Origin of the sequence: Acinetobacter sp. PC34, assembly GCF_051789135.1 — a bacterium.
GTDB lineage: Bacteria > Pseudomonadota > Gammaproteobacteria > Pseudomonadales > Moraxellaceae > Acinetobacter > Acinetobacter johnsonii.
On record NZ_CP196664.1, the window covers coordinates 2,476,431 to 2,534,101 of the forward strand.

Genomic DNA, 57,671 nt, shown 5'->3' on the forward strand with positions numbered 1-57,671 from the left:
ACTGTGTCTGTGCTTACTCCTCTCCGCCTGCCAAAAACAAGACGAAGTCACCTCCCCTACTTCGTCTACAGCTAAAATCGAGCTGATAGCACAAGACTTGGTTCAGTTCCAAGAAGGGCCTTCTATCCAACGTACCGCCTTTACTGGCACCATTCGAGCCGTCAACCAAAGTTCCATTCAGGCTCAAGTGACAGCGACAGCAACCGCAGTTTCACTTCAAGTTGGACAAACCGTTCAAAAAGGTCAAGTACTGGTTCGATTAAACAATCAAGATAATGCTGCGCGGCTTGCCCAAGCTCAAGCCAATCTTGCTTCAACCCAAGCCCAAGCCAATCTTGCAAAAAGCATGGTTCAAAGAAAAAAACGTTTACTCGATCAGGGCTTTATTTCTAAAGTGGAATATGAACAAAGCCTTGTAGACTATCAAGCTCAATTAGAAAATGTACGTGCGCAACAAGCCAATGTTGATATAGCCGAAAAGGCGGATCGCGATGGCACTATTTTAAGCCCGATTTCAGGGGTTATTACTCAACGTCAGGTAGAACCTGGACAAACAGTATCCGCAGGACAAACCCTATTTGAAATCATTGACCCGAGTCATTTAGAAATACAGGGCAAAATTCCAAGCGATCTCCAAGCCGCTTTAAGCTTGGGAGGAAAAATTGAATATCACTTGCAAGGCAATCCTCAAAAGCTAACCGCCAAGCTTACTCGTATTTCCCCGATTGCTGACCCCGCAAGCCGTCAAATTGAGTTTTTTGCTCAGCCAATGGAAAGTATTAATTCATTGAGTATCGGGACCTTTGTAGAAGGCGACATGCTTGGTTCACAGTCCATCACAGGCCAAATTATCCCGCTTGATACCATTCAAGATATACAAAATTCACCTTATGTTTGGGTGATTCGCCACAATAAGATTGAACGTGTTCACATAAAAGTATTGGAACAATGCTATAGCAACAACAGTGCTGTGGTACAGGGACTACAAACAGGCGACCAGATTAGTCGTATAAAGTTTAATCACAAAGATTTGCATCAAATGGTGACAATCAATCCATAAAAATAAGAAAAGGTTGTTGCTATGTGGTTAACCCGTATTAGTGTGAAATATCCTGTTTTTACCATCATGATGATGTTTTGCCTGATGGTTTTAGGCTTAGCCTCTTGGCAAAGAATGGGAGTTGAGGAGTTCCCTGACGTCGACTTCCCCTTCGTTGTGGTTTATACCACCTATCCAGGAGCATCCCCTGAAACAGTGGAGTCTGAAATCACCAAGAAAATGGAAGACCAAATCAATACCATTTCAGGTTTAAAACAGGTCATTTCTCAGTCTAGCGAAGGCTTATCGACCATTATTGCTGAATTTGATCTCGATGTTTCTTCTGCTATAGCCGCGCAAGATGTCCGCGATAAAATTGCACCGGTCACCGCTCAATTTCGAGACGAAATTCAAGACCCGATTGTTGAACGTTACGACCCTTCTGCCAATGCCGTGATGTCGATTGTATTTGAATCACAAAACATGTCACTGAAAGACCTCAGTTCTTATTTGGATCAGCGCATCGTTCCGCAGTTTAGAACCGTTTCTGGTGTCGGGACAGTCAACTTATTGGGTGATGCCAAGCGACAAATTCGCATACAGATTGAACCCCACAATTTACAAAGTTTTGGGATTGGTATTGACCAGATCATCAACACGCTAAAAGCTGAAAATGTCGAGGTTCCGGGTGGAACATTGAAACATGGTAATAGTGAGCTTGTGGTCGAAATCAAGTCTAAAGTGATTCATCCTTTAGCCTTCGGCGATTTAGTGATTGCCAATAAAAATGGTGTACCGATTTATTTGCGCCAAGTTGCAAGCATTTCAGACAGCCAAGCCGAACTTGAGTCGAGTGCCTATTTAGATGGTAAAACCGCGGTTGCGATTGATATTTTACGCAGTTCCGATTCAAATGTGATTGATGTAGTCGATGGTGCTTATGAGACCTTAGCAGATATCCAAAAACAGTTACCTGAAGGCACCACAGCAAAAGTCGTGGTAGATTCATCCAAAGGCATTCGTAATAGCATCACCGATGTTGCACGTACCATTATTGAGGGTGCAGCTCTTGCCGTTTTGATTGTCCTGCTGTTTTTAGGCTCGTTCCGTTCCACCGCCATTACAGGCATGACGTTGCCGATTGCTCTTCTTGGCACTCTGACGTTTATTTGGATCTTCGGCTTTAGCATCAACATGATGACCTTACTGGCACTATCACTCAGTATTGGTCTACTGATTGATGATGCGATTGTGGTCCGTGAAAATATTGTGCGACATGCAGACATGGGCAAAGACCCTGTCACAGCAGCCCTTGATGGCACCAAAGAAATTGGACTCGCTGTTTTAGCCACCACCTTAACCATTGTTGCGGTGTTTTTACCTGTGGCATTTATGGGTGGTATTATTGGTCGATTTTTCTATCAGTTTGGCGTAACCGTCAGTACTGCTGTGCTGATCTCCATGTTTGTCAGCTTTACTTTAGATCCCATGCTATCTGCACATTGGGCTGAAAAGCATAATCCACATAAACCACCCAATCGAGTCAAACGTTTCTTCAATTGGATTTCTAGCAAACTAGATAATCTCAGCCATGACTATGAGAAATTACTTAAGCTTGCTCTGCGCTTCCGATTCATCACCCTCATGATTGCTGTGGCTTCGCTATTCGGTGCATTAGGCTTATCTAAACTAATTGGAACAGAGTTTGTCCCTGTTCCAGATAAAGGTGAGATTCGGATTAAGTTCGAAACACCTGTCGACGCCTCTTTGGAATATTCACAAGCCAAACTGCTGCAAGTCGATAAAATTATTCAGCAGCACCCTGACGTTCGAGCAACTTATGCGGTGATTAATGGCGTTACGGATCGTGGTAAAAACCATGTCAGTATTCGCGTAACCGTTACGCCACGCACAGAGCGTAAGAAAAGCTTAACCGACTTAAACAATGAGTTCCGCCAACGCCTACAACAAGTAGGTGGCATTACTGTGACCTCAATTGCCTCCGCAGATGAAACAGTATCGGGCGGACAAAAACCCGTGATGATTTCCATCAAAGGTCCAGACTTAGCCGAATTGCAAAAAATTTCAGACCGCTTTATGGCAGAAATTGCGCAAGTCAAAGGCATTGTCGACTTAGAAAGCTCACTTAAAGCTCCTAAACCGACTTTAGGCGTGCATATTAATCGGGTCTTAGCCAGCGATTTGGGCCTATCGGTCAACCAAATTGCCAATGTCATTCGCCCACTGATTGCAGGGGATGATGTCACCACATGGCAAGATGACAAAGGCGAAACCTATGACGTTAACCTGCGCTTAACTGAAAATGCGCGTAGCTTACCTAGTGATGTACAAAACCTTTACCTCACATCGCAAAAAACGGATGCCAATGGTCAAGCTTTATTGATTCCCCTATCTAGTGTTGCGCATTTAGAGCAAAGTCTGGGGGCATCGCAGATTAATCGTCGCGATCTAGCACGGGAGGTCTTAGTCGAAGCCAACACCGCGGGTCGTCCTGCAGGCGATATTGGTGCAGATATTAAAAAAATTGAAGACAACTTTGACCTTCCTGCAGGTTATAGCTTTGACACACAAGGTTCAAACAAAGACATGGCTGAATCTGCAGGTTATGCCATGACCGCAATCACCTTATCCATTGTGTTTATTTATATTGTGCTAGGTTCGCAGTTTAATAGTTTTATTCACCCTGCGGCGATTATGGCTTCCCTTCCGTTATCGCTGATAGGGGTGTTTTTAGCGCTCTTCTTATTTAACTCCACCATGAACTTGTTTTCTATTATCGGTATTATCATGTTGATGGGTCTGGTGACCAAGAATGCAATTCTATTGATCGATTTCATTAAAAAAGCCATGGATCACGGCGTTGATCGTTATCAAGCGATTATTGATGCAGGTAAAACACGTCTACGCCCTATTTTGATGACTACTAGTGCCATGGTGATGGGCATGGTGCCTCTGGCTTTAGGGCTAGGTGAAGGAGGGGAACAAAGCGCACCGATGGCACATGCAGTGATCGGCGGTGTCATTACATCGACACTACTAACCTTGGTGGTGGTTCCTGTGATCTTCACCTATTTAGATGACTTTAAGAACTTTATGCTGCGTCAAGTACGTAAAATCATGTCATAATAATCAACATTTTTCTGAGGTGGTGTCGACATGCCTCCTCATTTTTTATCGTATAATCTTTGACTTTCAAAGTTTAAAATTTTAGGACAGTTTCCATGCGCGCGAGTCGCTTTTTATTTGCAACGTTAAGAGAAACCCCAAATGACGCAGAAGTGATTTCACATCAACTAATGCTGCGTGCTGGGATGATTCGTAAATTGGCTTCAGGTTTATATACTTGGCTGCCGATGGGCGTTCGCGTATTAAATAAAGTTGCAGCGATCGTTCATGAAGAAATGAACAATGCGGGTTCACTCGAAGTCCTGATGCCCGTAACTCAGCCAGCATCTTTATGGGAAGAATCTGGTCGATACGTCCAATACGGCCCTGAACTGCTTCGTTTCAAAGACCGCCATGGCAACCCTTTCGTACTTGGCCCCACCCACGAAGAAGTCATTACCGACCTTGCGCGCAATGAACTCAAAAGCTATAAACAATTGCCTGCAAACTTCTATCAAGTACAAACCAAATTCCGTGACGAAATTCGTCCACGCTTTGGTGTAATGCGTTCACGTGAATTTATTATGAAAGATGCTTATTCTTTCCACGCAAACCAAGAATCACTGCAAGAAACCTATGACATCATGTATGGCGCGTACTGCAAAATCTTTAGCCGTTTAGGTTTAGATTTCCGTCCAGTACAAGCCGATACAGGTTCAATTGGTGGTTCAGGCTCACATGAATTCCACGTATTAGCATCAAGTGGTGAAGATGATATCGCCTTCTCGACAGAGTCTGACTATGCAGCAAATATTGAAATGGCTGAGGCCGTTTTAGTTGGGGAACGTGCAGCGCCAACCAAAGCATTAGAAGTTGTCGATACACCAAATCAAAAAACCATTGCAGATGTCTCTAACTTCTTAAAATCTGATCCTGCTCACTCTGTAAAAGCCTTGTTAGTGCAAGGTATTGCAGCCGAAGAAGGCCAAGCAACACCGGTAGTGGCATTGTTCTTACGTGGTGATCATGAGCTGAATGAAATTAAAGCCGAGAAGCATCCATGTATCGCATCACCATTAACTTTTGCAACAGAAGAACAACTTGCTGCACTGGGTTTAACCGCTGGTTTCTGTGGACCACAAGGCTTGGTAGAAAAAGGCTTAACGGTCATTGCCGACCGTGCTGCATCGGTACTGTCTGACTTTGTTGCGGGTGCAAATGAGGTTGATAAACACGTGACTGGTCTAAACTGGGAACGTGATGCACAGTTCACCGAAGTTTATGACTTACGTAATGTGGTTGAGGGTGATCCTTCTCCAGACGGTAAAGGTACGCTGCAAATTAAACGTGGTATCGAAGTGGGGCATATTTTCCAACTCGGTCAAAAGTACTCAGAAGCTTTGGGCTGTAAAGTTCTAGGTGAAGATGGTAAGCCATTTACTGTCACCATGGGTTGTTACGGTATTGGTGTAACACGCGTGGTTGCCTCTGCAATTGAGCAAAACTTTGACGAAAAAGGCATTATTTGGCCTGCGGCAATTGCACCATTTGAAGTTGCCATTGTGCCTATGAATGCACATAAGTCTCCACGTACTTTGGAAGCAGCTGAAGCACTGTACGCTGAACTCACGGCAGCAGGTTATGATGTTTTACTGGATGATCGTAACGAACGTCCAGGCGTGAAATTCTCAGACCTTGAGCTTACAGGTATTCCTCACCGTATTGTGATTGGTGAGAAAGGCTTAGATGCTGGTACTTTTGAATATAAAGGTCGTCGTGATGCTGAATCTGTAAACATTTCTAAAGAAGAGTTATTGGCGAAAATTGCAAAATAATTCATTTTAGATTAAAAAAATCCCGCGTATATCGCGGGATTTTTTATGAAAATTTAATTAGCAGAATTTTAAACCACCGTAACAGTTTGATCTAAAGTTTTGCCCTTGTAAGCTTAAATTGGTCAGTGGAAAATCCAAAGTCGTCGTATTCATTGGAACATTCCCAACAACTAAGGCAGAACCACCGACACATCCTGTTAAAAGATTACCGCAATTTCGAGGATTGTCCGTTAGATCTTTATTAATACCCGCAATGGTTTGTTTTAAGACTTCATTGGTAATTGCCACTTTGGTCGTTGGGCTTAAGCTACCCAGTTCGACTTCATCTTCCATTGCCAGCCACCAACCTTTATTCGCACCAACCGCAGCACCCGTCCATAAAATATCTTGGGACTGCAAGGATAATGATGCTGGGTTGTTTAAATACAATGCGTGAATTAAGCCTAAACTTTGGTTCACAGTGATATCTGTTTTAAGCCCAGTAATATTGCCGGACACCTGTTTATCTAAGTTTAAAAAACCGAGTACTTTAGCTGTTAATTGTCCACTAAAATCAATTTTCCCAACAGTACCCGTCCCTTTTAAAGTTACATCCTTCATTCGAGTCCCCGACACAACTGTCGAATTAATCGTAAAAGGCGCTGTAGTTGAAGATAGATTTAAATTATAAGTATCAGACGTATATGAAATATCATAACAAGGGTCTAAAGAACCACTGACACAAGTTGTCCCAGAACTACTTCCGAGTAATCGTCCTTGCACAATACCATTCATAGTTAATCCTGTATCTGCAAAGGTCATGCTACGAGCTGCTGTCACTGAAGTACCAGATGCAGTTTTGGTTTTCATATATCCACTAAAGGTATTAATTCCATTAGGTATCGCATTATTATTTGCATCTACATCATTATTGGTACCTAATGTCATCAAACCTTTAATCTTTTCAGCACTGACACGAAAACCGAGTACTTCACGTGTTGCGGCTGAAGTCGGGTTTTTAATGGCAAACTGAATAAATGGATTTGTGATTAATGCCGAAGTTGCTGCACGCTGATCCGATGTATAGTTCGCATCATCAGGTAGTCCACTTAAAGAAATATGATCGATATCAATATCACAACTGTTGGCTCGAATGGAATTGTTGTCGCCACCGCACCCCAACTGAAGCTTCTTAATATTGGCATTCAGCTCCAATTCTGCACTTAGAGCCAACTTATAAAACCCAATATTTGATTGATTATATGTTTTCCCTTGTGCATCGGTTGTATTCGTCCCCTGCTGAAACTCTAGATTCATCAAAGATTGACCTTCAACTTCTGACAACTCCTCGTCATTTAAAGCGGTCATCGCATAACTTTGACTCAAGCCTAATGTTGCTGTGATTAGAATTGAAATTAAAGACTTATTCATTTTATTTATTCCTTGTCATCCTTTTTAGCGCGGCGTAATCCCTAATGTGCTACGCATAGCCCCACCCGTAATGGCAATATCTGCAACCTTCTGCATGGTACCTGTTGGAGACAATGCAACCTCCGTTCTAAAGGCAGTTCCTTGTCCACCTGCTAATGCCTTATGGTTAAATTGCACTTGATTGTCTATGACAACTGAGTCCTTTTGCATATGAATTTTTCCATTCAAACCTAAGTGACCCTGCATTTTGTTTAAGTTAAAACTTGAGGTTTTTGTTGCTGTTCCATTACTGTCGGTATTACTTAAACTAATAAAACTTCCTTTTTTACTTTCATTACTCAGGTCTGTGCTACTCAATGTATTAAACTCAAAATTAGATTTAAATGACAAATAGTTGCTTTGTGGTGTCCCACCTACAGCCTCAAGCCCAGGAATAATAAAGAGTTCGCCTTTACCATCTAACATAAAAGCAATCGATGCGAGAACATCATCTTTTTTGGCAAAGTTATTAATCGGCACGACTTCTTTGGCACAACTATTCACCCCTGCTGGACAGTTATACAGTGCACCCGGAAGCTGCCCGATTGCGATTTCAGCATTGGCAGCAAACAATAAATTATCAGCTTTGATATAGATTTCATTTTCATTAAAACCAATCACACCATTGGCTTTAAAATATGAATCAATATTGCGTAAGCCTGTATAGTAGTTAACTTCTTCTCCATGCTTACTCATCGCACCATCAATGACGATAATAGACGTTGTTTTCGGGTTGCCTTGACTATCTTCACCATAACCATCGGTTGATACCGCGATGTCATAGCCCAACCCATCCTTCACTGTTCCAGCGGTATTGGTATATTTCTTGGCAAAAAATGCTGCATTGGCATTTAGGTTATAAATTGGAATACCTAAGCCCCATGTCCCTTCGTTAGTATTGTTTACCGCAATCGAATTATCTGAAATAAAGCGGGCTTTACGTGCAATGGCTTGAAAATCGAGCCCACGCACAGCAATAAAAGCCATATTTGAAGCATTGCCCGTTGGCGATGGGTTATAAATCAGTTCATAGTTTTGCGCACCCAATATCGTCTTAATTTGGTCATTGACCACAAAACCCATTGAGTTGGTGCGAATGTTATTGATGTAAATCTGGCCAAAATCAATATAGGCATTTTGACTGTTTATTGCTGAATTAGGGTCAGTAGAAGAACGTACATTCAGCGGTGATAAGTTTGAAAATTCGATGGCATAACTGCCTGTACCAGTATGCCCTAATTCAAACGTTGTCGGTGTCGCAGCGCCGAGCAAACTATTCCCTGCACGAGTAAAGTCAGCCGATACATTTAAATGTAAGCCGCCCGCATTCTTAAAACCATAACCTGCAGATGCAACCACCTCATTTTCTTGAACATTGCCGTTAACACGGTTGACCGTATTAAACTTAGCAACACCAGTTTGGTCAGCATTCAACGCGATCTTGCCATTGGTTAATGCACCCGATGCCCCTATCCGAATTAAGTTCCGGTGAGTCGAGTTTGCTGAGCCATAACGTAAATCGACGTTTAACCCCGGATTTGTGGCATTGCCTACACGGCTGTCATGCACATCAGTTTTATCTTCCACTCGACCTAAAACAACAATATTATCGCCAACACTGCCCTTTGAGGTGAGAACTACACCTTCCGTTTCATCGATATAAAGATATCCATCAGCAGATAAATTGAAGTTGAAATCTTTTAAGGTTAAATCTTGATTATTTTGTCCATAGCTAATACTGGCATTCTGCAATTTAAAATCTAAATGCACCTTTGAGTCGCGGTTAAACAAACCATTCGTCGTTGCCAAGTACACTTCAAAAGGTGAAATAGTCGAAAGCTTAAAACTTCCTAAATTTTGGTCTGTTTCACCTGTTGCACAATTCGGCGAACACATCAGCATGATTTGGGCAGCCGTTGCGGTAAAAGGTGACACACTTGCAGAGAGCTGAATGCCAACCCCTTGCGTACCATTGGCTAATTGTGTTGTTCCCACATCAAAATCGAGTTTGGTTTTAATGTTGTTATAACCAGTCGCCGTTTTTACTTCAATATTATGTAAACCCAGTTTAATCGGTGTTTTTCCGACTTCCGCTGGATCAACCCAATTCAATTGTTTAATGTCAACTTTTGAAGCTTCATGGATAATTGAAATACCATCTTGACCCGTTACATCACTTAAAATCTGATCATTCAAAGCTTGTAATGCATAACTTTGATTCGCTGCACAGATACACAGTGTCAGAAGGTTTAATTTTATTATTTTATGCATCTCAATATCCTTTTGAAACTATATGTCTAACAGCGGCTACCCGCAGTGCCCGAACAGTTATAGCTAAAGATTTTTAGATTTCCATCCAGATGTAAGTTTCCGTGAACATTTAAGCCCATAAAGCCTTGTTCCTGACCTTTATCAAAAGTGGGGACAGTTTTACTCGTACCATAACTGTTATACGTTGAGGTATTGAAATATCCATTTTCACCACTTTCTACTGAAAGGCTGGCAAAACCTAAGTTACGAATTTTAAGGGGTTTATCATCGAAAAATTTTAACAGCATCGCAGTTTGTGGCTTACCTTCTTTATTCAGAATTGTGGTACCTTCCAGCGAAAATTTATCAATTTGCATGGTGCCTTGGAACTGCTTAAACACCAGCCATTTTCTTTGCCCATTTTCCTTATGATTATTTGGAGAAATAGCGATACGACACAGTTCTAATAAAGCGCAATCTTGATTTGCACGCATTTGATAATACGCTTCAGTGACAATAGCCCGCCCATTCGCATCTACACCATTGGTTTTGGAAATCGTATTTAGACTCATATCATTGGCATATTGATGGTTGATCGATAGCGTTAAGCTCAAATCTGCGCCGCCCTGCCCAGTCACACCGACCAGTTCCTTATTATCCAAATCTACCAAACCCGCTTGAGACAACATGGATAGCGACATCAACATAGTTACACATAATTTTTTCATCATGTCGGTATCCTATAGCCCTGTGGTCTTAATTTTTAAGTGTTGGATCAATACACCATCGATAGCAACTGAACCCAAATTCACAGGAACTGCTGTTCCAGTCCCGCGGAATACCACACCAGTAGATTGTGTCGCCGTATTGGCTTTGAGCGTATTGGTGGTCGGATCCCGTGTCACGCTACCAATCGAAATACTGCTATGTGTTGCGTTATTTCCTTGGTATTGAATCGCAGTACTCCCTGCCCCAGTTTGAACAAAATTCGAACCACAATAGGCCACATTACAGGTTGATCCTTTATAATCTGCATTGTTTCCACCTTGTACATCTGGGTAGTAGGTATAAATCTGCTTATAAATTTCAGGCACGTTCGGAATACGCGTGACTTCAAGAATAATATTGCGTCCTTCCGAACCTACAACAAAAGGCTGATACATATTGCCCAAGACCAAGTTAATATTTGGGCTATATAAATAAAGCCCCTCGCTCGCATCAAAGATTGGAGCCAATGAACGATCTAATGCGGGTGTGACTGCCGTACCGTCGTTGGTCGCAGCTGTGCTCAGTCGAAGGACTTTGCCATTCAACTGCGCTTTATTTGCATCTGTATTTTCATAGATTAATGTAGATGGATCATCATTAGTATTGATCCGAAGTAAGGCTGCCATCCCAAAGGTTTTATTTTGCTGGTCTAAGGTAGATGCTTGAGTTTGAAACATACGAACCTGTGAGCCATTTAAACTCAATCCGTTGGCAACCGCCTGTAAACGTATTCTTTGGTTTAAACTTAAATCAGGATCCGCAGCCGCATTGGTTGTTGTCGGTGCACCTGTAATAGGGTCCACTTTATTTTGGGAATTCCAACTGCGTGAAAAAGCATCCCACCATAGACCTAGTTTAATATTATTATCTGCTTCATTTGCTACAACAGTTGCTAAAGGCGCTTCCAGCCCTAGAAAACTCACATCTGAACTTGCATTCGATTGATGAAACTGTTTAATCCCCGTGGCTGTACCAGCGCGAAATAACCAAGGATTAACATCGCTTCCCCATGTAAAGCCCTGATTGCTGAAACGACTATTGGCATTATTATCAGACCGTGAAAGTGCTAAACCATAAATAAAGATGTCCGCTTTGGTTCGTTTCGTGCTCAGATCATCAGCATCGGTATATTTGGAGTAGTTCTCACCCACAGGAATAATACGAATGAAACCCGTGTCGTATTGTTGTGGATTGGCTACGCCACGGTTGTAGCTAGAAGCAGTGGAGAGATCATTGGCCCCTTGGAACACCATCTTGAAGTTTTCAGGAAGTAAAGCAATGCCTTCACCCGTAGTATCCGCTAGATATTCATCGGAAAGTGACTCAAGGGCAAATGTAGACTGCGCAAGTATGAGTCCGACAAGACTAGCTAAACAGGATTTTTTCAATCCTGCGGGATATATACGATTCGTCATCTCGACCATCCTTATTATTCGATGCTCCGCATCTTTATGTACTGCATCCTTTGCTTGGCATTTTACTCTGCGCACTATAATTTTTATTTGCGTCAACCAAAGCACTCTATTTCACAATTGATTATGCTGAAACTCAACACAAATGCAAAACCAACTGTCCGATAATATTTATTTTCCGATGAATGAATTGACATAAAAAAAGCGGATCAATGATCCGCTTTTTTAATATCAAAAACTTAGGTCTTTGGTAAAGTTACACCTGTTTGACCTTGGTACTTACCACCACGGTCTTTATACGATGTTTCACACACTTCGTCAGATTCGAAGAACAACATTTGTGCAACACCCTCACCTGCATAAATACGTGCAGGAAGATTAGTTGTATTCGAGAACTCTAAAGTAACATGACCTTCCCACTCAGGCTCAAGTGGTGTGACGTTTACGATAATACCGCAACGTGCATAGGTCGATTTACCCAAACACACAGTCAACACATTACGTGGAATACGGAAATACTCAACGGTACGAGCTAAAGCAAATGAGTTCGGCGGAATAATACAAACATCAGCTTCAATGTCGATAAAACTTTTATCATCAAAGTTTTTTGGATCTACAATTGCCGAGTGAACATTGGTAAAAACTTTAAACTCACGTGCACAACGAACGTCATAACCATAGCTCGACACGCCATAAGAAATGAGTTTTTGACCATTTTCATCTAAACGAACTTGGTTTTCTGCATACGGTTCGATCATGCCGTGTTTTTCGCTCATTTCGCGAATCCAACGATCGGACTTAATAGCCATTTATTCTTTCCAAAAAAGCTTAATTTCAATAATTGCGTTGTACTTTAACTGAAATCGCTTTCAATGAAAATAAGCGCGTTTAAGTTCGCAAAATTTCTGTCTTTAATTACTAAATTAAAAGCTTAAAATCGCAGAATAGCTCAGCGGAATCGAAAAACTCATCAAAACCAGTGATGCTGTTTTTTGCAGGTTAGATTGGTTCAGCCAACGAATTTTATTGCTCGCTAAAATTGACCCGATAAAAGTCCAAAAGAAAGCAATTGGAACAATCAAAACCAAAAACAGCGACATATGTGACAGATAATAATCTAGTTTTGTCCACGCAATGGTTGGGAAAATGGCTGAAGCAAACAATAATGCTTTAGGGTTCAATAATGTTGCCAAAAACAGTTCACGCGCCCGAATAGTCGGTTGATTAAAACTCACTTCAGCATCGGCTGTACGCCATAATTTGATGGCCAAATAAATGATATAGCTTGCGCTGAACAATTTTAAAATGGTCGGCAATAAAGGCAAGTGCACAGACACTTTTCCAATGAGGAAGCCCCATGCCGTGATTGAAATGAGATAGCCAAAAGCTTCTGCAGGAATGAGACGCAATGATTTACGAATACCGACTTGAATACCCGAAGAGGCAAGTAAGGTATTGGTCGGTCCTGGAGTTAAAAGAATGGTTATCACTAAACCAATAAAAAACCAAGTGACCATATTCACAGACCCACATATATATAACTATAAGCGTAATGACTTGCCATGCTGAAAGCAATCAAATTTAGTGAACCGTGATAACAGTTTTTTTAATTTTCATTCAATACTTAACATAAATAACGTATGAGGCCCTTACCCAATCTAGCATTCATAAAAATGACGCCACATGCTTTATTCTTTTTTCAAATCAATGATTTTATAAATCAAATAGACATGCCTAATGAAAAAAAAACTATTCAAATGATTTTTAATCAGTTACTTTTTAAAACATGCGTATTTTTATTCATCAATCTGATCACGCTAAATCAAGGATAAAAGAGCCAAGTGAATGGCTTTGAAGATAATAAAATGAGGAAAAGTATATGAAAAAATGGACTCAACTCACGCTACTTTCAATTGCACTTGCAGGTCTAGGAGCATGCTCAAGTGACAATAAAACCACGACTTCAGGTGATGCTCAAACTGAAACCAGTGCACAAGCATCCGACAAACTCCAAAGTAAATTTGTCAACATAGCAACAGGTGGCGCATCTGGCCCGTATAACGTGATTGGCACCAGTTTGGCTGAAATTTATAATAAAACCTACGGTGTAAATTCAAAAACCCAAACCACAGGCGCATCGGTAGAAAATCTTAACTTACTCAAACAGAAAAAAGTTGAAATGGCTTTTGTCATGAGTGACAGCTTAACCGAAGCACTGAATGGCACAGGTAGTTTTGCCAGTGGGAAAATTGATAATGTCCAACAAATTGCAGCACTTTATCCCAACTATGTGCAAATTGTGGCATCAAAAAAATCAGGCATTAAAAAGCTTGAAGACTTAAAAGGTAAGCGTATTGCCGTCGGTGCTCAAAACTCAGGCGTTGAAGTTAATGCGCGCACCCTCTTAAATGGTTTTGGTATTACTTACAATGACGTGAAGGTCGACTATCTAGGCTATGCAGAAGCCGCGGATGCTTTAAAGAGTGGAAAAATTGACGCTGCATTCTTAACCAGTGGTATCCCCAACTCATCCTTGATGGAACTGCAACAAGGTTTCGATTTACAACTGGTCGGGATTGATCCTGAGAAAGTGAAACAAATCGCCAAAAACCAAACCTATTTCCTATCTCTAAATATTCCCAAAGGCACTTATGGCAATGCAGAAGATATTCCAACTGCGGCCATTATGAATGCTTTAGTGGTACGTTCCGATCTTTCTGAAGATGATGTCTACAAACTGACCAAAACCTTCTTTGATAGTTTAGGACAGTTGGCCAACTCACATCAGGCAGCGACAGAAATTAATCTGGAAACAGCTCAAAAAGGCGTGGTTGCTACGCTACACCCTGGGGCTAAGCGTTATTACGACGAACTTGCAGCGAAAAAGTGAAGCTGAAAAAAAGTGCAGTGTTTACTGCACTTTTTCTACTCAGTTTATGCGGGCTGTTGTTCTTGCCTGTGCGCTATAGCGAAGTGACTGTTGCTCAAATGCAGTGCCGAATTTCAACAGCACAATTTAATTTGCAGTGGAAACATTCAGTTGAAAAAACTCGTTGGATTGAAAACTATCAACGAGAGCAACAACACTTTATATTGCGCTACACCGACCTGATTTCTTTCGGTGCAGGCACACCGAATGACTATCCCATCATCTTTCAAAAAGAAGGTATGGTCAGAATGAAAGTTAATCGGCAAATTGATCAAATCAACTGGATCATTTCCAAGAATATGCAAGGCAGTATCATCATTCACCAGAGCGTCTGGCCCATTTTTCAACAATATCCAGATTACACCTTGGTGCAAATTACAGCACAACAACAGCCCTTGTGGAAAGCATGGCAGATCGGAGAATGCCGATGACTCAAAATGAAGAAAAAGTTGCCCCTGAACAATTAGATGAGCAACAACAACAAGCCATTTTAGAAAAATTTGATCGTGAGTCAGTGACTCGTTCCCCAAGCAACAAATCTGTGGCATGGTTCATAGCGGCGATTGCTATTTTCTATTCCTTATTTCATTTATTTATTACCTTTAATCCACTACCCGAACTGATTCAGCGTTCCGCCCATGTCGCTATTGGTTTGGTTTTGATCTTTCTACTTTATCCTGCGCGTCAGTCCAGTTCACGACAAAGTATCCCTTGGTTGGATTGGTTACTTGCCTTAGCCGCTTTAGCAACCTTTTTATACCTTTGGAAAGAATATCAAGCCATTATGACCACACGTGGTGGTATTCCAAACACCTTAGATATTGTTTTTGCCATTTTAGCCGTGGTGCTGGTGGTTGAAGGCGCTCGGCGGGTCATGGGATGGATGCTGCCTATTTTAGGTTTAGTCTTTCTGTCTTACCCGTTTTTTAGCCACTATGACTGGGTCCCTGATCGTTTATTGACGCGTCCATATAGTATTAGTGATATTTTCGGGCAAATGTATTTAAAAACCGAAGGTCTTTATTCTTCCGCAATCGGTGCTTCAGTCACTTTCATTTTCCTGTTTATTTTGTTTGGTGCTTTTCTAGCGAAATCAGGTATGGGTAAACTATTTAATGATCTCGCGATGGCGCTTGCAGGACATAAACAAGGTGGTCCTGCAAAAGTTGCCGTCATTTCCAGTGGATTTATGGGCAGCATTAATGGCACAGCAGTGGCCAATGTCGTGGGTACCGGTTCATTCACTATTCCCCTGATGAAAAAAATTGGCTACCACAAAAATTTTGCAGGCGCTGTTGAAGCCAGTGCCTCGGTGGGTGGACAAATTTTACCCCCTGTGATGGGAGCCAGTGCCTTCATTATGGCTGAAACCACGGGTGTCAGTTATGGCACCATTGCCCTTGCAGCCACTCTTCCGGCTTTGCTCTACTATTTGGGTGTAATGGCACAAGTTCATTTCCGTGCTGGTAAAGACAATTTAAAAGGCGTACCGAAAGCGGATTTACCACGGGTTAAAGATGTCCTTAAGGAACGAGGACACTTGCTTATTCCGATCGTGGCTTTGGTGTTTTTCCTCTTTCAATCCATTCCTGTCAGTTATGCCGCGGTCTACACCATTGTCTTAACTGTGATTGTGGCGAGTTTCCGCAAATCGACCCGTATGGGCTTCAAAGAAATATTAGAAGCGCTCGTCGATGGTGCAAAACAATCCCTTTCGGTCATGGCAGCCTGTGCTGTGGTGGGGATTATTATTGGTGTGGTGAGCCTGACCAGCTTTGGCTCTGTCATGACCTCCTCAATTATGAGCATCGGTGCAGGCAGCCTATTTCTAACGCTGTTCTTTACCATGATTGCATCGATGATTTTAGGTATGGGACTACCATCGATTCCAGCCTATATCATTACCGCGACTATGGCTGCACCTGCTTTGGCAAACTTTGATATTCCAACCCTGGTGGCGCATATGTTTGTGTTCTACTTTGGTCTTTTTGCCAATATTACTCCCCCTGTCGCCTTAGCCGCCTTTGCAGGTGCTGGAATTGCAGGGGGCGACCCTATGCGCACGGGCTTCCAAGCCTTGAAGCTTTCTTTAGCGGGTTTCATTGTCCCATTCTTGTTTGTCTATAACCCTGCCATGCTGATGATTGATACAGCCAATGTCGCAGTCAATGCACGTGAGTTTGCTTTTCCTGCATGGACAACTATTGTGAGTATTGTCTTTACCTCAGTAGTCGGTATTTTGGCGCTGGGTGCTGCAGTTGAAGGTTACTTTAAAGTTGGTTTGAACTGGTTCTGGCGAATTTTCTTAGGTGTAGGTGCTTTATGTATGATTATCCCTGAAACTGTGACTGATATTATCGGGATTGTGATGGTGGTGATCGCCATCAGCATTAATATTATGCAAGCAAAAAAACAAAATCAGTCCTATTCACTCTCCTAAAAAAGAAACAAAAAAAAGCCCAACTTAATGTGTTGGGCTTTTTTATGGCTCATTTAGAAAATACGAGTCTGATCTTTTTCAGCCTGAGGCAGTGCGGCTGCAATTTTTTCAGCAATCTGCATATAGCTATCTGCTGCACTGTCTTCCACTAAAACAGAAGGCTTGCCCGTATCCGCATTTTTACGGATTTGTACATTTAAAGGTAAACGTCCCAACAGCGGAATAGCATATTGCTCAGACAGTTTATCACCGCCGCCCGTACCAAAAATTTGGTCTTCAAATCCACAATTTGAGCAAATATGGGTCGACATATTTTCCACAACACCCATAACTGGAATATGTACGCGGTTAAATAACTCAATGCCTTTGGTCGCATCCATAAGTGCCACGTTTTGCGGTGTGGTTACAATCACCGCACCTGTCACAGGAATACGTTGCGCAAGCGTCAACTGAATATCACCTGTACCCGGTGGCATATCAATCATCAATACATCTAAGTCAGGCCATAAGGTTTGATTGAACAACTGCATCAATGCCCCTGTCGCTTTCGGCCCACGCCAAGCCACAGGAGTATTGTGATCACCTGTTAAATGCCCAATCGATAACACTGCCAAACCATAGGCATCTAAGGGTACAAAATTTTCCGCTTCAATCATCGGCGTTTTGCCCGCATTGCCCAACATGGTCGGAATACTTGGACCATAAATGTCCGCATCTAAGACCCCAACTTTTAAGCCTAGCTTTTGCAAAGCAAGTGCAAGGTTTACCGTGGTGGTGGATTTGCCAACGCCCCCCTTGCCCGAGGACACCAAAATCACATTTTGAATACGCGGATGCTTCGGCACATCACGTTGTTGTGGCGCTGCTTTTTGGATGGGTGGGTTGTTAGGATCAGTTTCAACGGGTTGTGCAGCAACTTGGGCTGCTGAGCCTGAAGCATCAATCACTGGGGGTAAATTGCTTTTCGGTGCAGCCTCTTTTGCTTGGCTTGAACAGCTCTCACCTTCAGCATGCTGATGTCCACAGCCACCTGACTTTTCTTTATGTCCCGTTTTTTGTTGAATCACATGCATGTTTAATTCTTTGATACCGCATGCTTCAAGCGCAACCGCCAAATCATCATGAATCTGTTGTAAATCATCTGCTTCGGCAGGAAAAGTATTGATGGTAATTTGCAGAATATTGCCCTGCACATTCACTTGAGTAATGCGGTCTTTCAACGCATGGTTTGAATTGGGCAAGATATAGTTTTGCAGTACTGTTTGGATTTCTTCTTCCTTTACCTCCTGCGCAGGAGAAAAAACTGATTTAAGAGAAGAAAGCCACGACATATATGTACTCCAAATTCGAGTATTCAGCTGAATGCTATAGTTTAACCACAAAACGAACTTAGGTTAAGTTCAGTATTTATGGATTATGCCATGAAATTTAGTATTCCTAGCTTTTTAGTTGGTTTTATACGCTGAATATCAAAGGGCGAAGCTTAGTCACTTAAGCTAACTGAAAAAATAAAATCGGTGAATTACATCAAATTTGAACGTAAAGAATTGTAAGTACAATCCAATCTCCCTAATTAAGGTGATGTTATTGCATAGCAAAATATCTATATTCTATTGTTCTATCTTGACGCGATTTGGGGAGAAAAAAATGAAACTTTGGGCCGTGGTTGTTTTGGCTTGCACCATATCTAGCTTTAGTTTTGCAGATACATCAACCAATTCATTTAAAACCCCTGCGGGTCAAACGGTGACTATCGGTGATCAAGTTCAAGACATGCAGAAAAAAATCGATTTATCGCCCATTTCTATGTCCTCTACCCCAATCAACAGTGCACCGAATAGCCCACTTGAGACGGTATATGTATATGAAATTGCAAACTATCGTTATACCATCCGCACCGTAAACAATCAAATTCAGAGCATCATGTGGTTTAACTTGGACGCAGACCCTGCACTCAGTACACAGTCTACGCCATAGTCTTAGCGAACATTTAAGTCCGACATTCGCCATCTCGGACGGATTAAGCTTGGTCGTCTTTTTTAAACTTTTGCAGTGTCTCTGTGGCTTTCTTTTTCAACTCGTCAAACTTTTCAGTGGCTTGCACCTTGAATTCTTCCAGTTTAATTTCAGCCTCATGCTTTAACTCTGTGGCTTTAAGTTTTGCCTCATCCAGTTTATGCCCTGCTTCAACTTTAAAATGATCCAATTTTTCCTGCGCAACTTGTTTCGCATGCTCGGCTTTGGCTTGTGCAGACTCCAACTTTTGCTCAAAGGCTGCATCACCTTCGGCTTTACTTTCTGCTGCGTTCTGCTTTAAGTCAGTCAGCTGCTTTTCAGCATCAAGCTTCGCTTCAGTGGCCTGATGCTTAACATCTTCCAGTACTTTCTCGCCTTCGAGTTTTGCCGCTTGCGCTTTCAACTTCAAGTCTTCACCCAACTCAGTCGCTTTGGTTTTTAAATCATCGAGTTTATTGTCATTCGTCATGTCACAGCCCTCTTTCGTATTTAAAATTTTGCTTAACTCAGAGTTATACCTTGCTTTTTAAGTGCTGACGTCATTTGCATCATTTGGAAACAATAGCTGTACAGGATGCAGCAATTTAAACACCATCCTGTACCACTCAACGGAAGAGACTAACGCTTTAAAGTACTGATAAAACTGATGACTGCAAACAGCCAAATAAACAAAATGAAACTGCGGGCTTGAGTGAAATGGGTCACGTCTGCACCATGTACCATATTATGACGGCTGGCCGTGACACTAGAACTCGCATCCATTTTCAATGCTTCAAGGCTCAGAAAATACGGATTGATTTCACTGGCAATTTTAACTTTATGCCATAGGCTTTTGACTTCATGGCCTTTCAAACCCGGTACAATTTTATACACATCGACGAACTTGGTTTGATTTTGCTTTAAATACCCATGTTCAATCAGCGCATCCGTCAAAATTCCTTCAATTTGACCATAAAGAACCGTAATACAACCTGCATAACACTGCTGTTGATACAGTTTTAAGATTTCTTCAATCACGCTGCGGCGCTGAGCTTGGAATGCACCCAAATCCATCGCGTCGTAAGCGTCAAGCAAAGTCGCTTGGAAATAGTCCGTTTGGATTAAATTGGGCAACTGAAACTTAGTCATATCAGCTTCTTTTTCATTGGCCATTTGCCAGAAAAACAACAGATTGAGCACGTCATTGGCCATTGGTTCATCACTTTCATACTCAAGTTGATCCGCCATTACCGCAAAGTACGAATCTTCAGACTCGAGCTGACGGAGCGACTCGACCAATTGTGCATGTGGTCGACTACCCATTGAAGCAAGATATTGTTCAGCTTGTTGTAAAAGACGATTGCCCAATAGTTTGGTCGCTTGTGGATTTTGCGGAATTCGGGTCACGGGTTGGTCGAAATCAAAATCATCATCGATCATGGACGGCATACTCTTAAAAACGGGCTGAATCTAAGTATTATCGCTGTTATTGCAAAATGGATATATAACCATTTCTAATTTTCTATCTTTCTTTTTCCATTTGAGAGATTCTCTGAATAACGTCAGAACCTAATGATCTTGTGTTTTTTTCATTCCCTTTCAGGTTATTTAAATCAACATTAATTCTAATAGCAATTTCTCTTAATATAGGTTTTGCAACAGATTGCAGCACTTGATTTTTGCTTATGTTAATACTTAAGTTTGATAATTGCTGAATCTGATACTCTCCAAAAATCACTTCTTTAATTACTGAAACATTGTCACTAACGATCTCTATCTCATAACCCAACTCATCAGCTCGGTCTAAAATCGCCTGAATATTTCCTGCACCCCATTGATTTGAAATAACAAATTTTCCATCAGTCAAATCTAAAACCTCATCGACTTCAGAAAAATATCTATTCTTATCATTTGTCTGAATCACTTCATCATAACGCTTGTACATTTTTCTCCCCTTTCTTAATTCTTGAGGAAAATCAAACAATAAATCTTCAAGAGATAAAATATTATTATTTTTAATATGTGTTTTAATTAGTTCTAGTACCAGTTTTCTTTTATTTAACTCTAATCCGTTAAATAAGTATTTAGAATAATCCTTACTATTTAGATTTTTCTGTATTTCTCTTCTTTCTTCAGCTTTCTTTTGAGCTCGTATTTGATAATCTTTTGCCTCAGGCAAAGGTAACACTTGCTGGATATCAATCAAAATTTGATCTTGATATTTGTATGGTTTCATTCGAACACAAGTAATATCCAAGTCCCTCTCATTCAACCATATTACGGATGTAGTCAGTTCTTTAGAAAACTCAGCAGAAACTAGAATGATTCGAACATCATTACCAAAATTTGTTTCATTAATCGCATCTAATTCAATAAAATCCTCAATAGTTTCTCTAGCATTTTCTCTTGTAAAGCCTTCCTCTCCATTTTTGTTTCTATAGTCTACCAATACATCCAATGCATGCTCAAAAGTCATGGTAGAAATCATAGAAGCGTAACGAAGGGCCTGTAACTCCATATGATCACCTGTATCGGTGCGTTTTAACTCTATGATCACTAAATTTGCTTGTTTATCAATTGCTAATAAATCAATACGTTTACGTGAAGCATCCCATTCTGCATATTCCTCCGTTAAAACTAAGCAATCCGCTGCAATCACGCTAATATTCTGCTTTAAAGCTTGCTGTAAATGCTGACGCTCTAAAATAGATTCATTGATAAACGTTGTTCCATGTATGGCATTTAATTGACCATTCTCCAATAAGAATATGCTCATATTTACCTTATGCTATTAAATTAAATAAATAAAATTGCAGTTAGACTAACATGTAGAAGTTAAATCATCTCTTGTTTTTATTCTACTTTTTAGGAAGCATCGCTTTGTATTACCTCATTCATCAGGTAAAATCGTTGACCTTATATAAAATACGAATGAGAGAGTCATATCCGTGCGTAATATTTTAGTCACTAACGCCCTACCATACGCCAATGGTCCCATCCATATGGGACACTTACTCGGTTATATCCAAGCAGATATTTGGGTTCGTGCCATGCGTGCAATGGGACACGATGTGACTTATGTATGTGCGGATGATGCTCACGGTACAGCCATCATGCTACGTGCCGAAGCGAATGGTATTTCACCAGAAGATCAAATTGCCAATGTGCAAAAAGAACACATCCGTGATTTTGACGGTTTTGGCGTGCATTTCGATCATTATGATTCAACGCATAGTGATGAAAACCGTGTTCGTGCTTCTGAAATTTATGTGAAAAACCGCGAAGCAGGCAATATTGCCATCCGTCCTGTCAACCAGCTTTTTGACCCTGAAAAAGGCATGTTCTTATCGGATCGTTTCATTAAAGGCACGTGCCCGAAATGCAAGTCGGAAGATCAATATGGTGATGCGTGTGAAGTCTGCGGTACCACTTACAATGCAACCGAACTTTTAAACCCGAAATCGACTTTAAGTGGTGCGACGCCTGTAGAGAAATCTTCAGATCATTACTTCTTTAAACTGCCGAATTTCTCAGAATATTTGCAAAAATGGACGCGTGACCAAGGTCGCTTACCTGTCTCAATTGCCAACAAACTGGATGAATGGTTTGAAGCGGGTCTATCCGACTGGGATATTTCACGTGATGCACCGTATTTCGGTTTTGAAATTCCAGATGCACCAAACAAATATTTCTATGTTTGGGTAGATGCACCCATTGGTTATATGTCGAGTTTTGAAAACTATATCAAAGCTAAACGTCCTGATTTAAGTTTTGACGACTTTTGGAAGAAAGACTCTGACAAAGAAGTCTATCACTTCATTGGTAAAGACATCGTTTACTTCCACGCGCTGTTCTGGCCTGCAATGCTTGAAGGTGCAAACTACCGTACGCCATCAGGTTTATTCGTCAATGGTTTCTTGACTGTAAACGGTCAGAAGATGTCGAAGTCTCGCGGTACATTCATCAAAGCTGAAACCTATTTAGAGCACTTAAACCCTGAATATTTACGTTACTACTTCGCGTCTAAACTGTCTGATAAAGTTGAAGACTCTGATCTGAACTTGGATGATTTCGTTCAGAAAGTAAACTCAGATTTGGTTGGTAAAGTGGTCAACATTGCCAGTCGCTGTGCAAAATTTATCAATACTAAATTTGATAATAAGTTAAGTGCAACTTGTGCAGAGCCTGAATTGGTACAAAGCTTTATTGATGCAGGCGATTTAATTGCGAAAGCCTATGAAGCACGTGAGTTCTCTGCTGCGATTCGTGAAATTATGGCGCTTGCAGATAAAGCCAACCAATATATCGATGAGAAAAAACCTTGGGCTTTAGCAAAAGTTGAGGGCGAAGAACAGCAAGTACATGATGTATGTTCGGTCGGGATTAACCTGTTCCGTCAATTGGCTGTGTACCTTGCGCCTGTACTTCCGACTTTAGCGGCTCAAGTGCAAGAGTTCTTAAAACTAGACCGCTTTGACTTTGCTTCTGCTCAAACGGCATTGGTGGATCATGAAATTGCATTGTTCCAACCGTTAATGCAACGTGTAGACCCGAAAGCAGTTGCTGCAATGGTCGATGCTTCTAAAGACTCTTTAGCGGCTGCGGCTGAACCTGTAAAAGTTGAGAAGAAGAAAGAAAAGAAAGCTTCGACTAAGCCTGAGCCAAAAGTTGGCGAGGCAGAAGTGATCGGCATTGAAGACTTTATGAAAGTTGACCTTCGTGTTGCTGAGGTTTTAGATGCAGCTCACGTTGAAGGCTCGGACAAACTTCTTCAATTGACTTTAAATGTCGGTGAAGCTGAACCGCGTAATGTGTTTAGCGGTATTCGTGAGTTCTACCAACCACAAGACCTTAAAGGTAAATTGGTGGTGATGGTGGCTAACCTTGCACCACGTAAAATGCGTTTTGGTATTTCTAACGGTATGGTTTTAGCTGCGGGCAATGGCGAAGGTGTTTGGGTGATTTCACCTGAGTCTGGCGCTAAAGCTGGCGATAAAGTATCTTAAGGTTTAATCATTAAAAGAAAAGCCTCTACGTTGTAGGGGCTTTTTTATTATTTGCTGTTTCTCCCCCCTCATCCTAGCTTTCTCCCTCAGGGAGAAGGAACTTTCATTAGGGAATAATTTAATTACACGCTCTCTTTTAATAAAAAAGATGAGAAAACCATTATCTAATCAAATGACCAGCGACATGGATGTCGCCCGTTCACTAGGGGGCACATGGATGTGCCCTCTAGTGAACAAAGGGGTTTTGTTACTTTTGCTCATTCAAAGGTAAAGGGAATTAAATAAACAAACTATTCTGCCATTACTTTTTCATATCTATTTCGACAAGCGCTACAGAACTTACTTTGAAAACTAATTTCATCTCCAGTTAAGCTAGACTCACATACATCACAAATCTGTTTTGCCTGATATTGACATGAAAAACAAAAACAACTTTCTATCGAGTAGGCATTCGTCCAACATGATGGACATGTGCAAAATACTTCGTTTAATGAGTCTCCAAACATTGAATCTCTTCTCTGTTGATAGTCAACTTCTTGCTCTATAGCGGAGACAATCAATTCGTGATAATCAGTTTCTTTAAAGCAAGATAAACATCTATATTCAATTTGATGGGAATTAGTATTGTTCTTCAGAGGTTTAATGACATCAAATCCACATTCTGAACAATTAGACTGTTTGATAAGCTCTAAAATCTTAAAGTTATAGTATGTATTTGAATCTAAATCATTAATACACTGGTTCCTTTCAATCTGATACACCCGATCTACTTCTATTAAGATCGACCAAATTTCTTCACCAAAAATTTCTATAGGATCTCGTTGTAAATATTTTCGAACAAAATCATTTATTACATTAAAGCTTACTGCTACTAAGCCTAAAATTATCAAAGGATTTTCATCGCTATATTTATGCTCAATATCATTTCTAATTTTTTGAATTTTTTCTAACTCACCCCATTCTATCAAAACTTGACTTTCATCTAATTTATCCTTGAGCTGCTTAAAGTCTAATGTTTTTTTCCTTCCCTTTTCTTTTGATTTTAAAGGTATATAAATTAAATCTGGGTTAACTGTGTATAGATAATATTTAAAAAGTAACAAAATCCCTGAAAATAGATTTCTTGTACAGGAAATTAATCTTTTCGGATTTTCTTTAATTAACTCATAGTCTTCTATTCCAAGCTGAATTGAGTCAATTGCATTTTGTAGTATCGTCATTCAAAAGTTACCATTTTAATTTTTATAACGTTCATCTAGTCACTATACCAAGCTTATGCTAGAACAAACATATCACTATCAAATCTATAAGAATTCCTATGAAAAAATTGAAATCTAAACTCACCGTTCTAGGCTTATTAGCTACTGCATTTTCATCAACCTTCGCCCTTTCCCCACCTGCCCCAATCCCCCAACAAAAACAAGTCGCTGGCTATTATCAATACCAAGCGGGTGATGTACAAATCACGGCCCTGCTCGATGGCACCAATTTCATGTCGCCTAAACTCTTTCAAAACATTCCAGAAAAAGATGTGCATGAAATATTAAAGAAATACGCTGCCGACCAAGCCAAAGGCGTTCCAACCTCTGTCAATGCCTTCCTTGTGAATACAGGTCATTCTCTGGTTTTAGTGGATAGCGGCGCTGCGAGCTGTTTTGGCGCACATTTGGGTTCAGTGTTAAGCAATTTAAAAGAATCAGGCTATCAACCAGAGCAAGTCGATACCATCTTACTGACGCATCTACACCCAGACCATGTGTGTGGTATTAGCCAAAATGACGTGGCAAACTTTCCAAATGCAACAGTTTATGTTTCGAGCGATGAAGCGAACTATTGGCTAAACCCGAAACAGGTCGAAAAGCTCCCGAAAGAAAAACAAGCGGGCTACTTAGGAACTGTTGAAAAAATTAAACAAGCCATTGCGCCCTATCAAGCCAAACAACGCTTCAAAACGTATCAATTGGGCGATCAGGTTCAGGGCTTTAAAGTGATTAATACCGCGGGGCATACACCCGGACATTTTAGCTATGAGTTAAAAACCAAAGATGAAACGGTGGTATTTATTGGTGACATTGTGCACTCTCATACTGTGCAATTCGACAAGCCAGAAACCGCTATTGATTATGACATCGACCCGAAAAAAGCAGTGCAAACCCGCTTAAAGCAATTTGCTGAATATGCAAAAGGCGGGCAAACCATTGCAGCACCACACTTGCCATTCCCTGCTATTGGACATATCTATTCAGCAGATGGGAAAAGCTATCAATGGATTCCTGTGCATTTTAAGGATTAATTTATACGAAAATCGTCTCTTTTTTTGCTGAGAGTTAAAAGGCTCTTCATCCAAATAGAAGCTTGTTAAATCATAAAAATCCCCTCATTTGAGGGGATTTTTTTTACTGCTGTGGACTTATCGAGTTTTGTACAAAATGCGGAGAGCGAGGTCCATATAGCAACCCTTTTTGCTGCATCAACTGTGGAGCATACAACTGCGTACTCACACTGTTAGACAGTACATAGGCTTTGTCCGATAAGTGATTGGAAATTTGGTCAATCAAAGCACCCACTAACATTCCGACCAGACCTGCGTTGCTATTATTATTGGCTTGTTGGATTTTTTCCTGACCTTCCCATAATAATGTTCCGGTTTTTAAATCAACCAATTTCGCCTCTACCGCAACGGTCGAAACGGATTGAATCACCTGATACTTAGAACCATATTCTTTAACTTTGACATACAGTGCGGCATCCGCTCCAAAAATGTCATTGAGTTTCTGAATTGGAATTTGCTGCGCATCATAGCCATTGGTTACGCCGTTTTCTTTAAATAGCGTATCGACCACAGAAATGGGGAACACGTAATAGCCCGCTTCTGCTACAGGTAAAGTCACGGTAGACCAATACCCATAAGTTGCCCGTGTATCGGGTGTCTCATTCACAGGTGGCAACACCAAAATGGATTTTGGCATATTGGCATGATAAGCAGATAGGTCAAGATTGCTTTTTGGTGTCGTAGCACAACCTGTGAAGAGTGTCACAGCAAGGCCAAGTACGCATAATTTTTTGAAATGTTTCACTTCACACTCCCTGCCGCAGACTGGGCTGTCATTTTTTTCAAAAGACGATCCATTAATACTGCCGACTCTGGGTAGGTTTGACGTTCAAGTTCAAAATACTGAACAGCACGTGGCCCGTTATTGATATTCAAATTCAACAAACCCAAATGTGCATACAATCCCGGAGGCACTGCTGCATTTTTAGCTTTGGCTTTTTCAATATCTTTTTCAAGTTTGCCAATCTGTTCTTGTGGAGAAGTCTTTTCTGGCAGACTCAACATCAAATAGGTTTGCTGCGGGTATTCGCCCCAGCTATATAACGATTTTGGCGCTGAAACACAGCCCACCAAAGTCATGGTGCAGATTGCACCTAAAACCAATACGATTTTTTTCATTGATTCAAACCAGTTACTGCGCAGACCACTTATTGGTTTGAATATCCAACACCAAATTATTAACCGCTTCGCGTACAGCCAAATCTAAAACTTTGCCGTTTAAAGTTGAGTCATAAGAAGCGGTAGAACCAAAACCTAAGATTTCACGTTCACTGAGTGCATACTCGCCTGCGCCTTGCACAGAGTGAACAATTTCTGCTGTTTTGACATCTACAATGTTTAAGTTCACTTTGGCATAAGCAATTTGGGTTTTACCACGCCCCAATATGCCAAATAGCTGGTGATCACCAACTTCTTTACGGCCAAATTCAGACACGTCGCCCGTTAATACATAACGTGCGCCTTTGATGGCTTGAGAGGATTTAGTAAAGCCTGCTTCTTGTTGTAATTCAGCAAGGTTGTCACGGTTTAGGACAGAGAAATAGCCCGATTGCTGTAAATGCGTTTCTAAAATGGTTTTCGCCTGACCACCTAAACGATCAACATTGTCTGAGAAAATGCCACGCATGTAGCTTGAGCGGTTGTCAAATTTCCCTACAGAAACAGGCGTTTTAGTGCCAGCGTATTTAACGGTCGCCACTGCCGCTGTTACTTGCGGTGATTGAATTGTTTTTGACGTTTCTGTTGTTGAACATGCAGATAATGCTAAGCCACTCAAAACGGCCAAAAATATAGATTTATTCAAAATTTATCCCTCAAATCTTTAATTTAAAAATCATTAAAAAATCAATGGGATTATAACCATTTAGCTTTTCGTTACCTATACAAAATCCAGTTTTGTTGTTGTAAACCTTATCACTTCATGCCAAAAATAAGTTTCAAACCCAACACCGTCATTACGGCCCCTGCTGCGCGGTCAAATACGGCTTTAAACTTCAAATACACACGGCGCGGCTTTTCAGCAGACAATGCCACTGCAACCAACGAACACCAACCCGCATCAATAAAGAAACACAGGATAGGTAGTACAAAATAGTAATAGGTTGGGATTTCTTTGGGTAAAAGTGCAGTAAAAATACTGGCTAAAACAATCGCAATTTTAGGGTTGGAGAGCTGAGTAATTAAACCAGTCATAAAGGCACGGCGTAAAGTCATTGCTTTTGAGCTGGAATGATCTGCCTCAATCGGCTCTTTGGCATGTTTAATAATTTTAAACGCGAGCCAAAGCAAATAGATCCCACCACAAATTTTTAAGGCCAAATACGCTGACGGCACTGCCAACAAAAAGGCTTGTAAACCAAGTACAGCCAACAGACCAAAAACAGCTGCGCCTGTTCCAGTTCCCAATGCGGTAAAGAGTCCATGCTTTCGAGAAATCGCAATCGAATTTTTTGCTACATAAATCGACGTCGGTCCAGGGCTCATTGCGCCTAACATTAATGCAAAGGCAATCGAGCCCAAAATCCAAAATGATTCCAAGAGTGACCTCTAAATTGAGAGAATTTATCAGCTGCGATTTTACGCTAAACAAAGTTTTTACGATATTCACTTTATCAGTTATTTTTCACATTTATATCGTGATCAAGCCACAGCGTGTACGTCCATTATATTTTTTAATGATAAATAAAAAGCCTATTTTTAAGGAAATTTGGCATAGGCCATAGTGAAAACAACAATAGAGCAATTACTCAACAATAAACTTCAACATCAGTTATTTAGATCATATTCAATTTTAATAAAAAGACAAATGTGTATTAAAAATAGCCATCATATGCTGATTTTTGATTACAAAATATAATGGGGGATTGCTTCCCTTTTCATACATTTTTCATATATAAAAAGACTTACTATTTATAAGGTTTTATTTCTCTAAACCACATTTTTAACTTCATAATTTTTAACATCAGAATTAAAGGTGAACCATGCAAAATAAGAAGCGCACCCCATTAGACACGCAACAGTCCCATCTTTGGATCATTGGTGGTGGTATTGCAGGTATGGCTGCTGCTGCATTTGCGATCCGTGATGCCAAAGTCCCTGCCAAAAATATCCATATTTTAGAAGAACTCGATATTTCAGGTGGCTCGATGGATGGCGGACATACACCGCATGCCGCGCAAGCTTGGGTAACACGTGGTGGGCGAATGCTGACCGATGAAACTTATTTATGCCTATGGGACTTATTTTCCAGTATTCCATCATTAGAAGATCCAAACGTTTCAGTCCGTGAAGAATGTCGTGAGTTTAATGAACAAGTGAAAACCCACGCCAATGCACGTTTAATTGATGCCGAACATGTCATTGCGGATGCAGCAAAGCTTGGTCTGAATAAACTACATCGTGCACAGATGCTGCGGCTATTGGCTTCAAAAGAAGAAAAAATTGGCAGCCGCCGCATTGATGAGTTTTTTGATGAGGCCTTTTTTGAAACCAATTTCTGGCGCATGTGGCGCACCACTTTCGCTTTTCAAAAATGGCACAGTGCAGCAGAGTTAAGACGCTATTTCTTGCGTTTTATTCAAGAATTGCCACGCATTCATACCTTAGCGGGTGTGAAACGTACTAAGTACAACCAATATGATTCAATGATCCTTCCCTTACAGCGTTGGTTAATCGCACAAGGGGTCGATGTGCGTTTTGGACACTATGTCACAGATGCGGACTTCATTACCAATACTGAAACTCAAGAGCGCCATGCCTCGCATCTATACGTACAATTGCCTGAAGGCTCAGAGCAAATTAATCTGAAAGCCAATGATTTAGCCATTTTCACTTTAGGTTCCATTACTGCGGACTCACGTTATGGCGGTAATCATGAAGTGCCTACCCTCATTCGTCATCGAGAAGATCATGGCTGGACGCTTTGGGAAACACTGGCACAAAAAGCCCCAGACTTTGGCCGTCCAATGACTTTTTATGGCAATGTCGATGAACATAAGTGGGAATCTTTCACCCTGACCATGAAAGATGACGTGCTGCTTAAACGCATTATTGACTATACGGGGAATGAACCAGGCACCGGCGCACTGATGACTTGGTATGAGTCGGGTTGGCATTTATCCATTGTGGTCCCTGCGCAGCCACACTTTGCCGACTTACCTGAAGGCCTGTATACCTTATGGGGCTACGGTTTCCAAATTGATCATATGGGCGATTACATCAAGAAACCAATGTCCGAAGCCACAGGGCAAGAAATCCTAACAGAACTGATTAAACAGCTCGGTTTTGACGACATTTTAGATCATGTTTTGGCAACCACCAATGTAACCACTGCCATGATGCCATATGCCTCTGCCCTATTCGCCTGCCGTAAGCCGGGGGATCGTCCACAGGTAATTCCACAAGGCTCACAAAACTTTGCTTTCCTCGGACAGTTTGTGGAAATTGAAGATGACGTGGTCTTTACTGTGGAATATTCAGTTCGTGGTGCGATGCTTGCCATTTATGAATTCTTTGGGGTGGAACGTGAAATCCCTGAAATTTACAACGGTCTGCTTGATCCGAAAGTTGGTTTGAAAGCTTTGGAAACCGTGTTCCACTAAGCTTTTAATAATAGTGATAAGAGCACCTTTATGTCGCTACTATTACATAGTTTAATTTAAGCAACGTTTGGATACGCGAGTGTGGCAGGGATGCCACACGTTATCCATCATAACAGGGATGTTATGTATGGGTAACAAAGGCTTTTGCTTACTTTTGGCCTATCAAAAGTAAGGTTATTGCCTACGCAAACACCTTTTGTACTTTATTGAAATGTTGAGGCCGTGTACGCACCTAATTTTAAATTGGATAAAAAGAAAAATTAGATAAAACTTTATACCTCATTAGTAAATAAATTGACTAATCAACATAGGAAAAACACCTCCACGTTTTAAATAAAATACCGAAACTGACTAAGTGCTTTTCTATCGTTTTCTCATGATTTTAGATTTCATAAAAATTACAAAACTCACTTGAAGCTTTGACTGTACAGATGCAGCATAAGACTCATCTAAAACTTTAAAAACAAATCTATGAAACTAGCAGAAGCACTTTTATTGCGTAGTGATTTACAAACCAAACTCACCTCTTTACAACAACGCATCAACAATAATGTGCTAATCCAAGAAGGCGATGAACTGAGTGAAGACCCCAATGCGCTGATGGGTGAGGCTTTTAGTGTAAATACAGAGTTACATCATCTGATTGAAAGAATTCATGCGACCAATGCTCAAGTAAAACCAGCACGGGTCAATCCATGCTCAGTGTTTTAAACACACGTGATTTACTCACACAACAGCATCGTATAATTCAACAGGCCATCGATAGTTCACGACGTGAAAATGGTCGTTATAGTTCGAGTGAAATTCGCTGGGTTAAAACCATTACGGTTGCAGACTTGCAAAAACAAGCCGATGCAATTAGCCAGCAACTCAGGCAAAACAACTTAGAGATTCAAGCTTCAAATTGGCAAATAGAACTGGTCTAGCCAAGTTGAGCAACAACAGTTTGGGCATATTGGGCGAGTACAAGGCCTTTTATACGTTTGTAAGGCTTTAATTCAACAAACGTTTGCAGGAAGTAAGACGTCTACTTCACATTTTCACAAATCTGGCGTAGCACAATGCATCTTTTATACTGCACATCGCACCTTGCACCACCATGTACTGACAATATGCCTCCCTATTTTTACCTATTAGTAGGCATCAGCCTGTGGAGGCTTTTTCTGATTAAAAGCCATATCTTGTGATGGAAGTTTATAGTCACGATCATGCACAGGAACACCACCAATAATCATGGTACGAGCCTCAGTTCTAGGCTGATTCAAATCCTTTTTTGCATCACACGCGGTCAGTTGAGTGAGCAATAAAACCAATACTAGGGTAGATAAGGTTTTCATCATAGCCCCTCATTTATCATTATTGTGCTTTCAGCATAGCACTTTTATTTTTCCAATCCTATCGACTTTGTTACAACTCTTATCCATCTACATGAGGGTTCTCTGTGAATTTTCTTTATAAAATAAATATCAATCATTCATAAATAAAACAATAACATGAATGATTTAAGTTAACCAAAATTCGATCTAAATATTTATTCGACATATTTAAAAAACTATCTTGGCGGAGTCTTATCTTGTTTTATTCAATTTCTTCATCAGCCTGCGGCTCGCCCTACTTTTGTTTAGGCAAAAGTAGGCAAAACCATTGTCATCTGCAAAACCTGTTCATTTCTTGGATTCATTAAAATATAGCGAATAAAACATTATCTTATTTACACCATGCAGGTTGCAGATGACGTTTTCGAGTAGCATATTTCTTATCGAAATTAGATTAAATTAGAAAAACGCAAAGTAATTTACAAAATTTTACAGGATTCAATATTTACAACGGACACTTTTGTCCGTTAAATAATAGCACTTCCAAATTAAATGAAATAATCACCATGACCAGTCGTCAACAGCGTGCAGCACAAAACCGTGAAGAACTGCTCGAAGCTGCGGTTCAGGTTTTTCGTACACACGGGATCAATGCCCCCTTACAACTGGTAATTGATGCCGCCAATGTCGGGCGGGCGACGTTTTATCGTAATTTTGATGACCGTCGTGCCTTGGTGATTGCACTCATGGAACAAGCATTGGAACGTCTCGCAGTTCGTGCAGAAGCGTTTTCTCAATATGACGATGGTTTTATCCGTTTAATTGAAAACCATGTTTATAACTTGCCCTATTTAACCGCACTGATGGAGTATTGGCGGGTGATTGATCGTGATGATCCCGTCATGGTCGATATCTACGCGCGCCGCGATGCGATTTTACAGCCTTTGATTGATCAAGCCATTCGACACGGCGTATGCCGCCCCGATTTGACCACCCAAGATTACGCCATGATTACGGCCATTTTAAGGACTTCATTTCAAGGGTTGACCGATATAGAGCAACAACAACTTGCACAACGTGCAATTGAACTCTTACTCAACGGTATTCGGGCATAAAGGTCACCACTCATGACACAGCCACCGCGTTTACTCGAACCTGCGCCAAACTGGACAGCAGAAGAAAAGCCAACCCTACCCGGCTCTCCTGCCGTGATCGCGCACTCCACGCCTAAGCGCTTCATATATTTTTTTATTGGCTTGTTTGTCGCACTGTCTGCAAGTCTCAGTAATGGTTTCATTACTGCAAATTTGCCCTTAATTCAGGGTGAATATGGGCTAACACCCTCTGAGGTGGCATGGATTCCTGCGGCTTATGTGATGGCCAATGTCAGTGCGAACCTGATTCTGTTTAAAGCCCGCCAACAATATGGCCTGCGTCTATTCTCTGAAATTGGCTTACTGATTTTTATTGTAGTTTTGGTTTTACACGTCTTTGTACATACCTTTGAAATGGCCGTACTGGTACGTTTCATTAGCGGCATGGTTGCAGCACCACTCAGCTCCTTAGGCATGTATTACATTATGCAGGCCTTTAAGCGGGAAAATTTTGGTCGCAGTATCTATTTGGCTTTAGGCTTTCAGCAGCTCGGTATTCCTTTGGCATGGATCATTTCTCCGTATCTCATTGACGTCAATAACTGGAATGTCCTGTATACCTTTGAAATTGGTTTAGCCCTGTGCTGTTTCGCAATGGTGGTGTCGCTGAAGTTGCCCCGTAGTTTAAGAATTGCTGTTTTTGAAAAGCAAGACTTCTTCACCTTTGCCCTACTTGCGCCCGGTTTTGCCTTTTTGTGTATTGTGCTGACCCAAGGGCCTATCTTGTGGTGGTTTGAAGTGAAGTGGTTGGCATACCTTTTAATTGCAGGGTTTAGCCTGATTGTGATTGGTTTGGTCTATGAGCATTATCGGGTCAATCCGCTGATTATGACGCGTTGGCTGGGGACATCGTCCACGCTTCGTTTTATCATCGGCGCTTTTGCAATTCGCTTCTTAATGTCAGAGCAAAGTTATGCTGCCGTGAGTTTTCTCAAAACGATGGGCATGGGACCCGATCAATTTGTTCCGCTCTATGTGGTGATCTTTTTAGGCATCGTGTCTGGTACCTTATTTAGTGCCATCACTTTTTCACGTGAACGGATTATTTGGCACTTACTATTAGCCGAAGCTTTGGTGTTGATTGCTTGCGGACTAGATTTTCACCTTACCAGCGATATTCGCCCTTCCAACTTCTACGGCAGTCAGTTTTTGGTGGGCTTTGCCAGTGGTGTGTTTATTGGTCCACTCTTGATCACAGGGATCTTAAGCGCCATGCAAAAAGGCCCTACTCATATTGTCACATTCATTGTTTTATTTTCAGCGACTCAAACATTTGGTGGCTTAGTCGGTTCATCGTTTTACTCCACCTATCAACAAGTCCGAACACAAAACTATCGTGCTGAGATGATTCAACAACTCCCCGAAACCAATCCATTGATTGCACAGCGCCTTTTAGCGTATCAACAAAGTTCGCATACTTACACACTCGATCAGCAGTTAGAGCAACAACAAGCCTTAAAAAATCTCAATCAAGTGGTGACTCGAGAGGCTCAAGTACGTGCCTATAACGATGTGATTAGTTTCAATGGCATCGTTGCCATGCTGCTGTTGTTGTGGGGGACATTCCTAATTGCACGGAATCAATATCAACTGCGACAACAAGCGAAAATTGGTCCTGCCTAATGCCACTGCTCCCTATTTATTGAGAAATTGTTATGTCTGAAGATCAAAAACCAGTAGCACCTGCTGAAACAAATGTAACTTCTGAAAATACGCCTGAGGCTGAACAGCCAACGGCAACAGCACCCGTTACTCCTCCACCCAGCAAACTAATTCCAACAGCGAAACGTACCTTGATTTTGATGTTTTTAGTACTGATCATCGGTATTGGCATCATCTTGTGGGCGTGGAAAATTGGACCATTTGACAGTGCCGTTGAGTCCACTGACAACAGCTATGTCAAAGGCAAAACCACGGTGCTTTCTTCGCAAATTAATGGCTATGTCAAAGATGTGTTGGTCAGTGATTTTGATCACGTCAAAAAAGGACAGGTGTTGATGCATATTGATGCCACTACTTATGACCAAAAAGTCACGCAGGCTGAAGCTGGGGTGGATCAAGCGCAAAATAACCTATCTAACCAAAGCCAAAATATTGCACAGCGTAAAGCCGATATTGTGGCGGCAGAAGCCAAGGTCGAACAAGCTCGAGCAGCCTATCAACTCTCGTTGGCACAACAGCAGCGCTATCAACAGTTAGGCGACTCTGGCGCAGCGTCTAAATCAGAGCAAGACAAAGCCTTTGCCGATACCCAAAATAATTTAGCCTTACTGCAACAAGCACAGGCCAATGTATTGGTGGCGAAAGAAGCGCTCAAAACCGCACAAGTGGCTGAAACAGGACTCAAAGCACAAGTGACCAATGCCGCTGCACAGCTGGATCAGGCCAAAACCACCAAAAACTACAGCAGCATTATCGCCCCGATGGATGGACAACTGGGTGAAGTCAATCCACGCGTGGGACAATATGTGGCAGCAGGCACACAGTTGCTCTATCTGATTCCGCAGCAGACGTGGGTCACTGCAAACTTTAAAGAAACTCAAATTGCCAACATGAAAATTGGACAAAAAGCATGGTTCACGGTGGATGCCCTCAATCATCAGAAATTTACAGGCCATGTCGAGCAAATTTCCCCAGCTGCAGGCTCAGAGTTCAGTGTGCTTAAAGCTGATAATGCGACAGGTAACTTTACCAAAGTGGTACAACGCATTGCGGTACGGATTGCAATTGATCCGAATCAAACGGGCATTGAAAATTTACGCCCAGGCATGTCCGTGATTAGCTCGGTCGATACACATGCAGCAAAGGAATAATCCTGTGAAAAAAACCGCCATTTTTCACTTACACTAAGCACTCAACCTGATTGATAAAAGTCCTATGTTTGAACAGATTGCGCAGTCCATTCCCTATCAGCACATCAGTGTTGGCGGGATCAATATCAGCATCAAACGTTTAGACTTGGTCCATCCATACATTTCAGGCAATAAATTTTTTAAACTCAAATACAACCTGTTGACGGCACAGAAACAAGGCTATAAAAAACTGCTGACTTTTGGCGGTGCCTATTCCAATCATATTGCCGCGACGGCTTATGCAGCGCAGTTATTTGGATTTGAAAGTTTAGGCATTATTCGAGGCGAAGAACTAGCCAGTAAAGCTTTGAATACAACCTTAAATACAGCACAGCAATTCGGCATGCAGTTGCAGTTTGTGACACGAGAAGCCTATCGGCAAAAGCAAAGCCCAGCCTACTTGGCACAGTTACAACAACATTACCCTGATTATTATGTGATTCCTGAAGGCGGAACCAACCCTCTTGCGATTCAAGGCTGCACAGAAATTCTCTCTGATGCAGATCGACAAAATTTCGATCTGATTTGTTGTGCCGTGGGCACAGGTGGCACCATTGCGGGTCTCATTGAAGCCAGTCATTCACAGCAGCAAATTTTGGGCTTCTCCGCGCTCAAAGGGGACTTTTTGAGTCGAGAGCTAGAGCAACTGACTGAAAAACGGAATTGGCAAATTACCGATCAATATTGCTGTGGTGGTTATGCCAAAACTAATACTGAGTTATTACAGTTTATCCATGCTTTTGAACAGCAATATGACATTCCACTGGAACAGATTTATACAGGCAAAATGCTATTGGGCTTAACCGATTTAATTCAACAAGGGATATTTCCAGTAGATCATCGCATTTTAATAATTCATTCTGGCGGGCTGCAAGGTCGTTTAGCCGCACTTTAGATAGTCCTGAAAAAGCAAAAAAGATGGTCTATAATGCCCTGCTTTATTCTCCCGTGAGTGTGTCATGTCCACAAATCAATATGATGTCTTAGTTTTAGGTGCTGGTGCATCTGGCTTAATGACAGCCTATATGGCAGCTCAGCGTGGACGTAAAGTCGTGGTGGTAGAAAAAGCCAATAAAGTCGGCAAAAAAATTCTTATGTCGGGTGGTGGTAAATGTAACTTTACCAACCTTTATGTCGAACCAAGCAACTTTATTTCACATAATCCTCACTTTGTAATTTCAGCCCTCACCCGCTATACCAATTGGGATTTTATAGGCCTAGTTTGTGAATACGGCATTGAATATGAAGAACGTAAACATGGTCAGCTTTTCACCCTAAAAGGTGCCAAAGAAATTTTAGCTATGCTGTTGAGCGAGTGTGAAAAAACAGGTTTGGTCGATATTAAAACCAACTGTGAAGTGAAAGCCATCACCGCCCTAGAAGAGCAAGGTTTTCAAATTGCCACGACACTAGGTTATTTTGAAGCCGAATCTGTGGTCATTGCGTCGGGTGGTTTATCTATTCCGACCTTAGGCGGCTCAGGGATTGGCTATGAAATTGCCAAACAATTTGGTCATCATGTTTATCCAACCCGCGCGGGTTTGGTGCCTTTTACCTTCTCGGATAGCTTCAAAGAAGTGACCACACGCTTAAGTGGCAACGCGGTCGATGCGACTTTATCAAATGACTTAAACGCTTTCACCGAAGCCCTTTTATTTACCCATCGTGGACTCAGTGGGCCAAGCTCGCTACAACTGTCGAATTATTGGGATGTGGGACAAAGCTTCAAAATTGACTTCTTGCCAAGTGTGGATTTGCACGACTACTTAAAAGCTAAGAAGGACAGTCAACCCAAAGCCCTGCTGCGTACTTTACTGGGTGAACATTTCCCTAAAAGTGTGGTAGTTGAACTGCAAAACCTCATTTGGCCAGAACTGGCTGAAACAGCGATAGGTCAGCTTTCGGATGAAAAACTCGAACACATTGCAACGCGCTTGCATGCGTTTGAAGTCAAACCATCAGGAACCGAAGGCTACCGTACTGCTGAGGTGACTTTAGGCGGTGTAGACACCACTGAAGTTTCATCGAAAACCATGGAAAGTAAAAAGCAAAAAGGCTTGTACTTTGTGGGGGAAATATTGGATGTTACAGGACATTTGGGTGGCTTTAACTTCCAGTGGGCATGGTCATCTGCGCATGCCGCATCAGAATATGTCTAAGCCATCTGCTTAAATGATAAATTATTCTAAATAATCAGTGCGTAGCAGTACGCACTGCTTTTGCTTCCGCTGACGGGCAAGTGCTAAGTCCATTTTCGCAATGGCAATATGGACATGGCTCGGCTGGATCACTGAACGTTTCATCATCAATGTTTTTTTTAATATTTGTATCATCTGTTTTTTCCTTTTTAAACTGCAATTTATAAAAATAAATCGTGAAATGTCCATGCAGCTATCACAAAAGTATAGGCATGTAAGTATTTCTAATTTATGAAATATCCATATTCCACATGCATCAAACATACCAAATTAAATTTCATTCCACACTATAGACTTTTGTATTATTTTTCATCAGATTCATCCGCATCACGGCCTTCAGTTGCCGCAGTCGGTATTCTTTCGGCATTGGTATGCTTTATCTCACTAGTCTTCGGTTTTGCAAATACAAATTTATAAGCACTCACAAAAAATCCAACCGTAATACCCGCGATGATGATTGGGGCAAAATATTTATTTGGGGCTTTTTTTGACATGAGTTTACTCCAATAAAAAAACACCAACCGCCATCAGCGGTCGGTGTTTAGTGTGATTAATTTAGTCTGGATCTTTGGGGTGAACGTCAATATCTTGCTCAGCTTCACCAGTTGAACCAAAAGGTTTATTTAAAGGTTTATGCGCAGGATCGACCTCTGCTGTAGTTGGAATATCATCTGCATGTTGATATTCCTCTGCAACCGTTGGTGTATCCATTTGCTCTTTCAGTGAGGCATGCTCTTCTTTGCCTTGTGCGGATTGTGTGCTTTCAGCTTTGGCCTGATAAAGTGGATTAGGCTGACTACCTTCTTTTTTGGCTTTATCTAACAAATCGGTCAAAACCCGTTCCGCAGGTTGACGCCCACCGAGACCAAAAGCCAGTGCAAAAGCAATAGCAACCGCACCAAGCGTTAAGCCAAAGGCCAAATTCACAATCGAATCTGCGATACCCATTGCACGCAAGCCCATCGCCAATACCAAGCCAATGATCAAGACACGTACAATGTTCGCCACCCAACGAGAGCTGTTGTATTCACCACGCTCAATCACCTGAGCAACCAAGTTCGCCAGCCAGAAGCCCACGCCCAGAATGACTGCACCTAATAGGATGTTTGCACCAAACTGGATAAACATCGCAATCAAACCACTGATCTGTTCAAAGCCGAGTCGATTTGCTGCTTCAGAAACCGCAAATAGCATGGTAAAGAACACAATAAAATAACCCACAACGCAAGATGCTTTGGTGTTTCCTAAGAAACGTTGCAAGCCAACTTTGTTTGGAATGTCATCTACACCTGTTCCCGACAAGACTTCAACTACAAGACTTGCGACAAAACGTGACACCACATAGGCCAAAATTAAAATTAATGCCGCTGCAATGATGTGCGGAATTGCATTCATGATTTCATACAGCATGGCCGTCGCTGGTTGAGAAATTGCATCAATGCCTAAAGCTTCAAACGCAATAATAAGCGCTGTGATAATAACGATTGCAAAAACAAAAGATCCGAGCACTTTGGCCAAATCTGAGTTTTTAAACAGTCCTACTTTTTCAACCTGTTTTTGTACATCTAGACTTCTCAATAAACCCTCAATAATGCCCCGTACAATTTTTGCCAGAATATAGCCCGCAAAAACAATTACACCCGCAATAAAGATATTTGGCAGATACAGTACGGCTTCATTGACCATATTTTGGATCGGAAAGAGCAGCCCAGTTAGACCGAGTATCGACAAAACAATGGGTAAGAATAGTAATAAAATCAGCCAATAGACAATTTCACTGATGTTTTGACTCAGCGTACTGACTCCGACATCCTGGCTGAGCTTTTCATCTAGCTGAGTCCGATCCAGTCCTTTTTGTAAACCCACTTTGACCAGATTTGCCACAATCCAGCCAATAAAACCCACAGCAACAGCAGCCAGTAGTTGTGGAATAAACAACAAGAACTGTTGAACCATACTACTAAATGGCCCACTTACACTGGTGAGATTAAGGACATTGAGTGCACCAATCACCGCAATAATCAAGATGAGCCAAAACACAACCCGAGAGATAATATTTTCAATATTTGAGCGATGGCCGGTAGCACTGGAAAGTTTTTGGTTGGTCCCAAGTTTGGTTAAAACCTTTTTCACAGCACCTGCAATCAATAATGCAATAATCCAACCAATGATCAGGATGGCGATTGCGGACAGGATCGGGTGAAACTGGTCCCAATAATACATCGCATCAAATCGACCCTGATGCCCTACATAATCATTCATTTTGTTCTCCCTCTTGTTATGTCTACCTCACAGCGACCTTTGCTCAAATACAGATTTTAGTTTTGAAGTGATTGTCTGCCATGAGGTATGAATGTGAAATGGAATACCTTTTTGATGACTGCTAAATAAAAAACCCCTGTACATTACAAGGGCTTTAGTTACATTTAGCGGTCAGTTGCAGTCGCCGTATTGCTATCGGTGGCTACCGCTTCGTCACCTGCTGTTGCAGTGGTGCTATTATTCGGTGTTGCAGGCTCTGCACTCGGATTCGGATGTCCTGGAGGCGCCTCATTCGGATTTGGCTTGGTATCTGCAAACATATAAAGTAATAATGCGATTAAGAAAATTCCGACCAATGCCAACATATACACAGGCACGCGTTTTTTCTTTTGCCGCTCCTCTGGCGTTTGTACATGGGGCGGTTTATTGAAATCATGTGTCATAGCTCCCCCTCAATTTTCTATTATCAAGTTGTCGAATTTTTATACTAACAACTGCTTGTGTAGCATTGTGTTTCAAAGCATAGTGAGATAGTAAACAAACGATTCATCTTAAGATAAGTTATTATTTTTTAAGGTTTTAAAAACAGTCATTCATCTATCAATTTAGTGTTAAAAGTCATATAAAAAGTATTTCACCTAGGCATAGACAAAAAGAGTCTGGCGAACAGCGCTCTTCAACTGAATTTGCGCTATAATTATGCACCTTGTTTTAGCTGTTTTTGGACTTTATGGCATATCGTCAACAAAGTGTAACGCTTGATTTAGACACTGATGTTACGCACCAATGTCATTTGCACTACACGCGAGACCAACATCTTATTGGTATTATTGAATTTTCTAAGCCTAGTTATATTCTAAAATGGGGCGATCTGGAGTTTTTCCGTCGTCGTACTGAAGAGTTTTCAGTGATGCCTTTTCCTGAATGTGTCAATGCCATGATTATTGACATTCGAAATGTGCAAGCCTTTTTAGACAATGAAACCCCCATCATTCCTTGGCGCTTACTGGAAGAAGAATGTCCTGTGCGTTTAGTTGTACCACAAGACCGTTTAGATCACTATATTGGACTGTTTGAGCCAACATGGCTGACGACGGATATTGAAACGGCTATTTCTGAAATCCGTGAATATATGGATATGTTTGTGCACTAAGCACTTCTTGATACACACCTGCTCATCTCCTCCCCTTGCGATTGTGCCCCGTCATTTGTTCATAACGTACAGTCGCTTTTATTTTTTAATCCTCTGCAGAAAACGTAGGACAGTAAACCGAATCTAACTGACTTTTATATACTGCGTCATAAAACGGATCATCTTCAAAATAAAGCACTTTCCTTTGCTATTGCAGTTTTAGCATGTTCTACACGAACAAAATCCATTCTGTCATGCATCCATAACGAAACGCATAGCGAACCCTGTGGCATTAGACATTAGCCTAATAAAATGAATTATGAAACTTGAAATGGCACGCATTATGCATAATTTTCTTTTTAATATCAGAGGAATATAGCGATGCACTTATTTAAAGCATTATTAACAAAATATTAAAAATCCCACTTGAGCAGCAAAAGCAATCTCGATTAAGATGCAGACTAAGCTGTAAAAAAATACCATAAAAAGAACATCTTTTGCACAGAATAAAGCTTTAACCCAATTCTGACGTTTTTGATAAAAACAATGCAATTGATGCTGCAAACAAAAGGAGTTTGTACATGACCATGCAACGTAATCTTTCTGCCTTATTTTGTGCAAGTGCACTTGCGCTGAGCCTCAGTGCATGTAGCGACAACAAAGCACCTGCAACGGATGCAGCTAGCACTGGCGCAGATGCTTCACAGTCAGGCACTTTAGATAAGATTAAAAAATCAGGAACCATTGTTTTAGGTTACCGTGACTCCTCTATTCCATTCTCCTATATCGCAGACAACCCAAATCAACCAGTCGGTTATGCACATGATTTACAGCTCAAAGTGGTTGAAGCTGTTAAACAAAAGCTGAATATGCCTGATTTGAAAGTTCGCTATAACTTAGTCACCAGCCAAAACCGTATTCCATTGGTTTCAAATGGCACAGTCGATCTTGAATGTGGTTCAACTACAAACAACAAAGAACGCCAGCAACAAGTTGATTTTTCTGTGGGCTTCTTTGAAGTGGGTTCACGTTTACTTACTGCAACCGATTCAGGCGTGAAGGACTTTGCTGACTTAAAAGGCAAAAAATTAGTAACGACAGCAGGAACAACCTCTGAACGCTATATCCGTCAGCATGAAAAAGAACTCGGTATTGGTGAAGTGATTTCTGCTAAAGACCATGCTGAATCATTCTTAATGCTCCAAAGCGGTCGTGCTGCTGCGTTTATGATGGATGACATTTTACTTGCTGGAGAAAAATCGAAAGCCAAAGATCCAAACAAGTGGCACATTGTTGGTACAGCACCAATTCAAGAAGTTTATGGCTGTATGTTGCGTAAAGGTGACACAGGCTTTAAGCAAGTGGTTGATGATGCAATTAAAGCCACTTATAGCTCAGGTGAAATTAACAAGATGTACAACAAATGGTTTGAACAACCAATTCCACCGAAAAACATTAACCTGAACTTTGCTATGTCAGACCAACTTAAAGCCTTAATTGCAAACCCACATGACCGTGATCAGTAAACGATAAGGGAAAGATTAATGTTCACTCAGGCAAAGTTTCTTTGCCTGACCTATTTTAGGGGATTGTCATGAATTATACCTGGAACTGGGCCGTCCTTTGGCAATCCACAGGCGTCGGAGATAGCACCTATCTCAGTTGGATTTTGATTGGTTTAGGCTGGCTGTTTGTTATTGCCATTGTGGCTTGGAGCATTGCAATGGTGCTCGGAAGTATTCTCGGCATTATGCGCACGCTTCCCAATAAAACCGCACGTTCTATCGGCACTGGTTACGTCACCATTTTTCGTAATGTACCGCTACTGATCCAATTATTTATTTGGTTTTATGTGGTGCCGAATTTCTTACCTGGTCCGATTAAGTCATGGTGGATTAATGATTTAAGTGCAGGAACAACAGCGCTGATTTCAGCCAGTATTGGTCTTGGACTGTTTACCGCAGCACGTGTCTGCGAACAAGTCCGCACAGGTATTGAAGCCTTACCGACAGGACAGGTGAATGCAGGTTATGCCATGGGGTTTAGTACCGCACAACTATACCGCTATGTCATTTTACCGCAGTCCTTCCGTACGATTTTGCCGCCTCTGAGCTCAGAGTTGACCAACTGCGTCAAGAATACTTCTGTGGCCTCTTTGGTTGGGGTCTCCGAGATTATTTCTCAGATGAAAACCATCAGCGAATATACACAGAACACCATCGAAATCTATACCTATGTCACGATTATTTTCATCGTTATCAACGTGTGCCTAATTACCTTAATGACGCTGCTTGAAAAACGCTTACGTGTCCCAGGTTTAATTGCAGGAGCTAAATAATGGAATGGCTCACCGCATTTACCCATGATTTGCAGTTATCTGCACCTGCCCTATGGCATGGTTTAAGCATCACTTTAAAAGTGGTCTGTATTGCCACCATTGGCGGTATTTTCATTGGCACGCTGTTGGCACTGATGCGTTTGTCTTCAATTCGCGTCCTGAATTTAATTGCCCAAGGCTATGTCAATTTATTTCGCTCGATTCCACTGCTGTTGGTATTGATGTGGTTCTACTTTGCTGTACCGTTCATCTACACCACAGTCACGGGAAGTTACCTGACCATTGATACCGCTTTGGTCTCAAGTATTGTAGCGTTCATGCTGTTTGAAGCGGCTTATTTCTCAGAAATTGTACGTGCAGGGATTCAATCAATTCCTAAAGGACAGTCTGCCGCGGCTTATGCACTAGGCATGACCTATGGTCAGTCCATGCGTTTAATCATTTTGCCGCAAGCCTTTCGTAAAATGACACCGCTGCTGTTACAGCAAACCATCATCTTATTCCAAGACTCGACCATGGTGTACGCCATTGGCCTACTCGACTTTTTCCGCACCAACTACGTGCGGGGCGATTTGATGTCTCTATTAACGCAATATATTTTATTTGCAGGCCTAGTGTATTTCACCATCAGTATGCTAGCCACATATGCAGTAAAACGATTACAAAGGAGGTTAAGCGTATGAGCGACCAAAAAGTAATGATTGACCTCCAAAATGTCAGTAAATGGTATGGCGATTTTCAAGTATTAACCGATTGCACCACACAAATTTGCCAAGGTGAAGTGGTGGTGGTCTGTGGTCCATCCGGCTCAGGCAAATCGACCCTGATTAAAACAGTGAATGGACTGGAAGATTTCCAACAAGGTCAAATCACAGTCGATGGAATTCCCATCAAAGACCCGAAAACAGATTTGACCAAATTACGCAGTCGCGTAGGCATGGTGTTTCAGCATTTCGAGTTGTTTCCACATCTCAGCATTACTGAAAATTTAACCATTGCCCAAATTAAAGTATTGGGACGCTCTGAAGCTGAAGCGAAAAAGAAAGGCTTAGGCTATTTAGAACGGGTTGGGCTGAGTGCACATGCACATAAATTTCCAGCACAACTTTCAGGTGGACAACAACAACGTGTCGCAATTGCCCGTGCATTAAGCATGGATCCGATTGCCATGTTGTTTGATGAGCCGACATCGGCACTTGACCCTGAAATGATTAATGAAGTTCTTGATGTGATGGTCGAGTTAGCACATGAAGGCATGACCATGATGTGTGTCACCCATGAAATGGGCTTTGCCCGCCAAGTGGCCAACCGTGTGTTGTTTATGGATCAAGGTAAAATTGTCGAAGACTGTAGCAAAGATGATTTCTTTAACACCAAACGTGGTGATCGTGCTCAACAGTTTTTAGACAAGATCTTGCACTAGCACAGACGTGTTATCCCACATTAAAAAAGCAGATCGTGTGATCTGCTTTTTTAATTCACGCTCTAGTCTAAAACCAAGCGCGCATTGGTGGCTTGAACAGGACGATTATTCGGATACCCCATCAGTGCAGCGAAGTTTGCGATTTGCTGTGCTGATGCCTGCTGAATATCTTTTAAGACCACCCAACGTACACCTTCAGTACACGGTGGTGTCGTGAGCGAACCATTAAAACGGTAGTACTCGCGATGTGTCGGCAGAAATTGATCTGCGTTTAAATTGAGTGCTTTCTGGGGTTGCCTATACTGCTGCCATAGTCCATCAAGTGCTTGATTCTTTTTCCCTTGTTCATACATCACTGCAACCACAGCCAGCTCCCCTTTTTCAGAAGCATGGACTAAATGTAATTCCATTGGAAAGTTTTTGCCGTGGATCGTATTTTCTGAAGGGCTATGTAAATGCATTTGTAATAATTGAAATCGTTCTCCTTCTAAACTTAAATAACTGCCTTGATGAAAATTGGCTTGTAAAGTATGAGGGAGCTTCACGATACTCGTTGCAGCCGTTTTATAATCAAAATCAAGTGCCGCAAGGTCTGCTGAAATAACATGCTCAATATTAATGGGCGATTGATTATGCCCCGCACAAGTTTGGTATTTGCTATTGAGCTGGCTCCAATACTGCGGTGCTGTTTGTGCTTGATAACCCCAATCCGAAGTTACTTCACTACTGGCCCAAGCCATCACACATGGGAGACCAAACAATGTTGCTATTAGTTTTTTCTTCATCATAATCCATCAAAAAATATCAGTTTAAAACGCCCCAATATCCTCTAAGAAATCACGCTCAAGCAGCAAAACCTAAAATGCCAATTCTGCCTGCTTGTCTTTGTTTTTTGTGCAAACTCTGTAATCATGACTTTTCAGCAAAAAGCCAATATTGCCCGACTATTTTGTCTCGTTTTAGATGTAAAACGATGAAATAGGACTGATCATATATGACAATAATTACAATTAATTACATGCAGTTATGTGATTATTCACCTTTTATCCGTGATAAATTAAAATAAGAATGAGAAAATACAATCATGTTTAAAATCTTTCACTGATGCACAATCAGCACGCACATTTCATGGCATGAGCGTTCCAAAAGAGAACAAAGCAACGGAGACTCAGCTCACAATAGCTGCTGACCGAATTTTTTTATCATTTTTTGTGTTGCTACTTTTTGGGTTTAACTTAAGAGATAAAATATACACCTGTATATTTAAAATAAAGAAACTTAGATAAACATAATATATTCATAAACTTAATATTAACTTATATTTTAACCCATGCACCACTGCAATGCACAAACACCATCATGGTGCATAGTTTTGCTTTATATCGAGTCTTGTTATTTTTAAGCAAAACTTAATCAATATTTCCTTTTTGCTGAAATCTTCACGAAATTACAAGCATCAGTATACTGGGTTTCTTTTTGCAAAATTTTGCACTCAAATGGAACCCAAACATGCAAAATATTGACTTACTTTTTCTTCTTCTTGGTGCGGTTTTAGTCCTTGCCATGCATGCAGGCTTTGCTTTTTTAGAACTAGGGACAGTTCGTCATAAAAACCAAGTCAATGCTTTAAGCAAAATTTTAACGGACTTTTCACTTTCTGCAATCGCCTACTTCTTTGTAGGTTACTATATTTCCTATGGACACCATTTTTTCCATATTGGGGATACCTTAGCGGCGGATCATGGCTATAACCTGATGCGCTGTTTTTTCCTGCTCACTTTTGCAGCCGCAATTCCAGCGATTATTTCTGGCGGTATTGCCGAGCGTGCTAAAATGCGCTCACAAGCGATTGCAACCGTGTTATTAGTGGCCTTGGTTTATCCTTTTTTTGAAGGGATCGCGTGGAATGGCAACTTTGGTTTACAGCAGTGGCTACAAGATACTTTCGGCGCAAGTTTCCATGACTTCGCAGGTTCAGTGGTTGTACATGCTATGGGAGGCTGGATCGCTTTGGCTGCGGTGGTTTTACTCGGTGCACGTGATGGACGCTACAAGAAAGATGGTCGTGTCAGTGCGCATCCTCCTTCCTCTATTCCTTTCTTGGCTTTAGGTTCATGGATTTTGATCGTGGGTTGGTTTGGCTTTAACGTGATGAGTGCACAGCGTTTAGATGCAATTTCAGGACTGGTCGCGATTAACTCACTTATGGCAATGGTTGGCGGAACCTTGGCAGCCAACTTCGCAGGAAAAAATGACCCAGGCTTCTTACACAATGGGCCCTTAGCTGGTCTCGTTGCAATTTGCGCAGGTTCGGATGTCGTACATCCGATTGGGGCATTGGTGATTGGCGCCATTGCTGGACTGATTTTTGTCAAACTTTTCACCTACACCCAAAACAAGCTGAAAGTCGATGATGTACTCGGAGTATGGCCTTTGCACGGCGTATGTGGTGCCTTTGGTGGGCTTGCAGTCGGGATCTTTGGTCAAAAATGGCTTGGGGGCTTAGGCGGTGTTGCGATGATGTCACAGCTGATTGGTACGCTCTTAGCAATTGGTATTGCTGTTATTGGTGGATTGGTGGTCTATGGCGCTTTAAAAGCCACGATGGGCATCCGTTTAAGCCAAGAAGATGAATTCCGCGGTGCAGATTTATCTATTCATAAAATCTCTGCCAACTCAGATGACAGCATGTTCTAAACGCATTTGCATTTTAGTGCGGCTCACATGGGCCGCTTTTTTTTATTCCTATTGAACATTATAAGGGGCTTTTAGCTTTCTAAATAATCAAAAATCTCGGACAATGCCGTGATACTCGGTGCAGTCATCTGTACTGAAGGAACATGAAAGCCTGATAGCCACAGCGCTTGCATTCCTGCCTGCTGCGCACCTTGTACATCATTAATAGGATGATCACCGATAAATAAGCACTGCTCCACCTCAACAGCCAATTGCTGTGCGGTGTCAATAAAAATATCAGCTTGGGGTTTGGCTTGACCAAACAATCCAGAGCTATTAATCACATCAAAATAATGCTGAAAGCCCAAGCCATTTAATATAGACAGCCGTGTGGCATGACCGCCATTTGAAATAATGGCGAGTTTATATCCTGCTTGCTTTAGACGGGTCAGCGTTTGTTCAGCCTCAGGCATCGCCACAGCACTATGACCAAACTGTGCAAACCAAAAATTGCTTAACTCTTCTAAATGTGGAGGCGCCTGCCAGTTTAACTCCTGTAGCAAAGCGTAAGCCACTGAAGCACCAATACTGGGATGGGTTAAATACTCTTTTAAGGGATAGCCACCATTGTCGATCCGATTCACAATCGACTCAATCTGCTCCACATCAACGCAGTTAAGTTGGCTTTGATAAGTATCGGCAAGATCTTGACTAAAGGTCGCAACACTTCGCCCACGATGCGTCAAGGTATTATCCAAATCAAATAGAACAGCACGTATCGACATGTTTAAACCTCATGTGTTTGAGAGCAAATCTAACACTGAAACGACACTTTGTATTCGCCTTAAAACGATAACCAAAACACAGATCATGCTAAAGTAGATGAAACAGCGTTTATGTTAAGCCTCGTTTAAGCTGACACTGTTGGAATAGCGCTTATTTTTAGAACATGGCCTCACTTGTGTCGGATCAGCAACGTTTTTTCATCCTTCAGTTTTTTATTTTGACGCTGGGTTTTGCCATATTGTGGCTGCTCTTCCCTGTGGCAGGCACCATCGACTTACAACTAATTCACCCCTTTATGGATCAAACTGGTCATTTTCCACTAAAGCGCGACTGGGCCTTAGCAGAACTGAATCACCGTTATGTCAAAGACATCATCATCGCGGTGTATGTGATTTATTTGCTGAAATGGCTCGCTTCATATAAAAGGGCTACGTTCAAGCCCCAGCGTTGGCAAAATGGCTATTTCATTGGCTTAGTCCTCATCAGTACCAGCCTCATTGGGATTTTAAAATCACAATCCGCACATGCCTGCCCATGGGATATGACTCTGGCCACGGCACATGATTTCTTTTGGGACTTATCCGCCAGCGCAGGGCATTGCTTCCCTGGAGGACATGCCGCAACAGGTTTTGCGCTCTTTGTGGGATATTTCGTATACCGTCTAAATGAACCCAAACGCGCGTGGTTTTATTTGCTTGCTGCCCTAATTCTAGGCTTTGTCATGGGTTGGGCGCAAATGATGCGGGGTGCACATTTCCTCAGTCACAATTTATGGACCGCGTGGGTAATTTGGCTGGTCAATGTACTGGCATATGCGCTGTGTTATAAGCAGTTTATACAGTCCAGCCCAAATCAAGCAGAAACTACAGTTTAAAAATCACTTGAACTTTTAAGCCGCCCAATCCTGTACTTTGTCCAAAGTGCAGTTTGGCGCCAATTTTTTCTGCGGCTTTATCGACAATGGATAAACCCAATCCACTGCCGACTTCCAGATGGTGATGTACGCGATAGAAACGCTTTAAGATATGATCATAAAGTTCTGGCGCAATCCCCGGCCCACTGTCTTCAATTTGAACAATGGCTTGCTGATCTTGCTGATAAATAAAGACATTAATCACACCCTGTTCAGGCGTATATTTAATCGCATTATCTAAGAGATTATAGATAATAGAATGTAAGGCTGAACTTTGAGTTTCTATCCAAAGTGCTTCATGCTGTTCCAAGCCCAAATCAATGTTTTTGGCTAGCGCCAGCTCCATCAGTTGCTCCATACATTCAACCGCCACATCACTTAACCCTAGTCTTTGTGTAGGTTCTAAACTTGGTACAGAAGCATCCTGTTTTGCCAAATTGAGCAGTTGTGACACCAAATGTTGAATCCGAATTAAGCCTAGACTTAAGTTTTTTAACGCTTGGTGTTCTGGAAATTCATGCAACAAAATTTTCATTTGCAAATTCAGTGCGGTAATGGGGGTTCTGAGCTCATGCGCTGCGTCGGCAATAAATTGCTTTTGTTCTTGTTGCGACAGCGAAATTCGTTCAAATAAACGGTTCATTTCATTGATGGTCGGAAGAATTTCCAAAGGATAACCATCGGGCCGAATCTCACTCAGTTCATGCGGTTCACGCTGTGCAAGTTCCGCTTTAAACTCATCTAAGGGCTTTAGACTACGCCCAATAATCCAACTCAGTCCCCATAAAGCCAAAGGCATAAACAGTAAATATGGAATCAACATATTAGCCGCCAGCTCTAAAGCCAGCTTTTGTCTTACACTGCGCTGTTGGCTGACTTGAATCTGGTACTTCTCTGTTGGCAGCACATAGGTATTCCATAAGCCTTGTGCTGTATGGTGAGTATAAAACCCCGCTTTTTTAACGGGTTGTATTAATAAATCAAACTCATGTTGCCGTTGTTCAGGCAGTCCATACGACCAGACATCTACAAATAAATCTTCTTCGTGATAGTGTCTGTCCGCTTCAAACTCGCTCTTAATTGGAGCGGGATCATGCGCTGCAACACGCTCTGCCAAATTACGCATTTGTGCATCGAGGATCTCATTGGTCTCTTCAAGGGCAATGCGATACGCTGCAATCACCAACAAACAGCCCATCACAATACTAAATAAAGAGGTATAGGTAATCAGTTGACGCTTTAAGGAAACAGGAGTCGACTTCACCATTTTATGCTTCAACCTGCCCCAAACGATAGCCTAGCCCTCGAATGGTACGGATAAAGTCTTTGCCAAGCTTGGCACGCAAATGGTGAATATAAACTTCAATGGTATTGCTGTTAATTTCCGAGTCAAGGTCATAGAGCTTTTCTTCCAAATTGGTTTTGGAAAAAATTTTATTGGGATGACTGACCAGAGGAATTAAAATAGCCCATTCACGGTTCGACAAATCAATAGTCTGCCCTTTGTACTTGGCTAAGTGCAAATCTTCATCTAACTCTAGACCTGCATAACTTAAAGTCTGGCTTTGCTTGTGCTGTTTTAACGCTCCACTGCGACGTAATAGCGCATGAATACGTGCCAGCAACTCATCAAACTCATAAGGCTTAATTAAGTAATCATCCGCGCCATGGTTTAAACCATCGACTCGGTTTTGTAACTGATCTCGTGCCGAAATAATCAACACAGGCAAAGTCGGATAAAGCGAACGGATATTTTTTAGAACCTGCATCCCATCCATCATCGGTAGGCCCAAATCCAGCAACACCACATCAAATGGATATTGTTGTAATTGCTTTAAACCATCAAAACCATTGTTGACCCACACCACATCAAACTGCTGATAACGCAGCAGCGTTTGTGTGGACTCAGCAATCATAAAATCATCTTCAATAATCAATATTTTTGACATGTTCTAAGCGCTCACTTTGGTCGCGGTACAGTGTTCTAACATATTATTTTTTGAATCAATCACCGTACTTTTTACCCCAAGTAAACTCAATAAGCTTGGGAACAAATGATCTTGGCTTAATTCTTGGCTTTTTTGTTGCCCTAAGCAAGCGATTTGTTGCGGATTCTGCTTTTGCCATGTTTCTGAAAACCACATCAGCATCGGCACGTGGGTCTGTTGGCTCGGTGCAATAGCATAAGGTGAACCATGTAAATACAGCCCGTGCTCACCAGTCGACTCACCATGGTCAGATAAATACCAAAAACCGGTCTCAAAGTTTGAGTTTTGCTTTAATACACCGATCAGTTGACTCAACACATGGTCGGTATAAACAATGGAGTTGTCATAACTATTTTTCAGCTGTTCAGGTGTGCAGGCTTGAATGGCATTGGTTTCACACATCGGTTGGAAAGGCTGAAACTTAGGCGTTGAACGCTTATAGTAAGCTGGTCCATGACTGCCCATTTGGTGTAACACAATTAAACGTGGCGTTTTATCATCAGCCGCAATACCAGCCATATAGGCTTTTAAGCTATCCACCAAAATTTCATCGGTACATTCGCCATCGGCTGAACACCATTTTTTCTGTATCGGTTCTGGAATTTTATACTGTTCAACCCGATCACAAACGCCTTTACAGCCAGAGTTATTGTCAATCCATGTCACTTTGTAACCAGCACGCTGTGCAAGATCTAATAAACCTTCACGGTGGTGCGCTAACTGTGCATCATAGTTTTCACGTGGCATGCCTGAAAACATACAAGGCACAGAAACCGCAGTGGCTGTCCCGCAAGAACTGACTTGATTAAAGTTGATGACATTGAGTTTTTCCAGCTCAGGATTGGTCTTTTTCGCATAGCCATTTAAAGAAAAACTTTCTGCACGTGCCGTTTCACCGACCACCAAAACCATCAATTTCGGCAAGTTTTGCTGTCCGACTTGCTTCATCAAATGAGCATCTTCACCATAAGTCACTAACGGTAAATGCTGCTGTGGTCGATTCTTTTTATAATACGACAGGGTTGAACTGATCGCATTTTGCGGTGAAATCATCCCTTTGAGATCACGATGCTCACGGAAAATCGCGGCATAATCAACAAAGAAAATAAACAACATGCCTGCAATCAGTAAAATAGAAACTGCACTACCGAACAGCTTGTGCAGTAACACGGTTTTAAAAGGATCACGGCGGATTTTAACCTTAAATAAAACGACTAAAGGTAGCACCACCATCGCCCCAATCCACAGTACTAGACGCCATGACAACAAGTCGCGCACTTCATTGCCATCGGTTTGCATCATGTTTTGGATCTGATCTGGTGTGATCGAAACGCCTAAACTGTTGACAAAATACGCACTCATTCCACCAATGATGATCAATAACGCAGCCAACCCTTTAGCCATCGGCCGCCACTGTAACAGCTGAAAAACCAAATGATAAAAAGCCAACACCACCAAAATGGTAGCGCCGATAAAGGCATAAGCTTTGAAATCATGATACGGTGTAAGCAACTGAACTTGCTTATAGAACATCACGTTTAAAACCACGGCTAACCACAGCGCCAAATAGATGTTAAAGCGCGAAAGTGAAACTTCTTTAAAAATAGACTGCAAATTGAACATTTTAAATCATGTCTTGCTGAGCGGATGCCCCAATGTAGTTTTCTAAACTTAAAACTCGCTTAAATAAAAAAGGCGCTGTGGCCGAATATATAAAGTCATACCGATCAGTTAAGCAATCAGATGCCCTTTTTGAGCCGCCCAATATTATTTGATACGCGGAAACGTCATCCGCAACCTGCATGTCCATTTAAAAGGAATATTTTTGCAGAATGATCATTTAAATGCAGAAAAGCAAAAGGTTTTGCGGATGACAAATGTTTTTGGTTCTTTTGGCTACGCAAAAGAACGGACGAGCTCCAAATATTAAATTTTAAAATACGAAGATTCCATCATGAACGACAAAAAGTTAAGGAGTTTCTATAAAACTCCTTAACTGATCAGCATTAATCTGTATAGACTTTACCCTTTTCTATCACTTAAACATTAAAATTTGTATTCAATCCCTGTGCCTACTACAGGTTGTTTGGTTTCAAATGATGCTTGTTCAAGCGTCAAAATCCCTGCGTAACCATAAGCTTTAACTTGCTTGGTAAAGGCATAATCAGCACCTGCAATAAACTGCTGTGCATCAAAGTCATCTTTAGATGTTTTAAAGCTGGTTGAGTTTTGACTGTATTGAGCTTTCACTGTCCAAGCTTTGGCAGTCGGTAAGTTATATTCAGCCCCAACCAACCAGCCTTGTGCGTCGTCTATGGTAGCTGCGACAGCATCATTACCTTGTACATCCGCCACTTCAGAAGTTTGATATAAGGCTTTCAACGCCAAACCATTATTCAGATTTACTCGGCCAATGGCACGCAAAGTATCAGCTGCTGCAAAGGCACTACCTGCCACCCCGCCAGTCACTTCAGGCGCTGAAGCATTCAAAGTGCCACGTCCTGCAAAGGTTGACGGAATGGCCTTATCATAACCAATCCCTGCAACAAACTTTTTACTGTCATAGACCACTGATGCTGACCAAGCATCGCCCAGACCACGCCCTGCAACTTTTGCACCGCCTTTAGATTTTTCAATACCACCAGCTTCACCTGTTGCTAACAGTGCCGCAGCTTTCAGTTTACCTGCGCCCACTCCCCAAGCAGGTGTTTCATAGACCAGCACATTATCAACTCGGTTTTCACCCGTGAAAATCCCCGCCACATCGGCTTTATTGGCCACATAGTTATTAAAGGTATCCACCACTGAAGACAGTTGTTTAACGGGGGTATCAATTTTACCGACTTTCAATGTACCCAATTTCTGGTCTTGTAAGCCAACGAGTAAATTACGCGGAACGAAAGTATCCGTGCTACCACCATTGTCCACATAGAAGGTAAATTCAGCTTGGTATAGTGCATTTAAGCGATCTGTCAGTTTCTCTTCGCCCTTTAACCCCAAAAAGGAGTTGTTAGAGTTCAACTCGACCACATCTCGGTCTTTATTTGGCGAAGCATTGTCTTCAGGTAAATAATCGGCCGTGACATCAATTTCACCATAAAAAGTAGGTGCTGCGAATGTTACCCCTGCCACTAAACTTAAAGCGATTGCGGCTGCAATTTGTGTTTTCATTATCAAAATATCCTACGGTAAATTTGTTACAAATATTACCGTTCAGACATATATGACAGAACAATTAAAAAATTATTTAGTTATATTTTTTAATTTTTTACATCATTATTTAGCACTTTTTATGATTTATTTATGAATGAATTATGAAAGGTCTGAATGCATCGCAATGCCACGCCATTTGAAGATAAACCACAGGCTCAACATCGCAATGACTACAATCATACACAGATAATTAAAATAGCCGAGCCAATCTCCCAATAGACCGCTCACACTATACAAACCACCACTGACAGTGGCCATCAACGCTACTTGAAAAGTAAAGTCCGTGCCTGCCATATGTTTACGACTGTACTGCATCACTAGGGTGAGCATGACCACCAACAGCATCGATGAGGTCATATCTTCAAAGGCATTGATCAGATATATCAGCCACGGCTGCATACTGTGCTGGTTTTCATATTGAAAGGCCAACCATGTATAAGCCGCCAGACTGAATATTTTTAGCACCGAATACAGTACTAAAGCCGTGTCACGGCGAATCAACTTCAAACTATAACCCGCAAGTCCTGCACCGATTAAGGCGGCACATGCACCCAACATGGTGACATAAAGCCCTATCTGAGAAAAACTCAGACCCAAATCGACCATCAAAGGCTTCAAAAGTGGCCCTGCTAAACCATCAGCAATTTTAAAGCTCAATAGCACTGCTAACCATGCTGCAAGCAAAGGACTCTGGACAAAATAAGCCAAATAGTTTTTGATCTGCTGGAGATTAAAAGGTGTGGTCTGAGCTGCTGAAACCTCTCGATGCTTTGGCTCTGGATAAATTAAAATCGGCAGCGTGTTTATAAAGACCATTGCCGCCAGCATCAAAAAAGTGCTCTGCCAACTCAGCCAATCTAATGCCCACAAGATTGCTCCACCACCGACAATAAAACCCAGACGCGATCCAATCACCTGAAAGGTATTGCCCCAGTGCTGTTGCTCCCCTTTTAAAATATTGACCGCCAATCCATCGGTTGCAATATCTTGCGTTGCCCCTAGAAAATTCATACTCAGGAGGCCCACAAAGAAAGCCCATAAATAAATAGGTTGATTTAATCCATCAATCGGGAGGAAAGATAGTCCGATCAGCACCAGCACCGTAAGGAACTGCAATGGAATAATCCAACTCCGATAGTGGCCGAAACGAGTGATCCCAAAACGATCCAGTACAGGTGCCCAAAACACTTTGATCGACCACGGCAACATCAGCAGTCCGAAGCCTCCAATCTGTGCCAATGACACACCCTGTGCTCTTAAAATGACGGGCAAGGCATGAGTCATAAACCCGACGGGTAAGCCCTGCGCCCAATACAATGAAAACAGCAAAATATATACATTGCGAGTCTGTAGCATGCTGTTCCTATATACATGGATTGGTCAAAATATTCATCTGAGATCGCTATCCCTTCACTTTTTTTGCCAATGAATTCAAGCCGATCAGTGCTTATGATGAGATCATATACATCTTGGTCGATTGAGTATAATAACAATGAACCAATATTTTCCAGAACTACCAGATCAAGTTCCAAGTCGTAACTCATCTGCATTCACTCGCGCTATTTTTAAGCAGCTTTATTTGGCGCAAGGTTGGCGCTTTGTTGGCGAATTTCCCAACCTGCCTAAAGCGGTAGCAATTATCTCGCCGCATACCTCCAATATCGATGCATGGCATGGCTTTACGGCTCTACTGGGCTTAGGCCTCCAAATCACCATTTTTGGCAAGAACAGTTTGTTTCATACCCCACTGAAACCTTTACTTGAGTGGATTGGCGTCATTCCTGTCAATCGTAGCCATGCCCAAGGGTTAACCCAAGACATTATCGATATTATTCACAGCAAAGAAAAAATTTGGTTCGGGATGGCACCTGAGGGCACACGTAAGCAAGCCGAATCCATCCGTAGTGGCTTTTATCGCATTGCGTATGGTGCACAGATTCCAATTGTGATGTTTTCCTTTGACTATGCGCAAAAAACTATCCACTGCTTGGGCGTGTTTCATCCCACAGGGCATTTTGAGCAAGACCTAGAGCATATTTTAGATCTGTATATCGGCAAATTTTCAGCCAAGAACCCAAAATGGTTAGCCAAGCCTTTACAAAAACGCTTAAAAAATAGCTAGTAAATCAAGGTCGAATCTGCTGAGATGTGCACCATTATTTGTTTTGCGTTTTAGTATTTTTGACCATGAATTTTGCTCGTTTATCTCTGATTGGTGCACTCACACTGACTATGGCA

General features: G+C 41.6%; 51 protein-coding genes and 1 pseudogene (2 of these 52 cut by a window edge). 25 read left to right on the forward strand and 27 right to left on the reverse strand.

Annotated features, from left to right (window positions below):
- The 3 genes from ACSC9N_RS12125 to ACSC9N_RS12135 form a co-directional block, all read left to right on the forward strand.
- Positions 1 to 1,060: the 3' portion of an efflux RND transporter periplasmic adaptor subunit gene (locus tag ACSC9N_RS12125; RefSeq protein ID WP_058952137.1), read on the forward strand. It extends 68 nt beyond the left edge of the window; 1,060 of the gene's 1,128 nt are visible here — the last part of the coding sequence; its start codon lies off the left edge, out of view; the stop codon is at positions 1,058 to 1,060.
- Positions 1,061 to 1,081: 21 nt separating this feature from the next.
- Positions 1,082 to 4,186, forward strand: a complete 3,105-nt coding sequence (locus ACSC9N_RS12130) for an efflux RND transporter permease subunit (protein ID WP_395474888.1) — start codon at positions 1,082 to 1,084, stop codon at positions 4,184 to 4,186.
- A 95-nt stretch (positions 4,187 to 4,281) separates the two neighbouring features.
- Positions 4,282 to 6,000: a proline--tRNA ligase gene (locus tag ACSC9N_RS12135; protein ID WP_058952139.1), complete on the forward strand. Its 1,719-nt coding sequence runs from the start codon at positions 4,282 to 4,284 to the stop codon at positions 5,998 to 6,000.
- A gap of 57 nt (positions 6,001 to 6,057) precedes the next feature.
- Here ACSC9N_RS12135 and ACSC9N_RS12140 read toward each other — a convergent pair whose 3' ends face one another.
- The 6 genes from ACSC9N_RS12140 to ACSC9N_RS12165 form a co-directional block, all read right to left on the reverse strand.
- Positions 6,058 to 7,410 carry a hypothetical protein gene (locus ACSC9N_RS12140; RefSeq protein ID WP_395474889.1) on the reverse strand — a complete coding sequence of 451 codons (1,353 nt, stop codon included), beginning with the start codon at positions 7,408 to 7,410 and terminating at the stop codon, positions 6,058 to 6,060.
- 24 nt (positions 7,411 to 7,434) lie between these two features.
- Positions 7,435 to 9,720, reverse strand: coding sequence for a DUF6160 family protein (locus ACSC9N_RS12145; protein WP_058952141.1), 2,286 nt, complete (start codon positions 9,718 to 9,720; stop codon positions 7,435 to 7,437).
- Between the two features lie 26 nt (positions 9,721 to 9,746).
- Positions 9,747 to 10,430 (reverse strand): hypothetical protein, encoded by a 684-nt coding sequence (locus tag ACSC9N_RS12150; protein ID WP_058952142.1) that lies wholly within the window; start codon positions 10,428 to 10,430, stop codon positions 9,747 to 9,749.
- Between the two features lie 9 nt (positions 10,431 to 10,439).
- Positions 10,440 to 11,882 carry a hypothetical protein gene (locus ACSC9N_RS12155; protein ID WP_058952143.1) on the reverse strand — a complete coding sequence of 481 codons (1,443 nt, stop codon included), beginning with the start codon at positions 11,880 to 11,882 and terminating at the stop codon, positions 10,440 to 10,442.
- Between the two features lie 236 nt (positions 11,883 to 12,118).
- Complete coding sequence (gene dcd, locus ACSC9N_RS12160; protein WP_004694514.1) at positions 12,119 to 12,688, reverse strand: dCTP deaminase; 570 nt, start codon at positions 12,686 to 12,688, stop codon at positions 12,119 to 12,121.
- 114 nt (positions 12,689 to 12,802) lie between these two features.
- Complete coding sequence (locus ACSC9N_RS12165; protein WP_004694517.1) at positions 12,803 to 13,396, reverse strand: LysE family translocator; 594 nt, start codon at positions 13,394 to 13,396, stop codon at positions 12,803 to 12,805.
- 362 nt (positions 13,397 to 13,758) lie between these two features.
- Here ACSC9N_RS12165 and ACSC9N_RS12170 point away from each other — a divergent pair, with 362 nt between their 5' ends.
- Genes ACSC9N_RS12170 through ACSC9N_RS12180 form a run of 3 tightly spaced genes read left to right on the forward strand, consistent with a single transcriptional unit; the run spans position 13,759 to position 17,248 of the window.
- A complete protein-coding gene (locus tag ACSC9N_RS12170) occupies positions 13,759 to 14,769 on the forward strand; it encodes a TAXI family TRAP transporter solute-binding subunit (protein ID WP_058952144.1) in 1,011 nt (336 codons plus the stop codon).
- Complete coding sequence (locus tag ACSC9N_RS12175) at positions 14,766 to 15,239, forward strand: DUF1850 domain-containing protein (protein ID WP_058952145.1); 474 nt, start codon at positions 14,766 to 14,768, stop codon at positions 15,237 to 15,239. The genes ACSC9N_RS12170 and ACSC9N_RS12175 overlap by 4 nt, the downstream gene beginning before the upstream one ends.
- On the forward strand, positions 15,236 to 17,248 hold the full coding sequence (locus ACSC9N_RS12180; protein WP_058952146.1) for a TRAP transporter permease: 2,013 nt from the start codon (positions 15,236 to 15,238) through the stop codon (positions 17,246 to 17,248). Before ACSC9N_RS12175 ends, ACSC9N_RS12180 begins: the two co-directional genes overlap by 4 nt.
- A gap of 53 nt (positions 17,249 to 17,301) precedes the next feature.
- Here the strand turns inward: ACSC9N_RS12180 and apbC are convergent, their stop codons facing one another.
- Positions 17,302 to 18,579 (reverse strand): iron-sulfur cluster carrier protein ApbC, encoded by a 1,278-nt coding sequence (apbC, locus tag ACSC9N_RS12185; RefSeq protein ID WP_058952147.1) that lies wholly within the window; start codon positions 18,577 to 18,579, stop codon positions 17,302 to 17,304.
- A 316-nt stretch (positions 18,580 to 18,895) separates the two neighbouring features.
- Here apbC and ACSC9N_RS12190 point away from each other — a divergent pair, with 316 nt between their 5' ends.
- Positions 18,896 to 19,225 (forward strand): hypothetical protein, encoded by a 330-nt coding sequence (locus tag ACSC9N_RS12190; RefSeq protein ID WP_058952148.1) that lies wholly within the window; start codon positions 18,896 to 18,898, stop codon positions 19,223 to 19,225.
- 43 nt (positions 19,226 to 19,268) lie between these two features.
- On the opposite strand, the gene ACSC9N_RS12195 is transcribed toward ACSC9N_RS12190, so the two are convergent.
- From ACSC9N_RS12195 to ACSC9N_RS12205, 3 genes are all read right to left on the reverse strand, one after another.
- A complete protein-coding gene (locus tag ACSC9N_RS12195) occupies positions 19,269 to 19,733 on the reverse strand; it encodes a hypothetical protein (protein WP_004981189.1) in 465 nt (154 codons plus the stop codon).
- Positions 19,734 to 19,882: 149 nt separating this feature from the next.
- Entirely contained in the window at positions 19,883 to 20,683 is an 801-nt protein-coding gene (locus ACSC9N_RS12200) for a hypothetical protein (RefSeq protein WP_058952149.1), read from the reverse strand.
- A gap of 82 nt (positions 20,684 to 20,765) precedes the next feature.
- Entirely contained in the window at positions 20,766 to 22,019 is a 1,254-nt protein-coding gene (locus ACSC9N_RS12205) for a hypothetical protein (protein ID WP_081316833.1), read from the reverse strand.
- A 172-nt stretch (positions 22,020 to 22,191) separates the two neighbouring features.
- Between ACSC9N_RS12205 and metG the strand changes: the two genes are divergently transcribed.
- Positions 22,192 to 24,249 (forward strand): methionine--tRNA ligase, encoded by a 2,058-nt coding sequence (metG, locus tag ACSC9N_RS12210; protein ID WP_058952150.1) that lies wholly within the window; start codon positions 22,192 to 22,194, stop codon positions 24,247 to 24,249.
- Between the two features lie 290 nt (positions 24,250 to 24,539).
- On the opposite strand, the gene ACSC9N_RS12215 is transcribed toward metG, so the two are convergent.
- On the reverse strand, positions 24,540 to 25,469 hold the full coding sequence (locus tag ACSC9N_RS12215; RefSeq protein ID WP_058952151.1) for a hypothetical protein: 930 nt from the start codon (positions 25,467 to 25,469) through the stop codon (positions 24,540 to 24,542).
- A 98-nt stretch (positions 25,470 to 25,567) separates the two neighbouring features.
- Here ACSC9N_RS12215 and ACSC9N_RS12220 point away from each other — a divergent pair, with 98 nt between their 5' ends.
- On the forward strand, positions 25,568 to 26,542 hold the full coding sequence (locus ACSC9N_RS12220; protein ID WP_058952152.1) for an MBL fold metallo-hydrolase: 975 nt from the start codon (positions 25,568 to 25,570) through the stop codon (positions 26,540 to 26,542).
- Positions 26,543 to 26,645: 103 nt separating this feature from the next.
- Here the strand turns inward: ACSC9N_RS12220 and ACSC9N_RS12225 are convergent, their stop codons facing one another.
- From ACSC9N_RS12225 to ACSC9N_RS12240, 4 genes are all read right to left on the reverse strand, one after another.
- Positions 26,646 to 27,326 (reverse strand): DUF799 domain-containing protein, encoded by a 681-nt coding sequence (locus ACSC9N_RS12225; protein WP_058952153.1) that lies wholly within the window; start codon positions 27,324 to 27,326, stop codon positions 26,646 to 26,648.
- Positions 27,323 to 27,700, reverse strand: coding sequence for a DUF4810 domain-containing protein (locus tag ACSC9N_RS12230; RefSeq protein ID WP_058952154.1), 378 nt, complete (start codon positions 27,698 to 27,700; stop codon positions 27,323 to 27,325). The genes ACSC9N_RS12225 and ACSC9N_RS12230 overlap by 4 nt, the downstream gene beginning before the upstream one ends.
- A gap of 13 nt (positions 27,701 to 27,713) precedes the next feature.
- On the reverse strand, positions 27,714 to 28,385 hold the full coding sequence (locus ACSC9N_RS12235) for a CsgG/HfaB family protein (protein ID WP_058869141.1): 672 nt from the start codon (positions 28,383 to 28,385) through the stop codon (positions 27,714 to 27,716).
- A 110-nt stretch (positions 28,386 to 28,495) separates the two neighbouring features.
- A complete protein-coding gene (locus ACSC9N_RS12240; RefSeq protein ID WP_005399945.1) occupies positions 28,496 to 29,119 on the reverse strand; it encodes a LysE family translocator in 624 nt (207 codons plus the stop codon).
- 443 nt (positions 29,120 to 29,562) lie between these two features.
- Here ACSC9N_RS12240 and ACSC9N_RS12245 point away from each other — a divergent pair, with 443 nt between their 5' ends.
- Positions 29,563 to 31,182 (forward strand): oleate hydratase, encoded by a 1,620-nt coding sequence (locus tag ACSC9N_RS12245; protein WP_058952156.1) that lies wholly within the window; start codon positions 29,563 to 29,565, stop codon positions 31,180 to 31,182.
- A 471-nt stretch (positions 31,183 to 31,653) separates the two neighbouring features.
- Positions 31,654 to 32,108 (forward strand): annotated as a pseudogene (locus tag ACSC9N_RS12250) (DIP1984 family protein).
- A 207-nt stretch (positions 32,109 to 32,315) separates the two neighbouring features.
- Here ACSC9N_RS12250 and ACSC9N_RS12255 read toward each other — a convergent pair.
- Positions 32,316 to 32,519, reverse strand: a complete 204-nt coding sequence (locus tag ACSC9N_RS12255) for an NF038215 family lipoprotein (protein WP_058952158.1) — start codon at positions 32,517 to 32,519, stop codon at positions 32,316 to 32,318.
- A gap of 545 nt (positions 32,520 to 33,064) precedes the next feature.
- Here ACSC9N_RS12255 and ACSC9N_RS12260 point away from each other — a divergent pair.
- The 5 genes from ACSC9N_RS12260 (at position 33,065) to ACSC9N_RS12280 (ending at position 38,663) form a co-directional block, all read left to right on the forward strand.
- Positions 33,065 to 33,613: a TetR/AcrR family transcriptional regulator gene (locus ACSC9N_RS12260; RefSeq protein ID WP_058952159.1), complete on the forward strand. Its 549-nt coding sequence runs from the start codon at positions 33,065 to 33,067 to the stop codon at positions 33,611 to 33,613.
- A 12-nt stretch (positions 33,614 to 33,625) separates the two neighbouring features.
- Positions 33,626 to 35,275: an MFS transporter gene (locus ACSC9N_RS12265; RefSeq protein WP_058952160.1), complete on the forward strand. Its 1,650-nt coding sequence runs from the start codon at positions 33,626 to 33,628 to the stop codon at positions 35,273 to 35,275.
- A 32-nt stretch (positions 35,276 to 35,307) separates the two neighbouring features.
- Positions 35,308 to 36,465 (forward strand): HlyD family secretion protein, encoded by a 1,158-nt coding sequence (locus ACSC9N_RS12270; protein WP_439036043.1) that lies wholly within the window; start codon positions 35,308 to 35,310, stop codon positions 36,463 to 36,465.
- A 64-nt stretch (positions 36,466 to 36,529) separates the two neighbouring features.
- Positions 36,530 to 37,399 (forward strand): 1-aminocyclopropane-1-carboxylate deaminase/D-cysteine desulfhydrase, encoded by an 870-nt coding sequence (locus ACSC9N_RS12275; RefSeq protein WP_058952162.1) that lies wholly within the window; start codon positions 36,530 to 36,532, stop codon positions 37,397 to 37,399.
- Positions 37,400 to 37,463: 64 nt separating this feature from the next.
- Positions 37,464 to 38,663, forward strand: a complete 1,200-nt coding sequence (locus tag ACSC9N_RS12280) for an NAD(P)/FAD-dependent oxidoreductase (RefSeq protein WP_058952163.1) — start codon at positions 37,464 to 37,466, stop codon at positions 38,661 to 38,663.
- A 21-nt stretch (positions 38,664 to 38,684) separates the two neighbouring features.
- Here ACSC9N_RS12280 and ACSC9N_RS12285 read toward each other — a convergent pair whose 3' ends face one another.
- The 4 genes from ACSC9N_RS12285 to ACSC9N_RS12300 all read right to left on the reverse strand — a co-directional run bounded on the left by ACSC9N_RS12285 (position 38,685) and on the right by ACSC9N_RS12300 (position 41,407).
- Positions 38,685 to 38,837 (reverse strand): hypothetical protein, encoded by a 153-nt coding sequence (locus ACSC9N_RS12285; protein WP_164996887.1) that lies wholly within the window; start codon positions 38,835 to 38,837, stop codon positions 38,685 to 38,687.
- Between the two features lie 167 nt (positions 38,838 to 39,004).
- The gene (locus ACSC9N_RS12290) at positions 39,005 to 39,196 is read right to left on the reverse strand and encodes a hypothetical protein (protein WP_058952164.1); all 192 of its coding nucleotides are present in this window, start codon (positions 39,194 to 39,196) and stop codon (positions 39,005 to 39,007) included.
- A 61-nt stretch (positions 39,197 to 39,257) separates the two neighbouring features.
- Positions 39,258 to 40,964 (reverse strand): mechanosensitive ion channel, encoded by a 1,707-nt coding sequence (locus ACSC9N_RS12295; protein WP_058952165.1) that lies wholly within the window; start codon positions 40,962 to 40,964, stop codon positions 39,258 to 39,260.
- A 164-nt stretch (positions 40,965 to 41,128) separates the two neighbouring features.
- Positions 41,129 to 41,407 carry a hypothetical protein gene (locus ACSC9N_RS12300; protein WP_058952166.1) on the reverse strand — a complete coding sequence of 93 codons (279 nt, stop codon included), beginning with the start codon at positions 41,405 to 41,407 and terminating at the stop codon, positions 41,129 to 41,131.
- A gap of 287 nt (positions 41,408 to 41,694) precedes the next feature.
- Between ACSC9N_RS12300 and ACSC9N_RS12305 the strand changes: the two genes are divergently transcribed.
- From ACSC9N_RS12305 to ACSC9N_RS12325, 5 genes are all read left to right on the forward strand, one after another.
- Positions 41,695 to 42,117, forward strand: a complete 423-nt coding sequence (locus ACSC9N_RS12305; RefSeq protein ID WP_004694572.1) for a hypothetical protein — start codon at positions 41,695 to 41,697, stop codon at positions 42,115 to 42,117.
- Between the two features lie 560 nt (positions 42,118 to 42,677).
- Positions 42,678 to 43,622, forward strand: a complete 945-nt coding sequence (locus tag ACSC9N_RS12310) for a transporter substrate-binding domain-containing protein (RefSeq protein ID WP_010326225.1) — start codon at positions 42,678 to 42,680, stop codon at positions 43,620 to 43,622.
- A gap of 68 nt (positions 43,623 to 43,690) precedes the next feature.
- Positions 43,691 to 44,434 (forward strand): amino acid ABC transporter permease, encoded by a 744-nt coding sequence (locus ACSC9N_RS12315; protein ID WP_058952167.1) that lies wholly within the window; start codon positions 43,691 to 43,693, stop codon positions 44,432 to 44,434.
- Positions 44,434 to 45,117, forward strand: coding sequence for an ABC transporter permease subunit (locus ACSC9N_RS12320; protein WP_058952168.1), 684 nt, complete (start codon positions 44,434 to 44,436; stop codon positions 45,115 to 45,117). The genes ACSC9N_RS12315 and ACSC9N_RS12320 overlap by 1 nt, the downstream gene beginning before the upstream one ends.
- Positions 45,118 to 45,131: 14 nt before the next feature.
- Positions 45,132 to 45,857, forward strand: a complete 726-nt coding sequence (locus ACSC9N_RS12325; protein ID WP_171253719.1) for an amino acid ABC transporter ATP-binding protein — start codon at positions 45,132 to 45,134, stop codon at positions 45,855 to 45,857.
- Between the two features lie 62 nt (positions 45,858 to 45,919).
- On the opposite strand, the gene ACSC9N_RS12330 is transcribed toward ACSC9N_RS12325, so the two are convergent.
- A complete protein-coding gene (locus ACSC9N_RS12330) occupies positions 45,920 to 46,642 on the reverse strand; it encodes a carbonic anhydrase (RefSeq protein WP_058952532.1) in 723 nt (240 codons plus the stop codon).
- Positions 46,643 to 47,366: 724 nt separating this feature from the next.
- On the opposite strand from ACSC9N_RS12330, the gene ACSC9N_RS12335 reads away from it, so the two are divergent.
- Positions 47,367 to 48,554, forward strand: coding sequence for an ammonium transporter (locus ACSC9N_RS12335; RefSeq protein WP_058952170.1), 1,188 nt, complete (start codon positions 47,367 to 47,369; stop codon positions 48,552 to 48,554).
- A 71-nt stretch (positions 48,555 to 48,625) separates the two neighbouring features.
- On the opposite strand, the gene ACSC9N_RS12340 is transcribed toward ACSC9N_RS12335, so the two are convergent.
- Positions 48,626 to 49,318: an HAD family hydrolase gene (locus tag ACSC9N_RS12340; RefSeq protein ID WP_058952171.1), complete on the reverse strand. Its 693-nt coding sequence runs from the start codon at positions 49,316 to 49,318 to the stop codon at positions 48,626 to 48,628.
- A gap of 164 nt (positions 49,319 to 49,482) precedes the next feature.
- Here ACSC9N_RS12340 and ACSC9N_RS12345 point away from each other — a divergent pair, with 164 nt between their 5' ends.
- Positions 49,483 to 50,193, forward strand: coding sequence for a phosphatase PAP2 family protein (locus ACSC9N_RS12345; RefSeq protein ID WP_058952172.1), 711 nt, complete (start codon positions 49,483 to 49,485; stop codon positions 50,191 to 50,193).
- On the opposite strand, the gene ACSC9N_RS12350 is transcribed toward ACSC9N_RS12345, so the two are convergent.
- The 5 genes from ACSC9N_RS12350 to ACSC9N_RS12370 form a co-directional block, all read right to left on the reverse strand.
- Positions 50,183 to 51,499 (reverse strand): ATP-binding protein, encoded by a 1,317-nt coding sequence (locus ACSC9N_RS12350; protein WP_058952173.1) that lies wholly within the window; start codon positions 51,497 to 51,499, stop codon positions 50,183 to 50,185. The two genes, ACSC9N_RS12345 and ACSC9N_RS12350, sit on opposite strands and share 11 nt — an antisense overlap.
- A 1-nt stretch (position 51,500) precedes the next feature.
- Positions 51,501 to 52,181, reverse strand: a complete 681-nt coding sequence (locus ACSC9N_RS12355) for a response regulator transcription factor (protein WP_058952174.1) — start codon at positions 52,179 to 52,181, stop codon at positions 51,501 to 51,503.
- Between the two features lie 3 nt (positions 52,182 to 52,184).
- Positions 52,185 to 53,843: a phosphoethanolamine transferase gene (locus ACSC9N_RS12360; protein WP_058952175.1), complete on the reverse strand. Its 1,659-nt coding sequence runs from the start codon at positions 53,841 to 53,843 to the stop codon at positions 52,185 to 52,187.
- A 423-nt stretch (positions 53,844 to 54,266) separates the two neighbouring features.
- Positions 54,267 to 55,391 (reverse strand): porin, encoded by a 1,125-nt coding sequence (locus ACSC9N_RS12365; protein WP_058952177.1) that lies wholly within the window; start codon positions 55,389 to 55,391, stop codon positions 54,267 to 54,269.
- A 141-nt stretch (positions 55,392 to 55,532) separates the two neighbouring features.
- Positions 55,533 to 56,789, reverse strand: coding sequence for an MFS transporter (locus ACSC9N_RS12370; protein ID WP_058952178.1), 1,257 nt, complete (start codon positions 56,787 to 56,789; stop codon positions 55,533 to 55,535).
- Positions 56,790 to 56,925: 136 nt separating this feature from the next.
- Here ACSC9N_RS12370 and ACSC9N_RS12375 point away from each other — a divergent pair, with 136 nt between their 5' ends.
- Entirely contained in the window at positions 56,926 to 57,555 is a 630-nt protein-coding gene (locus ACSC9N_RS12375) for a 1-acyl-sn-glycerol-3-phosphate acyltransferase (RefSeq protein ID WP_058952179.1), read from the forward strand.
- Between the two features lie 65 nt (positions 57,556 to 57,620).
- Positions 57,621 to 57,671: the start of a patatin-like phospholipase family protein gene (locus tag ACSC9N_RS12380; protein WP_004981268.1), read on the forward strand. The gene runs 867 nt beyond the window's last position; only the first 51 of its 918 coding nucleotides appear in the window; its start codon is at positions 57,621 to 57,623; its stop codon lies beyond the right edge, outside the window.

Coding starts and splice junctions, on each gene's coding strand:
- apbC (WP_058952147.1), bottom strand. CDS start 18,579: ATGTCGTGGCTTTCTTCTCTTAAATCAGTTTTTTCTCCTGCGCAGGAG.
- ACSC9N_RS12290 (WP_058952164.1), bottom strand. CDS start 39,196: ATGTCAAAAAAAGCCCCAAATAAATATTTTGCCCCAATCATCATCGCG.
- ACSC9N_RS12365 (WP_058952177.1), bottom strand. CDS start 55,391: ATGAAAACACAAATTGCAGCCGCAATCGCTTTAAGTTTAGTGGCAGGG.
- ACSC9N_RS12295 (WP_058952165.1), bottom strand. CDS start 40,964: ATGAATGATTATGTAGGGCATCAGGGTCGATTTGATGCGATGTATTAT.
- ACSC9N_RS12305 (WP_004694572.1), top strand. CDS start 41,695: ATGGCATATCGTCAACAAAGTGTAACGCTTGATTTAGACACTGATGTT.
- ACSC9N_RS12170 (WP_058952144.1), top strand. CDS start 13,759: ATGAAAAAATGGACTCAACTCACGCTACTTTCAATTGCACTTGCAGGT.
- ACSC9N_RS12325 (WP_171253719.1), top strand. CDS start 45,132: ATGATTGACCTCCAAAATGTCAGTAAATGGTATGGCGATTTTCAAGTA.
- ACSC9N_RS12195 (WP_004981189.1), bottom strand. CDS start 19,733: ATGACGAATGACAATAAACTCGATGATTTAAAAACCAAAGCGACTGAG.
- ACSC9N_RS12190 (WP_058952148.1), top strand. CDS start 18,896: ATGAAACTTTGGGCCGTGGTTGTTTTGGCTTGCACCATATCTAGCTTT.
- ACSC9N_RS12360 (WP_058952175.1), bottom strand. CDS start 53,843: ATGTTCAATTTGCAGTCTATTTTTAAAGAAGTTTCACTTTCGCGCTTT.
- ACSC9N_RS12260 (WP_058952159.1), top strand. CDS start 33,065: ATGACCAGTCGTCAACAGCGTGCAGCACAAAACCGTGAAGAACTGCTC.
- ACSC9N_RS12245 (WP_058952156.1), top strand. CDS start 29,563: ATGCAAAATAAGAAGCGCACCCCATTAGACACGCAACAGTCCCATCTT.
- ACSC9N_RS12155 (WP_058952143.1), bottom strand. CDS start 11,882: ATGACGAATCGTATATATCCCGCAGGATTGAAAAAATCCTGTTTAGCT.
- ACSC9N_RS12335 (WP_058952170.1), top strand. CDS start 47,367: ATGCAAAATATTGACTTACTTTTTCTTCTTCTTGGTGCGGTTTTAGTC.
- ACSC9N_RS12350 (WP_058952173.1), bottom strand. CDS start 51,499: ATGGTGAAGTCGACTCCTGTTTCCTTAAAGCGTCAACTGATTACCTAT.
- ACSC9N_RS12275 (WP_058952162.1), top strand. CDS start 36,530: ATGTTTGAACAGATTGCGCAGTCCATTCCCTATCAGCACATCAGTGTT.
- ACSC9N_RS12200 (WP_058952149.1), bottom strand. CDS start 20,683: ATGATCGATGATGATTTTGATTTCGACCAACCCGTGACCCGAATTCCG.
- ACSC9N_RS12205 (WP_081316833.1), bottom strand. CDS start 22,019: ATGAGCATATTCTTATTGGAGAATGGTCAATTAAATGCCATACATGGA.
- ACSC9N_RS12340 (WP_058952171.1), bottom strand. CDS start 49,318: ATGTCGATACGTGCTGTTCTATTTGATTTGGATAATACCTTGACGCAT.
- ACSC9N_RS12315 (WP_058952167.1), top strand. CDS start 43,691: ATGAATTATACCTGGAACTGGGCCGTCCTTTGGCAATCCACAGGCGTC.
- ACSC9N_RS12145 (WP_058952141.1), bottom strand. CDS start 9,720: ATGCATAAAATAATAAAATTAAACCTTCTGACACTGTGTATCTGTGCA.
- ACSC9N_RS12285 (WP_164996887.1), bottom strand. CDS start 38,837: ATGATACAAATATTAAAAAAAACATTGATGATGAAACGTTCAGTGATC.
- ACSC9N_RS12135 (WP_058952139.1), top strand. CDS start 4,282: ATGCGCGCGAGTCGCTTTTTATTTGCAACGTTAAGAGAAACCCCAAAT.
- ACSC9N_RS12280 (WP_058952163.1), top strand. CDS start 37,464: ATGTCCACAAATCAATATGATGTCTTAGTTTTAGGTGCTGGTGCATCT.
- ACSC9N_RS12345 (WP_058952172.1), top strand. CDS start 49,483: ATGGCCTCACTTGTGTCGGATCAGCAACGTTTTTTCATCCTTCAGTTT.
- ACSC9N_RS12180 (WP_058952146.1), top strand. CDS start 15,236: ATGACTCAAAATGAAGAAAAAGTTGCCCCTGAACAATTAGATGAGCAA.
- ACSC9N_RS12165 (WP_004694517.1), bottom strand. CDS start 13,396: ATGGTCACTTGGTTTTTTATTGGTTTAGTGATAACCATTCTTTTAACT.
- ACSC9N_RS12230 (WP_058952154.1), bottom strand. CDS start 27,700: ATGAAAAAAATCGTATTGGTTTTAGGTGCAATCTGCACCATGACTTTG.
- ACSC9N_RS12255 (WP_058952158.1), bottom strand. CDS start 32,519: ATGAAAACCTTATCTACCCTAGTATTGGTTTTATTGCTCACTCAACTG.
- ACSC9N_RS12370 (WP_058952178.1), bottom strand. CDS start 56,789: ATGCTACAGACTCGCAATGTATATATTTTGCTGTTTTCATTGTATTGG.
- ACSC9N_RS12150 (WP_058952142.1), bottom strand. CDS start 10,430: ATGATGAAAAAATTATGTGTAACTATGTTGATGTCGCTATCCATGTTG.
- ACSC9N_RS12330 (WP_058952532.1), bottom strand. CDS start 46,642: ATGAAGAAAAAACTAATAGCAACATTGTTTGGTCTCCCATGTGTGATG.
- ACSC9N_RS12355 (WP_058952174.1), bottom strand. CDS start 52,181: ATGTCAAAAATATTGATTATTGAAGATGATTTTATGATTGCTGAGTCC.
- ACSC9N_RS12375 (WP_058952179.1), top strand. CDS start 56,926: ATGAACCAATATTTTCCAGAACTACCAGATCAAGTTCCAAGTCGTAAC.
- ACSC9N_RS12130 (WP_395474888.1), top strand. CDS start 1,082: ATGTGGTTAACCCGTATTAGTGTGAAATATCCTGTTTTTACCATCATG.
- dcd (WP_004694514.1), bottom strand. CDS start 12,688: ATGGCTATTAAGTCCGATCGTTGGATTCGCGAAATGAGCGAAAAACAC.
- ACSC9N_RS12140 (WP_395474889.1), bottom strand. CDS start 7,410: ATGAATAAGTCTTTAATTTCAATTCTAATCACAGCAACATTAGGCTTG.
- ACSC9N_RS12265 (WP_058952160.1), top strand. CDS start 33,626: ATGACACAGCCACCGCGTTTACTCGAACCTGCGCCAAACTGGACAGCA.
- ACSC9N_RS12220 (WP_058952152.1), top strand. CDS start 25,568: ATGAAAAAATTGAAATCTAAACTCACCGTTCTAGGCTTATTAGCTACT.
- ACSC9N_RS12215 (WP_058952151.1), bottom strand. CDS start 25,469: ATGACGATACTACAAAATGCAATTGACTCAATTCAGCTTGGAATAGAA.
- ACSC9N_RS12270 (WP_439036043.1), top strand. CDS start 35,308: ATGTCTGAAGATCAAAAACCAGTAGCACCTGCTGAAACAAATGTAACT.
- ACSC9N_RS12310 (WP_010326225.1), top strand. CDS start 42,678: ATGACCATGCAACGTAATCTTTCTGCCTTATTTTGTGCAAGTGCACTT.
- ACSC9N_RS12300 (WP_058952166.1), bottom strand. CDS start 41,407: ATGACACATGATTTCAATAAACCGCCCCATGTACAAACGCCAGAGGAG.
- ACSC9N_RS12320 (WP_058952168.1), top strand. CDS start 44,434: ATGGAATGGCTCACCGCATTTACCCATGATTTGCAGTTATCTGCACCT.